Annotated in this window: 53 protein-coding genes (2 of these 53 running past the window's edge); 28 read left to right on the forward strand and 25 right to left on the reverse strand. The window is 65.7% G+C overall.

Translation table 11 applies throughout. The annotated features are described in order from the left end of the window. A protein-coding gene (locus LQK81_RS23645) for a response regulator transcription factor (protein ID WP_230808871.1) crosses the window boundary here: on the reverse strand, positions 1–161 show its beginning. It extends 562 nt beyond the left edge of the window; only the first 161 of its 723 coding nucleotides appear in the window; it begins with the start codon at positions 159–161; the stop codon falls past the left edge of the window. Beyond that, on the reverse strand, positions 158–1,411 hold the full coding sequence (locus tag LQK81_RS23650; RefSeq protein ID WP_230808872.1) for a GAF domain-containing sensor histidine kinase: 1,254 nt from the start codon (positions 1,409–1,411) through the stop codon (positions 158–160). Before LQK81_RS23650 ends, LQK81_RS23645 begins: the two co-directional genes overlap by 4 nt. Before the next feature lie 306 nt (positions 1,412–1,717). On the opposite strand from LQK81_RS23650, the gene LQK81_RS23655 reads away from it, so the two are divergent. The 11 genes from LQK81_RS23655 (at position 1,718) to LQK81_RS23705 (ending at position 14,217) form a co-directional block, all read left to right on the forward strand. After that, the gene (locus tag LQK81_RS23655; RefSeq protein WP_230808873.1) at positions 1,718–2,734 is read left to right on the forward strand and encodes an ABC transporter substrate-binding protein; all 1,017 of its coding nucleotides are present in this window, start codon (positions 1,718–1,720) and stop codon (positions 2,732–2,734) included. Positions 2,735–2,804: 70 nt separating this feature from the next. Beyond that, entirely contained in the window at positions 2,805–4,259 is a 1,455-nt protein-coding gene (locus LQK81_RS23660; protein WP_230808874.1) for a sugar ABC transporter ATP-binding protein, read from the forward strand. Then, entirely contained in the window at positions 4,256–5,203 is a 948-nt protein-coding gene (locus LQK81_RS23665) for an ABC transporter permease (protein WP_230808875.1), read from the forward strand. The genes LQK81_RS23660 and LQK81_RS23665 overlap by 4 nt, the downstream gene beginning before the upstream one ends. Beyond that, positions 5,200–6,150 carry an ABC transporter permease gene (locus LQK81_RS23670; RefSeq protein WP_230808876.1) on the forward strand — a complete coding sequence of 317 codons (951 nt, stop codon included), beginning with the start codon at positions 5,200–5,202 and terminating at the stop codon, positions 6,148–6,150. Before LQK81_RS23665 ends, LQK81_RS23670 begins: the two co-directional genes overlap by 4 nt. A gap of 18 nt (positions 6,151–6,168) precedes the next feature. Further along, positions 6,169–7,083: an SMP-30/gluconolactonase/LRE family protein gene (locus LQK81_RS23675; RefSeq protein ID WP_230808877.1), complete on the forward strand. Its 915-nt coding sequence runs from the start codon at positions 6,169–6,171 to the stop codon at positions 7,081–7,083. A 360-nt stretch (positions 7,084–7,443) separates the two neighbouring features. Next, positions 7,444–9,672 (forward strand): DUF3141 domain-containing protein, encoded by a 2,229-nt coding sequence (locus LQK81_RS23680; RefSeq protein ID WP_230808878.1) that lies wholly within the window; start codon positions 7,444–7,446, stop codon positions 9,670–9,672. 21 nt (positions 9,673–9,693) lie between these two features. Further along, positions 9,694–10,644: a phosphate acetyltransferase gene (locus LQK81_RS23685; protein WP_230808879.1), complete on the forward strand. Its 951-nt coding sequence runs from the start codon at positions 9,694–9,696 to the stop codon at positions 10,642–10,644. Positions 10,645–10,647: 3 nt separating this feature from the next. Then, positions 10,648–11,826, forward strand: coding sequence for an acetate/propionate family kinase (locus LQK81_RS23690; RefSeq protein WP_230808880.1), 1,179 nt, complete (start codon positions 10,648–10,650; stop codon positions 11,824–11,826). Between the two features lie 25 nt (positions 11,827–11,851). Next, positions 11,852–12,637: an enoyl-ACP reductase FabI gene (gene fabI, locus LQK81_RS23695; RefSeq protein ID WP_230808881.1), complete on the forward strand. Its 786-nt coding sequence runs from the start codon at positions 11,852–11,854 to the stop codon at positions 12,635–12,637. A gap of 228 nt (positions 12,638–12,865) precedes the next feature. Continuing rightward, entirely contained in the window at positions 12,866–13,348 is a 483-nt protein-coding gene (locus LQK81_RS23700; RefSeq protein WP_230808882.1) for a MaoC family dehydratase, read from the forward strand. Beyond that, the gene (locus tag LQK81_RS23705; RefSeq protein WP_230808883.1) at positions 13,348–14,217 is read left to right on the forward strand and encodes an HpcH/HpaI aldolase/citrate lyase family protein; all 870 of its coding nucleotides are present in this window, start codon (positions 13,348–13,350) and stop codon (positions 14,215–14,217) included. The genes LQK81_RS23700 and LQK81_RS23705 overlap by 1 nt, the downstream gene beginning before the upstream one ends. A 59-nt stretch (positions 14,218–14,276) precedes the next feature. On the opposite strand, the gene LQK81_RS23710 is transcribed toward LQK81_RS23705, so the two are convergent. From LQK81_RS23710 to pxpB, 3 genes are all read right to left on the reverse strand, one after another. Beyond that, positions 14,277–14,690 (reverse strand): VOC family protein, encoded by a 414-nt coding sequence (locus LQK81_RS23710; RefSeq protein WP_230808884.1) that lies wholly within the window; start codon positions 14,688–14,690, stop codon positions 14,277–14,279. Positions 14,691–14,756: 66 nt separating this feature from the next. Beyond that, positions 14,757–15,713 (reverse strand): biotin-dependent carboxyltransferase family protein, encoded by a 957-nt coding sequence (locus LQK81_RS23715; RefSeq protein ID WP_230808885.1) that lies wholly within the window; start codon positions 15,711–15,713, stop codon positions 14,757–14,759. Continuing rightward, positions 15,710–16,435, reverse strand: a complete 726-nt coding sequence (gene pxpB / locus LQK81_RS23720) for a 5-oxoprolinase subunit PxpB (RefSeq protein WP_230808886.1) — start codon at positions 16,433–16,435, stop codon at positions 15,710–15,712. The genes LQK81_RS23715 and pxpB overlap by 4 nt, the downstream gene beginning before the upstream one ends. Positions 16,436–16,645: 210 nt before the next feature. On the opposite strand from pxpB, the gene LQK81_RS23725 reads away from it, so the two are divergent. From LQK81_RS23725 to LQK81_RS23755, 7 genes are all read left to right on the forward strand, one after another. Next, complete coding sequence (locus LQK81_RS23725) at positions 16,646–17,422, forward strand: 5-oxoprolinase subunit PxpA (protein ID WP_230808887.1); 777 nt, start codon at positions 16,646–16,648, stop codon at positions 17,420–17,422. A gap of 5 nt (positions 17,423–17,427) precedes the next feature. Continuing rightward, a complete protein-coding gene (locus tag LQK81_RS23730; protein WP_230808888.1) occupies positions 17,428–18,288 on the forward strand; it encodes a D-amino-acid transaminase in 861 nt (286 codons plus the stop codon). Positions 18,289–18,523: 235 nt separating this feature from the next. Then, positions 18,524–19,168 carry a DUF47 domain-containing protein gene (locus tag LQK81_RS23735; protein WP_230808889.1) on the forward strand — a complete coding sequence of 215 codons (645 nt, stop codon included), beginning with the start codon at positions 18,524–18,526 and terminating at the stop codon, positions 19,166–19,168. Next, a complete protein-coding gene (locus LQK81_RS23740; RefSeq protein ID WP_230808890.1) occupies positions 19,168–20,178 on the forward strand; it encodes an inorganic phosphate transporter in 1,011 nt (336 codons plus the stop codon). Before LQK81_RS23735 ends, LQK81_RS23740 begins: the two co-directional genes overlap by 1 nt. Before the next feature lie 114 nt (positions 20,179–20,292). Further along, complete coding sequence (locus LQK81_RS23745; protein ID WP_442967183.1) at positions 20,293–21,087, forward strand: transporter; 795 nt, start codon at positions 20,293–20,295, stop codon at positions 21,085–21,087. A 246-nt stretch (positions 21,088–21,333) separates the two neighbouring features. Further along, the gene (locus LQK81_RS23750) at positions 21,334–22,794 is read left to right on the forward strand and encodes a DUF3300 domain-containing protein (protein WP_230808891.1); all 1,461 of its coding nucleotides are present in this window, start codon (positions 21,334–21,336) and stop codon (positions 22,792–22,794) included. A gap of 23 nt (positions 22,795–22,817) precedes the next feature. Then, complete coding sequence (locus tag LQK81_RS23755) at positions 22,818–23,783, forward strand: DUF2950 domain-containing protein (protein ID WP_442967181.1); 966 nt, start codon at positions 22,818–22,820, stop codon at positions 23,781–23,783. Between the two features lie 40 nt (positions 23,784–23,823). Here the strand turns inward: LQK81_RS23755 and LQK81_RS23760 are convergent, their stop codons facing one another. The 10 genes from LQK81_RS23760 to LQK81_RS23805 all read right to left on the reverse strand — a co-directional run bounded on the left by LQK81_RS23760 (position 23,824) and on the right by LQK81_RS23805 (position 34,291). Further along, a complete protein-coding gene (locus LQK81_RS23760) occupies positions 23,824–24,603 on the reverse strand; it encodes a carbon-nitrogen hydrolase family protein (RefSeq protein ID WP_230808892.1) in 780 nt (259 codons plus the stop codon). A 91-nt stretch (positions 24,604–24,694) separates the two neighbouring features. Further along, the gene (locus LQK81_RS23765) at positions 24,695–25,915 is read right to left on the reverse strand and encodes a hypothetical protein (protein ID WP_230808926.1); all 1,221 of its coding nucleotides are present in this window, start codon (positions 25,913–25,915) and stop codon (positions 24,695–24,697) included. Between the two features lie 118 nt (positions 25,916–26,033). After that, a complete protein-coding gene (hutC, locus tag LQK81_RS23770) occupies positions 26,034–26,765 on the reverse strand; it encodes a histidine utilization repressor (RefSeq protein ID WP_230808927.1) in 732 nt (243 codons plus the stop codon). Between the two features lie 56 nt (positions 26,766–26,821). Then, positions 26,822–27,835, reverse strand: a complete 1,014-nt coding sequence (locus tag LQK81_RS23775; protein WP_230808893.1) for a zinc-dependent alcohol dehydrogenase — start codon at positions 27,833–27,835, stop codon at positions 26,822–26,824. Positions 27,836–27,838: 3 nt separating this feature from the next. Further along, positions 27,839–29,167, reverse strand: a complete 1,329-nt coding sequence (gene hisD / locus LQK81_RS23780) for a histidinol dehydrogenase (RefSeq protein ID WP_230808894.1) — start codon at positions 29,165–29,167, stop codon at positions 27,839–27,841. A gap of 37 nt (positions 29,168–29,204) precedes the next feature. Beyond that, positions 29,205–30,005 carry an ABC transporter permease gene (locus LQK81_RS23785; protein ID WP_230808895.1) on the reverse strand — a complete coding sequence of 267 codons (801 nt, stop codon included), beginning with the start codon at positions 30,003–30,005 and terminating at the stop codon, positions 29,205–29,207. Further along, complete coding sequence (locus LQK81_RS23790; RefSeq protein ID WP_230808896.1) at positions 30,002–30,946, reverse strand: ABC transporter permease; 945 nt, start codon at positions 30,944–30,946, stop codon at positions 30,002–30,004. The genes LQK81_RS23785 and LQK81_RS23790 overlap by 4 nt, the downstream gene beginning before the upstream one ends. A 109-nt stretch (positions 30,947–31,055) precedes the next feature. After that, on the reverse strand, positions 31,056–32,162 hold the full coding sequence (locus tag LQK81_RS23795) for an ABC transporter substrate-binding protein (protein ID WP_230808897.1): 1,107 nt from the start codon (positions 32,160–32,162) through the stop codon (positions 31,056–31,058). A gap of 34 nt (positions 32,163–32,196) precedes the next feature. Next, positions 32,197–33,324 (reverse strand): ABC transporter ATP-binding protein, encoded by a 1,128-nt coding sequence (locus LQK81_RS23800; RefSeq protein ID WP_230808898.1) that lies wholly within the window; start codon positions 33,322–33,324, stop codon positions 32,197–32,199. A 199-nt stretch (positions 33,325–33,523) separates the two neighbouring features. After that, a complete protein-coding gene (locus tag LQK81_RS23805) occupies positions 33,524–34,291 on the reverse strand; it encodes an SDR family NAD(P)-dependent oxidoreductase (RefSeq protein ID WP_230808899.1) in 768 nt (255 codons plus the stop codon). A 124-nt stretch (positions 34,292–34,415) separates the two neighbouring features. On the opposite strand from LQK81_RS23805, the gene LQK81_RS23810 reads away from it, so the two are divergent. After that, on the forward strand, positions 34,416–35,525 hold the full coding sequence (locus LQK81_RS23810) for a histidinol-phosphate transaminase (protein ID WP_230808900.1): 1,110 nt from the start codon (positions 34,416–34,418) through the stop codon (positions 35,523–35,525). A gap of 30 nt (positions 35,526–35,555) precedes the next feature. On the opposite strand, the gene LQK81_RS23815 is transcribed toward LQK81_RS23810, so the two are convergent. From LQK81_RS23815 to speB, 5 genes are all read right to left on the reverse strand, one after another. After that, complete coding sequence (locus tag LQK81_RS23815) at positions 35,556–36,359, reverse strand: ABC transporter permease (protein ID WP_230808901.1); 804 nt, start codon at positions 36,357–36,359, stop codon at positions 35,556–35,558. Continuing rightward, positions 36,356–37,210 (reverse strand): ABC transporter permease, encoded by an 855-nt coding sequence (locus LQK81_RS23820; RefSeq protein WP_230808902.1) that lies wholly within the window; start codon positions 37,208–37,210, stop codon positions 36,356–36,358. Before LQK81_RS23820 ends, LQK81_RS23815 begins: the two co-directional genes overlap by 4 nt. Beyond that, positions 37,207–38,244: an ABC transporter ATP-binding protein gene (locus LQK81_RS23825; RefSeq protein WP_230808903.1), complete on the reverse strand. Its 1,038-nt coding sequence runs from the start codon at positions 38,242–38,244 to the stop codon at positions 37,207–37,209. Before LQK81_RS23825 ends, LQK81_RS23820 begins: the two co-directional genes overlap by 4 nt. A 164-nt stretch (positions 38,245–38,408) precedes the next feature. Next, positions 38,409–39,497: an ABC transporter substrate-binding protein gene (locus LQK81_RS23830; RefSeq protein ID WP_269065109.1), complete on the reverse strand. Its 1,089-nt coding sequence runs from the start codon at positions 39,495–39,497 to the stop codon at positions 38,409–38,411. A 66-nt stretch (positions 39,498–39,563) separates the two neighbouring features. Next, entirely contained in the window at positions 39,564–40,622 is a 1,059-nt protein-coding gene (gene speB / locus LQK81_RS23835; RefSeq protein ID WP_230808904.1) for an agmatinase, read from the reverse strand. A 185-nt stretch (positions 40,623–40,807) separates the two neighbouring features. Between speB and gcvA the strand changes: the two genes are divergently transcribed. From gcvA to repC, 5 genes are all read left to right on the forward strand, one after another. Next, a complete protein-coding gene (gcvA, locus tag LQK81_RS23840; RefSeq protein ID WP_230808905.1) occupies positions 40,808–41,830 on the forward strand; it encodes a transcriptional regulator GcvA in 1,023 nt (340 codons plus the stop codon). 29 nt (positions 41,831–41,859) lie between these two features. Further along, positions 41,860–43,035, forward strand: a complete 1,176-nt coding sequence (locus tag LQK81_RS23845; RefSeq protein WP_230808906.1) for an aminotransferase — start codon at positions 41,860–41,862, stop codon at positions 43,033–43,035. 192 nt (positions 43,036–43,227) lie between these two features. Beyond that, positions 43,228–43,683 (forward strand): MarR family winged helix-turn-helix transcriptional regulator, encoded by a 456-nt coding sequence (locus LQK81_RS23850; RefSeq protein WP_230808907.1) that lies wholly within the window; start codon positions 43,228–43,230, stop codon positions 43,681–43,683. A 292-nt stretch (positions 43,684–43,975) separates the two neighbouring features. Continuing rightward, positions 43,976–45,223 carry a plasmid partitioning protein RepA gene (repA, locus tag LQK81_RS23855; RefSeq protein ID WP_442967182.1) on the forward strand — a complete coding sequence of 416 codons (1,248 nt, stop codon included), beginning with the start codon at positions 43,976–43,978 and terminating at the stop codon, positions 45,221–45,223. Between the two features lie 335 nt (positions 45,224–45,558). Continuing rightward, positions 45,559–46,761, forward strand: a complete 1,203-nt coding sequence (repC, locus tag LQK81_RS23860) for a plasmid replication protein RepC (RefSeq protein ID WP_269065113.1) — start codon at positions 45,559–45,561, stop codon at positions 46,759–46,761. A gap of 65 nt (positions 46,762–46,826) precedes the next feature. On the opposite strand, the gene LQK81_RS23865 is transcribed toward repC, so the two are convergent. Further along, complete coding sequence (locus LQK81_RS23865; protein WP_230808910.1) at positions 46,827–47,996, reverse strand: alanine racemase; 1,170 nt, start codon at positions 47,994–47,996, stop codon at positions 46,827–46,829. Continuing rightward, on the reverse strand, positions 47,993–49,285 hold the full coding sequence (locus LQK81_RS23870) for a D-arabinono-1,4-lactone oxidase (RefSeq protein WP_230808911.1): 1,293 nt from the start codon (positions 49,283–49,285) through the stop codon (positions 47,993–47,995). Before LQK81_RS23870 ends, LQK81_RS23865 begins: the two co-directional genes overlap by 4 nt. Before the next feature lie 378 nt (positions 49,286–49,663). Between LQK81_RS23870 and LQK81_RS23875 the strand changes: the two genes are divergently transcribed. Both LQK81_RS23875 and LQK81_RS23880 read left to right on the forward strand, forming a co-directional pair. Continuing rightward, positions 49,664–50,329 (forward strand): TetR/AcrR family transcriptional regulator, encoded by a 666-nt coding sequence (locus tag LQK81_RS23875; protein WP_230808912.1) that lies wholly within the window; start codon positions 49,664–49,666, stop codon positions 50,327–50,329. 52 nt (positions 50,330–50,381) lie between these two features. After that, on the forward strand, positions 50,382–50,630 hold the full coding sequence (locus tag LQK81_RS23880) for a heavy-metal-associated domain-containing protein (RefSeq protein WP_230808913.1): 249 nt from the start codon (positions 50,382–50,384) through the stop codon (positions 50,628–50,630). A gap of 168 nt (positions 50,631–50,798) precedes the next feature. Here LQK81_RS23880 and adh read toward each other — a convergent pair whose 3' ends face one another. Together adh and LQK81_RS23890 are read right to left on the reverse strand one after the other, a co-directional pair. Continuing rightward, on the reverse strand, positions 50,799–52,307 hold the full coding sequence (gene adh / locus LQK81_RS23885) for an aldehyde dehydrogenase (protein ID WP_230808914.1): 1,509 nt from the start codon (positions 52,305–52,307) through the stop codon (positions 50,799–50,801). A gap of 282 nt (positions 52,308–52,589) precedes the next feature. Continuing rightward, positions 52,590–53,564, reverse strand: coding sequence for a helix-turn-helix domain-containing protein (locus LQK81_RS23890; protein ID WP_230808915.1), 975 nt, complete (start codon positions 53,562–53,564; stop codon positions 52,590–52,592). Between the two features lie 296 nt (positions 53,565–53,860). Between LQK81_RS23890 and LQK81_RS23895 the strand changes: the two genes are divergently transcribed. After that, the gene (locus LQK81_RS23895) at positions 53,861–54,553 is read left to right on the forward strand and encodes a GntR family transcriptional regulator (RefSeq protein ID WP_230808916.1); all 693 of its coding nucleotides are present in this window, start codon (positions 53,861–53,863) and stop codon (positions 54,551–54,553) included. Between the two features lie 42 nt (positions 54,554–54,595). Here the strand turns inward: LQK81_RS23895 and LQK81_RS23900 are convergent, their stop codons facing one another. Continuing rightward, a complete protein-coding gene (locus tag LQK81_RS23900) occupies positions 54,596–55,894 on the reverse strand; it encodes an alpha/beta fold hydrolase (RefSeq protein ID WP_230808917.1) in 1,299 nt (432 codons plus the stop codon). Positions 55,895–56,161: 267 nt separating this feature from the next. Between LQK81_RS23900 and LQK81_RS23905 the strand changes: the two genes are divergently transcribed. Next, on the forward strand, positions 56,162–56,465 hold the start of the coding sequence (locus LQK81_RS23905; RefSeq protein ID WP_230808918.1) for a M24 family metallopeptidase. The gene runs 833 nt beyond the window's last position; the window shows 304 of its 1,137 coding nt (coding positions 1–304); the start codon lies at positions 56,162–56,164; its stop codon lies off the right edge, out of view.

Here is a 56,465-nt window from a genome sequence, read left to right on the forward strand (position 1 = left end):
TCCATGACGATGTGGGCGGAGCGATGGTCTCTCGCGAGCCTTTCGCCGGCGATGCCGTTCTCGGCCTCGATCACCGTGTCGCATTCGGGAAGGGCCGAACTGACCGCCTCGTGCAGATACGAGCGGTGCAGCGGGTCGTCCTCTACGATCAGAACCTTCATTGCGCGTCCTTCATCGATGCTTCGTCGTCCACGCCGGGCCGGCAGAGTGGTAGTTGTACGGCAACCGTCGTGCCGCGATTGCCGCGTCCGGGGCCGATTGCGAATTTTGCCGAAATGAGCCGCGCCCGCGTCTTCATGTTGTCGATACCGCCGCCGATGCGCCCGCGCCTGTCGGCCACGCCGCAGCCGTCGTCCGATGTCTCGATCTCGACCTGGCCGCCGACGACCCGCAGCCGCACGGTGATCGACATCGGCTGGGCGTGGCGCACGGCATTGTTGATCGCCTCCTGGGTGATGCGGAAGAGCGCGACGCTGACCGTCGGCTCCAGGCCATCGAGCGCACCCGCGGTGTCGTCGACCAACGCCCACTCGATCGGCGTGCCGCTGTCGCGGACCGATCGGTCGAGGTGGTTCTCCAGTGCCTGGGCGAGGCCGAATAGTTGAAGCACCGAAGGCTTTGCCTCCTCGATGATCTGCCTCAGGTCCTGCATGCAGTGCTGCAGGCCGCGCGCGACGGGTTCGAGTGCTGCCCCCGTCAGTTCGTCCGAATTGACCAGCCGGTCGATCCGTCGCGACAGCCGGGTGAGATCGGCCAGCGTCTGGTCGTGGAGGTCCATGCCGATGCGCTGGCGCTCCTGCTCCAGCGCCTCGGTCAGCTTCAGCGCGCCCTGGCGCAGCCCCTCCTCGCGCGCCCGCGCCTCGGCCTCGACGATCGCCGACTGCTGCGCCTGCCCGGCCGCGCGCAGGGCGAAGAAATAGGGCGCCAGCAAGTCGGCAATGATGCACGCCCGGTCGACGTCCTCCATCGTGTAGATGGCCGGCTTCTGCGACGAGCAGCTGAGTGCCGCGATGATGGTGCCCTGCACCTTCAGCGGCACGTGCAGCCGGCTGCGCAGGGTCTGCTCGACGATCGGCCGCTTGAAGGCGCCCTCGAAATGGAAGCGCGGATCGGCCATGGCGTCGTCGGTCAGCATGTAGTCGACCTCGCCCCGCAGCAGCGAGCGGATCGGGCTGTTGGCGACGGGGGCGGAGGCGACGTCGCCCCAGGCGGTGTCCATACCGGTCTCATAGGCGGTGTGGTAGTTGCCGTCCACCATCAGCATGCAGACGTCGAGATGGTCGTGCGGAATGATGTGCGCCACTTCGGCGGCGACCGCCCGGATCGCCGAGCGGAAATCGAGCTGGCCGGCGAGCAGCCGGGAAATACCGAGATAGTGATCGACCAGTGCGGCCGGCGCCATGTGCAGCATGTCGGCAATTCCTCCCGCCGTCGCCCGGACCCGAACCAGGTTCTGGACCGTGCGCTCCTCAACGCCGCGACAGCATCTCCCAGTAAGCGCCAAAGGGCTGCGCGCGTCCTGCATGAAACCGCAACTTGTCGCGCAATCCCCGCAAACAACTTGCCGCATGCCGCCTATACAGACCGCCCGTTCTCGCTCATCCTGCCCTTACTGAGAGGAGGAAGCTCAGTGCAAGAACAATTTTCATCGGCTTGCGCATTGGACGCCGGCGATGAAGCGATCCGGTCGAAGGACGGATCCCTGAGGGAGGATGACATGACAATTCGCAAGATGCTGCTGGCATCGGTCGCCGTCGCGTGCGCCGCCATGCCCATGACCGCGTTCGCCGATACGTCCGGAAAGAAGATCGCGCTCTCCAACAACTACGCCGGAAACTCCTGGCGCCAGGCCATGCTGACGAGCTGGGACAAGGTCACCGGCGAGGCCGTGAAGACCGGCGTCGTTGCGGCCGCCGATCCGTTCACCACCGCCGAGAACCAGGCGACCGAGCAGGCGGCGCAGATCCAGAACATGATCCTGCAGGGCTATGACGCGATCGTGATCAACGCCGCCTCGCCGACGGCGCTCAACGGCGCCGTCAAGGAAGCCTGCGACGCGGGCATCACGGTCGTCTCGTTCGACGGCATCGTGACCGAGCCGTGCGCCTGGCGCATCGCCGTCGACTTCAAGGAGATGGGCCGCAGCCAGGTCGAGTATCTTTCCAAGAAGGTGCCCGAGGGCGGCAATCTGCTCGAGATCCGCGGCCTTGCCGGGGTCTTCGTCGACGACGAGATCTCCGCGGGCATCCACGAGGGCGTGAAGCAGTTCCCGCAGTTCAAGGTCGCGGGTTCGGTCCATGGCGACTGGGCGCAGGACGTGGCGCAGAAGGCCGTGGCCGGCATCCTGCCGAGCCTGCCGGAGGTCGTCGGCGTGGTCACCCAGGGCGGCGACGGCTACGGCGCCGCACAGGCGATCGCGGCTGCCAAGCGACCGATGCCGGTGATCGTCATGGGCAACCGCGAGGACGAGCTGAAATGGTGGAAGGAACAGAAGGACGCCAATGGCTATGAGACCATGTCGGTCTCGATCGCGCCGGGCGTGTCCACCCTCGCCTTCTGGGTCGCCCAGCAGATTCTCGACGGCAAGGAGGTGAAGAAGGACCTCGTGGTGCCGTTCCTGCGCATCGACCAGGACAACCTCGAACAGAACCTCGCCACCACCCAGGCCGGCGGCGTCGCGAACGTGGAATACTCGCAGGAAGACGCGCTAAAGGTCATCGAGGCAGCCAACTAGGAACCTCAACACGGCCGCGCGGTTCCATCATGCCGCGCGGTCGATTTTCCTGCAGCAGAAGACGGCAGCAATGACGGGTGACAGACGCAAGGCGGTGATCGAGGTCGATGGCGCCAAGGTGAGCTTCGGCGCGGTCAAGGCGCTCGACGGCGTGACGCTTGCGATCATGCCCGGCGAATGCGTCGGCCTCGTCGGCCACAACGGTGCCGGCAAGTCCACCATCGTCAGCGTCATCAACGGCGGACTGACGCCGCACCAGGGGACGGTTTCCGGCGACGGCGAGGTCGTTGCAAGCTACGGCATCAATGCCGCCCGGACACGCGGCGTGCGCTGCGTCTTCCAGGAGCTCTCGCTCTGCCCCAATCTCACGATCGTCGAGAACACGCGCGTCATGCACCGCACGCTCGGCGGCTTCGGCTGGCGCCGGCGGGCAAGGCAGGTGATCGAAAAGAGCCTGGATACGGTCTTCCCGGGTCACGGCATCGCCAGCGACAGGACGGTCGGCGAATTGTCGATCGCCGAGCGCCAGATGGTGGAGATCGCCATGGCCTTCTCCGACGCTGGCATCGCCCCGAGACTGGTGATCCTGGACGAACCGACCTCCTCGCTCGACGCCAGCCTCGCCGAGCAGATGCTGGACCATGTCCGCCGCTTCGTCGCGGGCGGCGGCGCGGTCGTCTTCATCTCGCATATCCTGCACGAGGTCCTGACGACGGCGAGCCGTATCGTCGTGATGAAGGACGGCCGCATCGTTGCCGAACGTCCCGCAGCGGCGTTCAGCGAGGTGAGCCTCGTCGAAGCCATGGGCAGCGTGGTCAAGGGCGACGCCCATCGCCGCCGGGCGCGCGATCTCACAGGCGCGCCGATCGCTCTCGAGCAGGTCGGCCGCGGCCTGCCCTTCCGGGCGGCGCGCGGGGAAATCGTCGGGCTTGCGGGGCTTGCGGGGCACGGCCAGACGAAAATGCTGATGGCGCTGCACGCGGCCAACAGCGGCGACTGGTTGCCGCGGCGCGATCCGCTGGTGACGTTCGTGGCCGGCGACCGCAGGCTGAACGGCGTATTCGAGCTCTGGAGCATCCTGAAAAACCTGTCGATCGCCTCGCTCGACGGCGTCGCGCGGCGGGGCGTGCTGGATACGGGCGCGGAGGCCGGGCGCGGGGCGGAATGGAAGCGGCGGATCGAGATCCGCACGCAGGACATGGAAAACCGCATCCTGTCGCTCTCGGGCGGCAACCAGCAGAAGGTGCTGTTCGCCCGGGCGCTTTCGACGCGTGCGCCGGTCGTGCTGATGGACGACCCGATGCGCGGCGTCGACGTCGGCACGAAGCAGGAGGTCTACGAGATCGTGCGCCAGGAGGCGGAAGCCGGGCGCACTTTCGTCTGGTATTCGACGGAAATGGAGGAAGTCCGCCTCTGCGACCGTGTCTATGTCTTTCGGGAGGGCGCGATCGTCGCCGAACTGACCGGCGAGGCCATCACCGAGGACAACATCCTTGCCGCCTCCTTCGCGGGGGCGGCCGCATGAAGCGCTGGATATCCGCCGATGCGCTCAGGCTGGCGATCCCGGCCCTGTCACTGACGGTCCTGCTCGCCGCCGTGTTCTGGCTGCAGCCGCGGGCAATGAGCTATGTCGGTCTCAACCTGCTCTTCAATCTCGCCGTGCCGATCGCGCTCGCCACGATCGCGCAGATGCTGATCGTGTCGGTGAACGACCTCGACCTGTCGATGGGCACCTTCGTCAGCTTCGTCGCCTGCGTGACCGCCACCTTCCTGCGCGACGCGCCGCTTGTCGGGGTGCTGATCCTGGCCGGCGCTGTGGCGGTCTATGCCATTCTGGGCGTGGTGATCTACCTGCGCGACCTGCCATCGATCGTCGTGACGCTCGGCATGAGCTTCGTCTGGGCCGGCCTTGCCGTGCTGCTCCTGCCGGCCCCCGGCGGGCAGGCGCCGGACTGGGCGCGCGCGCTGATGACGATGAAACCGCCCGTGGCGCCGATGGCGATCGTCGCCAGCATCGTCATCGCGATCGTCGCTCATCTCGTCGTCATGCGCTCCTCGCTTGGCGTGCTGATCCGCGGTGTCGGCGGCAACCAGCGCTCGGTCGAACGGGCCGGCTGGTCGGTGGTCGCCACCCGGGCTGCGGCCTATGGCCTTGCGGGCGTCTTCGCCGTGCTTGCCGGCATTGCGCTCGTCGGACTGACAACGTCCGCGGACGCCAATATCGCTCTTCGCTACACGCTGCTGTCGATCGCCGGCGTGATCCTCGGCGGCGGCGAGTTCATCGGCGGCCGGGTATCGCCGGTCGGCGCGGTGATCGGCGCCCTCACCCTGACGCTGGCCGGATCCTTCCTGTCGTTCCTGCGGATCTCGCCCGACTGGCAGATCGGCGCGCAGGGCGCGATTCTCATCGTCGTGCTGGCCCTTCGCCTGCTGCTCAGACGCGTCGAAAACTGGGAGAAAGGGCGATGACGGCAATCGCGCGGCTTTCGCAGAAACCCTGGATCTGGTCGTGGTTCGCGGCCTTCGTCGTCTGGTTCGCCACCATCGTCGTCACCGGCGGGGCGAGCACGTTCGGCCTCTCGCAAGCGGCGCTCACCTTCGCGGCCTTCTCGATCATCGTCGGCATCGGCCAGATGTTCGTCATCACGCTCGGCCCCGGTAACATCGACCTCTCCGTTCCCGCTACGATGACGCTGGCCGGCACGGTGGCGCTGAAGCTGATGGATGTCGACAACGCCATGATCGTTCCGGGCCTGCTGGTCGCTGTCGGGATCGGGATCGCGGTCGGGATCGGCAACTACGCCCTCATCAAGGCGTTGCGCATTCCGCCGATCATCGCCACGCTGTCGATGAGCTTCATCATCCAGTCGACGGCGATCTGGACCAATCGTGGGCTTCGCATCAAGCCGCCGAGCGTTCTCGCCGAGTTCACGACCTCCGCCACGCTCGGCATCCCGAACGTCGCCATCGTCGCGCTGCTCATCTCGCTTTTCGCCTGGTTCCTTCTGGAGAAGACGATCTACGGTCGCTGGATCTCGGCGATCGGCCAGAGCATGCCGGCCGCCCGGATGGCCGGGATTCCGGTCGATGGCACGCGCTTTGCCACCTACGTCTTCTGCGCCGTCCTCGCCTCGCTTGCCGGTTACCTGCTCGCCTGCTTCTCCGGCGGGGCGGCGCTGAACATGGGCTCCGAATACCTGTTGATGTCGATCGCCGTCGTGGTCATCGGGGGCACGGCGGTCGCCGGCGGTGATTCCAACGTACCGGGTATATGGGGCGCCTCGCTCTTTATGTTCCTGGTCGTGTCCATGCTCAACACCTACGGTCTCGGTGCGGGCATCCGCCTCGTCATGACCGGGCTCATCATCATCAGCGTCATCCTGCTCGCCGGCGGCCGCCAGCCGGGCACGCGCTAGTTCCAGGACGATCCGACCATGGCCCGAGACAGTCTCTACGAAATCCACGATCCGCGCTTCGTCCACCTGATCGTGTCGAGCGCCCGCCTGGAGGAACTCTATTCCGGCTGCCGCTGGGCGGAAGGGCCCGTCTGGTTCAACGATGCGAACCAGCTTCTCTGGAGCGATATTCCCAACCAGCGCATGCTGCGCTGGACGCCGGAGGGCGGCGTGTCCGCCTATCGCCAGCCGTCGAACTTCGCCAACGGCCATACGCGCGACCGGCAGGGGCGGCTCGTCTCCTGCGAACACGGAACGCGCCGGGTGACGCGCACCGAGGTGGACGGTTCGATCACGGTGCTGGCCGACAGTCATCAGGGCAGGAAGCTCAATGCGCCGAACGATGTCGTGGTCCGCTCGGACGGCACCGTCTGGTTCACCGATCCGACCTACGGCATCCTCTCCGACTACGAGGGCTACAGGTCCGAACCCGAGCAGGCGACGCGCAACGTCTACCGGCTGGACCCGGCGACCGGCGAGATCGATGCCGTCGTCACCGACTTCAACCAGCCGAACGGCCTCGCCTTCTCGCCGGATGAGACGATTCTCTATGTGGCCGACTCCGGCGCAAGCCATGACGACGTGCTTCCGCGCCATATCCGCGCCTTCGACGTCGTGGACGGACGGCGGCTCGCCAACGACCGCGTCTTCGCCGTGATCGACAAGGGCATACCGGACGGCATCCGCACTGACACCGCCGGCAATCTCTGGTCCAGCGCGGGCGACGGGGTTCATTGCTTCGCCGCTGACGGAGCGCGCCTCGGCAAGATCCTGGTGCCGCAGACCGTGGCAAACCTGACGTTCGGCGGCCCCCGGCGCAACCGCCTCTTCATCGCCGCGACCAATTCGCTCTATTCGATCTACGTCACCGCGACCGGCGCCCAGGTGCCGTGACGTTTGACCTCTGGCCTTGTCCGGTCAGCCGCCGTGGTCGACGAGCACATTTCCGTGCCGGCGGTTCACTTGACCCCTGACCGCCGGATGGGGTCTACTGCGCACCGCAGTTCAAGTTCCCGTTTCCTGGTCGGCTGGGCAGGCCACGCGCCGTTCCGGCCGCCGATTGATGTCACGCAAACGAGACGTTGGAGCACTATGCTATCACTCTTGGCGATGTGTGCCGCCCGCGCTGAAAATTCGGCATAGATGTACCCTGCCCTGCGGGGTGCGATGCGGGCTGTCGCGAGCGTAGCGCCGAGATAGGAGCAACCCGTATCGCCAGCTACGCCTTCGCAATGAACAGAAGGAGTGGATATGATGTCCGAGCTATCCGGTATTCCGACTGCGCAGATGTTTTCCGACGCCTACTCCTACACCCTTGACGCCTGGCAGCGTTCGATCCTGTATCTCGACGTCATGCGCCGGCGTGGCGAGCAGTACGAGGAGCATGCGGCAAGCCGCGTGCCGCATGTGCTTGACTACGATGCCGATCTCGTCTGCGACGGCCGCGAACTGCCGAGGCCGGTCAACTACGGACTGGTCCGCATCATTGCCCCCGAAGGCGTCACGATCGATCCGTCGAAGCGTCCCTTCGTCGTGGTCGATCCGCGGGCAGGGCATGGCCCGGGCATCGGCGGTTTCAAGGCTGACAGCGAGATCGGCGTGGCGATGAAGGCCGGGCATCCCTGCTATTTCATCGGGTTCCTGCCCGAACCCATGCCGGGCCAGACGATCGAGGACATCGCGCGGGCGGAGGCCGTGTTCCTGGAGACGGTGATCGAACACCATCCCGAGGCCGACGGCAAGCCGTGCGTCATCGGCAATTGCCAGGCGGGCTGGGCCATGATGATGCTGGCCGCGATGCGGCCCGAACTCTTTGGTCCGATCATCATCGCCGGCGCTCCCCTTTCCTATTGGGCGGGCGTGCACGGGCAGTATCCGATGCGCTACTCCGGCGGCCTGCTCGGTGGCAGCTGGCTGACGGCGCTGACCGGCGATCTCGGCGCGGGCAAGTTCGACGGCGCCTGGCTGGTGCAGAACTTCGAAAACCAGAACCCGGCCAATACGCTCTGGACGAAGCAGTATAACCTCTATTCCAAGGTCGATACCGAGGCCGAGCGCTATCTCGGCTTCGAGCGCTGGTGGGGTGGGCACGTCATGCTCAACGCCGAGGAGATCCAGTTCATCGTCGATGAGCTCTTCATCGGCAACAGGCTCGCCTCGGGCGAGATCCGCACGACCGACGGAACGGCGATCGACCTGCGCACGATCCGCTCCCCGATCGTGGTGTTCTGCTCCAAGGGCGACAACATCACCCCGCCGCAGCAGGCGCTGGACTGGATCCTCGATCTGTACGACAGCGTCGACGAAATCCGTTCGCTCGGCCAGACCATCGTCTACGTCGTCCATGAGACGGTCGGGCACCTGGGGATTTTCGTGTCCGCCGGCGTGGCGCGGAAGGAACATGACGAGTTCGCCTCCAACATCGACCTGATCGACGTGCTGCCGCCGGGTCTCTACGAGGCGGTCCTGGAGCCCACCGGAGAGGCGGTGGAGCATCCGGAACTCGTCTCGGGCCAATGGATCATGCGCTGCGAGACCCGCACGCTGGACGATATCCGCGCGCTTGGCGGCAACGACATCGAGGACGAGCGCAGCTTCGAGGCCGCCGCCCGTCTCTCCGAAATCAACCTCTCGCTCTATCGGGCCTTCCTCCAGCCGGCGGTCAGGGCCACAGTCAATCCGGCCATGGCCGAAGCGATGCGGCGGCTGCACCCGCTCCGGCTGTCCTACGAATGGTTCGGCTCGTCCAACCCGTTCATGGCCTGGATCGAGAATGCGGCTACGAGTGTACGTGACGACCGGCACCAGACCGCGCCGGACAATCCGTTCATCGCCGTGCAGGAGCAGGTCTCGACCCGGATCGTCGAAGCGCTGGAAGGCTGGCGCAAGATGACGGAGGCGATGGCGGAGGAGACCTTCCGGATCACCTATGGCGCCCCGGCGGTTCAGGCGGCGCTCGGCATCGACCCGACATCGAATACCCCGCCCCGCAAGGCGCCGAAGAGCCTGCTGACGAAGGCGCTGATCGAGGTGAAGACGGAAGCGCTGAAGGCCAGGCTCGCCGAGGGCGGACTGGTGGAAGGGCTGGTCCGTTCGCTGCTGTATGTCGGCATGGCCCGTGGCAGCGCGGACGAGCGCGGTTTCGAAGCCATCCGCCGGGTCCGGCGCGAACACGCGAGCGCAACGCAGATGAAGCTTGCGGAATTCAAGGCGCTTGTGAGGGAACAGTACTATATGCTGCTCATCGACGAGGCGGGGGCTCTCGCCGCCATCCCGAAACTGCTTCCGCAAGACGCGGGCCAGCGCCGCGCCGCCTTCGATGTCCTGCGCGGCGTGCTGGAATCGTCCAGCTCTTTGGGCGATGCTGCAGAGGGACGCCTTCAGCGCTTGGCCGAGTTGTTCGATCTTGGAGGGAGCGGCCCGGGCAGCGTCCCGAAACCTGTCGCCGTCCGCGGCAACACGCGTGCCCGCAGCGCATATTGATCACCAGCCGGAGCTTCGCCATTGACCGAACCGAACGTGACCAGAGCCGCACCGTCGAAATACGACCGCCTGATCGGCGCGGCGCAGGAGGCGCCCCCGGCCGTCACCGTCGTCGCCCATCCATGCGACGAGACCTCGCTGCGCGGCGCGCTGGAAGCGGCGGACATGGGCCTGATCGTTCCGGTCCTGGTGGGACCGGAAGCAAAAATCCGCAAGGTGGCGGCCGAGAACGGCCTCGAACTGGGCGGACACGAGATCGTCGACGCCCCGCACAGCCATGCCGCGGCCGCCCAGGCGGTCGCCCTGATCCGCGAGGGCAAGGGCGACCTCTTGATGAAGGGCAGCCTGCATACCGACGAACTGATGCGCGAGGTCGCAGCCTCGGCCACGGGCCTGCGCACCGAACGTCGCATCAGCCACGTGTTCGTCATGGACGTGCCGGGCCACGCCGAAACGCTCTTCATCACCGATGCGGCGATCAACATCTTTCCCGACCTCGATGCCAAGCGCGACATCGTCCAGAACGCGATCGATCTCTGGGTCACAATCGGGCTTGGCGAGCCGCGCGTGGCGATCGTGTCCGCGGTCGAGACGGTGACGACGAAGATTCCCTCCACCATCGATGCGGCAGCGCTGTGCAAGATGGCCGAGCGTGGCCAGATCACCGGCGGCATGCTCGACGGCCCGCTCGCCTTCGACAACGCCATCAGCCCGGAAGCCGCCGAGATCAAGGGGCTGACGTCGCCGGTTGCCGGCCGGGCGCAGATCATCGTGGTGCCCGACCTCGAGGCCGGGAACATGCTGGCCAAGAACCTGACCTTCCTCTCCCATGCCGACGCGGCCGGAATCGTGCTCGGCGCGCGCGTGCCGATCGTCCTGACCTCGCGCGCGGATTCGGTCCGAAGCCGGCTCGCCTCCTGTGCTGTGGCCGCGCTCTACGCCGCCCGGCGGCGGCGGCAAGTGGCGGCCTGACGCATGGACGCCATCCTTGTCGTCAACGCCGGCTCTTCGAGCCTCAAGTTCCAGATTTTCGGCATTGCCGACGGCCGGTTGTCACGGAAGGTGCGCGGCCAGATGGACGGCATCGGGACCCGCCCGCGCCTGTTCGCCAGTACCGCCGAGGGTGAGGTGCTGGTCGACAGGTCGTTTCCCGCGGATGCGGTCAAGGACCTGCCGGCGGCGATTGCCGAGACCCGCGCCTGGCTGCAGTCGCTGGGCGGTTTCTCTCTGAGCGCCATCGGCCACCGCGTCGTCCATGGCGGGCCGGACTATGCGAAGCCGATCCTGATCGACCACGACGTACTGGACAGGCTCGCGACTTTCCAGGAACTCGCACCGCTGCACCAGCCGAACAACCTGGCGCCGATCCGCCTCGCCATGGAGATCGCGCCCGGTGTTCCGCAGGTTGCCTGCTTCGACACGGCCTTCCATCGCGGCCATGCCCCGCATACGGATTGCTATGCCCTGCCGTGGGAGTACTACGAGCACGGCGTCCGGCGATACGGTTTCCACGGCCTGTCCTACGAGTACATCGCCGAGCGTCTCGCCGAGGTCGCGCCCGGTGTGGCGGGCGGACGCGTCATTGTCGCCCACCTCGGAAGCGGCGCGTCGATGTGCGCCATGAAGGGCGGCCGCAGTATCGAGACGACGATGGGGTTCACCGCGCTGGACGGCCTGCCGATGGGGACGCGACCGGGGCAGATGGACCCGGGCGTGGTGCTCTACCTGATCGATCACAAGGGCATGAGCGTCGCAGCGGTGACGGATCTGCTCTACCGGTCGTCCGGGCTGAAGGGGCTGTCCGGCGTCTCGGCCGACATGCGCGACCTCCTCGAAAGCGAGGAGCCGCACGCAGCCTTCGCCATCGATCACTTCATCCATCGTTGCGGGCTGAGTGCAGGCCTGCTGGCCGCCGCACTCGGCGGCCTGGACGCCTTCGTCTTCACCGCCGGCGTCGGCGAGAACTCGGCACCGATCCGCGCCCGCATCGCCGAACGCCTCGCATGGCTCGGCGCCGACCTCGATCCGGCGGCAAACGCGGCCGGAGCGGCGCTCGTCTCCACGCCGTCGAGCAAGGTCGCGCTCTACGTGCTGCCGACGGATGAGGAACTGATGATCGCCCGCCACACGCTCACGCTCATCGCCAGACCCTGAAACCCGAGGCAATGGAGAAGCAGCCATGTCCCTTCCGGTCGTTAGTGCACAGCTTCTCAAGGGAAAGAAGGGACTTGTGGTCGGCATCGCCAACGATCGGTCGATCGCCTGGGGCTGCGCGCGGGCTTTCCGCGCCTTCGGCGCCGAGCTGGCGGTGACCTACCTCAACGACAAGGCGAAACCCCATGTCGAACCGCTCGCCCGGGAACTGGAAGCGCCGATCTTCATGCCGATGGACATGGCCGTGCCGGGTCAGCTCGAAGCGGTGTTCGAGACGATCTTCAGCCAATGGGGCGAACTGGACTTTCTCGTCCACTCCATCGCCTATTCGCCGAAGGAGGCGCTCGGCGGTCGCGTTGTCGACGTGTCGCGCGAGGGGTTCGCCCAGACGATGGAGATCTCCTGCTGGTCGTTCATCCGCATGGCCCACCTTGCCGAACCACTGATGAAGAACGGCGGCACGCTCTTCACCATGACCTACCACGGCTCCCAGATGGTCGTCGAAAACTACAATATCATGGGCGTCGCCAAGGCGGCCCTCGAGAGCGCGGTGCGCTATCTCGCCGCCGAACTCGGGCCGAAGGGCATTCGCGTGCACGCGATCTCGCCCGGCGCGCTCGCGACGCGGGCGGCGTCGGGCATACCGGAGTTCGACGAATTGCTGGAGAAGACGCGGACCAAGGCGCCGGCGCGGGAACTGGTCAAGGTCGACGACGTCGGCGTCGCCACCGCATTTCTCGCCCATGACGCCGCCCGGCTGATCACCGGTCAGGTGCTCTACGTGGACGGCGGCTACCACATCGTCGACTGACGCCGGGTGGGCTCCCCCGTCACCGCTTCTCCTTCTGCCGCCCGAACGAGCGGCGCTGACGCCTGTTTCGGGACAGTCCGCCGGCGCGCGTGATCGATTGCGATCAAGCGGCAACGCTCTATTCTCTGAGGTGACGCCGCCGGCGGAATTGCGACAGGATTAAGTTGCGGGCGGATCGATCAGGAGGACGCGGTTCGCGAAGGCGGCCTGACGTCAGAGGAGGAAACAATGCCAGAGGCTTCCCAGCCACACCCCCGCGGCGGCCTGTATTTCGAGGATTTCGTCGTCGGCGCCACCATTGCGCACCGGTTGACGCGCACGGTCACCCAGATGGACAACATGCTGTTCTCCAACATGACCCTCAATCCCCAACCGCTGCATATCGATGCGCATTTCTGCGCCACGGAGACGGAATGGGGACGGCCGCTCGTCAATTCCCTGTTCACGCTCGGCCTGATGATCGGCATCTCCGTCAACGACACGACGGTCGGCACCACCATCGCCAATCTCGGCATGACGGACGTGACGTTTCCCGCCCCCCTGTTCGAGGGCGACACGGTCAACGTCGCGACCGAGATCGCGGGCAAGCGCGAATCGAAATCGCGGCCGAATGCCGGGATCGTCGAGTTCCTGCACCGTGCCTACAAGCAGGACGGCACGCTGGTCTGCGAATGCCGCCGCCAGGCCTTCATGCTGAAGAGGAACACGTGATGCGTTCGCTGCTGTTCGTCCCCGGCGACAGTGCCCGGAAACTGGAGAAGGCGCTGACCTCGAAAGCCGATGCCCTGCTGATCGACCTGGAGGATTCCGTCTCGCTCGAGGCAAAGGACGAGGCCCGGTCGATCACCTCGGAATTCCTGCAAGAGAATGTCGCCGGCAGCGGCAGGCCGCGTCTCTATGTGCGCATCAACGGACTGTCGACCGGCCTTGCCGAAGCGGATCTCGATCGGATCATGCCTGCGGCGCCCGATGGAGTCGTGCTGCCCAAGGCGGTCGGCGGGGCCGACGTGGCCGCGCTTGCAGCCCTTCTATCGAGGCGCGAGGCCGGGGGTGCGCGGGCTGCGACCCGCATCCTCGCAATCGCAACCGAAAACGCCGCCGGCGTCTTCGCCCTCGGGACCTTTTCCGGCAGCAGTGACCGGCTGGTCGGTCTTGCCTGGGGCGGAGAGGATCTTTCGGCCGACCTCGGCGCTGCCTCCAACCGTACGGACAGCGGCGCCTATGCCGATCCCTACAGGCTGGCACGGACGCTGACTCTCCTGGGCGCTGCATCGGCCGGGGTTGCCGCCATCGATGCAGTCTATACCAATTTCCGGGACATGGCAGGGCTGGAGGCGGAATGCTTTGAGGCGCGGCGCGACGGTTTCGTCGGCAAGATGGCGATACATCCCGCGCAGGTCCCGATCATAAACGCGGCCTTCGCGCCGACGACTGAGGAAATCGCAAGGGCCAGGGCCGTCGTCGCCGCATTTGCCGACAATCCGGGCGCGGGCGTCGTCGGTGTCGATGGCGAGATGCTCGACCGCCCGCACCTGCTGCGGGCCGAGCGCCTGCTCGCCCGCGCCGGCGAGGTGGTCTGAGCGGTCGTGCGACATGGCAGCAGGCGGGGTCGTGCCCCTGCCCCTGCCCTGTTCCGCCTTCAACGCGCGAAGACGCTGTCGAAATCCTTGAAGCCCTTGACCTCGATCGGGTTGCCGCTCGGGTCGAAGAAGAACATCGTCCGCTGCTCGCCCGGTTCGCCCTCGAAACGGACGACCGGGGGGATGTCGAAGGCGATGCCGCCCGCTTCGAGCCGCGCGGCCAGAGCGAACCAGTCGTCGAGCGGCAGGACGACGCCGAGATGCGGCATCATCACCATATGGTCGCCGACCCTGCCCGTGCGGGTCACTTCGAAGGGCTTGCCGAGATGCAGCGAGATCTGGTGGCCGAAGAAATCGAAATCGACCCAGGTGTCGGTCGAGCGGCCCTCGGCGCAGCCGAGGACGCCGCGATAGAAGCGGCGCGCCTCGTCGAGATCGGTGACGTGGTAGGCGAGATGGAAGAGTGAGCGCATCGGTTCTCCTTGATACCTGTCTACGAGGACGATTTCAGCGCGGCCCTTGCCGGCCTCTGCTGCTTATCACGATAGCGTTGCGTCCGGAGGTTTCTCCGTCATGCCGGCGATGGCGTCTGCGAGCGCGCGCCGTCCGTCGATCAGCAGGTCTTCGGCCTCTTCCTGCGAGACGGCGGCGAAGCGGACCCTTCGCCCGCTTGGCGTCTGCGCAAGCCGCGGCAGGTCGACCGAGGCGACCGTGGCGATCTTCGGATAGCCGCCTGTTGTCTGTCGCTCGGCCATCAGCACGATCGGTCGACCGGAGGCCGGCACCTGGATGGATCCCGCCAAGGTGCCGTCGGAGACGATGTCGTGACCGCGCGCGGCCGGCAGCAGTGGTCCGTCGAGGATCTGCGCCATGCGGTCGCGACTGGGCGAGACGATGAAGGGCTCGTCGAGAAAGGTGCGCCAGACGGATCGATCGAAATAGTCGTCCTGCGGACCCGGAACGACGCGGATCGGGCCGCGGACCTGTTGCCAGAACCGGCGAAACGCCAGAAGCGGCGCGGCCTTCGCTATGCCCAGCGGCAGACGATCGTTCGCAGCGAGCCGCCGGCCTTCCAGGCCGCCGAGTCCGGAGCGAAGATGCGTCGCCCTGGAGCCCAGCACCGGCGGCGTATCGATGCCGCCCGAGAATGCGAGATAGCCCCACACCGCATCCCGCATGGCGCCGATCGTCAGCTTCCGGCCCGGCAGAAGATGATGGCTCTCCCATGGAAAGGCGGCGACGCCGTCGATCCGGATGTCGACCGCGCCGCCGGCGACGGCGAACCGAACCGGCTCCGTCACCTCGAAGACGCCGCCGCTGCCGGCGAATTCGAGAACGGCACAGTCGGGCCCGTTGCCGGCGAGCGCATTGGCGATGTCCATGGACGGGCCGTCCATCGGACCCGAGCCGGACACGCCGGCATGCAGCAGGCCGCTTCGACCGCGATCCTGCACCGTCACCATCGGGCCGGCCTGTCCGATCAGAAGAACCGTCATGCGGGTTCGGGCTCCACCGCAGTCTTGCCGGCCGCGACCGCTGCGTCGAGTGCGGCGGCTTCCTCGGGTCCGATCGGCCGGAAGCGCACCCGGTCGCCGGCGCCGAGCAGGAACGGCTTGCTGCGTTCGGGGTCGAAGAGCCTGAGCGGCGTGCGACCGATGTAGCGCCAGCCGCTGGGACCGGGGACGGAATTGATGCTGGCCTGGCGACCGCCGATGCCGATCGAGCCCGCCTCGATCCGCTGGCGCGGCGTGGCAAGCCGCGGCGTATGGAGGATCTCCGGCAGTCCGCCGAGATAGGCAAAGCCCGGCGCGAAGCCGATCATGTAGACCCGGTATTCGGCCGCGGCGTGGATCGCCACGAGTTCTTCGACGCCCAGGTCCTTCATCTCGGCGAGCGCGGCAAGGTCGAGGCCGGCCTCGCCGCCGTAGACGACCGGAACGACGAAGCGCCGGGCGGGCCGGCTGCCGGGCAGGGCTGCCCGCAATCGTGCCTCCAGTTCCGACCTCAGCGCCTGTGCCCGTCGGATGGAAGGATCGTAGAGAACGAGAAGCGAGCGATAGGTCGGCACCATTTCCGTGATTGCATCCACCGGCCGCTCGGTCAGATCAGCGGCCAGGGCGATCACGCGCGCGTTGACGTCCTCGTCGATCTCGTCGGACAACTCGATCGAAAGGGCGCTGTCGCCACAGGCGACGATGCGTGGATACGTCACCGACATTGCGTCATGCGTCCTTCAGATCATCCTTGCCCAGAGGGCGTTCCGCGTCATGCCGGTCGCCTGGTGTTTGAAGACGGACTTGGCATTTGAGCACGCCGACTGTATCTCAAGCTATCGGATCATAAGGGGTGGGGTTCGTTCGACGCAACACGTTGCGCAAGGTTACATGCCATCCGTGACGCCCATCGAAAACAGAAACGCTGCGAGACCATGACGACCGTCGACCTGAATTGCGACATGGGAGAAAGCTTCGGCGCCTACCGGATCGGCGACGATGCGGCCATGATGGAACTGGTCACCACCGCCAACATCGCTTGCGGCTTCCATGCCGGCGATCCTGTCGTCATGCGCGACACGATCCTCGCAGCCAAGGCGCGCGGCGTGTCGATCGGTGCACACCCGTCATTCATGGATCTCTACGGATTCGGACGCCGGCGCATCACCGGCGAGCGGCCGGAGGACGTCGAGGCGCAGCTCGTCTACCAGATCGCCGCGATCCAGGGCATGGCGACTGCGGCCGGCTGGCCGATCACCCATGTCAAGCCGCACGGCGCGCTCGCAAACATGGCAGCCGAAGACGCCACCCTTGCCACCGTCTGCGCCAGGGCCATCAAGGCCGTTGATCCCGGACTGGTGTTCGTGGCGCTCCCCTATTCGCAGGCGATGCGGGCTGCCGAGGCGGCCGGGCTCGCGGTCGCCTGCGAGGTCTATGCGGACCGGCGCTATGACGACGACGGCATGCTGGCCTCCCGGCAGAGGGAAGGTGCCGTCATTCACGACCTGCAACAGAGCGTGGACCAGGTGCTGTCCATGGTGCTGGACGGGTGCATCCCGACGATCGGCGGCAAGAAACTGCCGGTCGAGGCCGCGACTATCTGCATCCATGGGGATACGCCCGGCGCCGTCGGCGTGGCGCGCGCCCTTCGCGAAGCCCTTGCTGCCGCCGGGATCGAATTCTCCGCGTTCAAGAAGCCCGATCTCCAATAGAGGAAATGCGCGTGACCCGTATCGTCTACCTGAACGGCGCCTGGATCCCCGAAGCAGACGCCAGGATCTCCATCTTCGACCGCGGATTCCTCTTTGCGGATGCGATCTACGAAGTGACGGCGGTGATCGGCGGCAAGCTCATCGAATATGCCGGGCATGCGGCCCGCCTGCAGCGGTCGACGGAGGAGCTGGCCATGCCGTGTCCCCTCAGCCCCGAGGCGCTTCTGGCTGTGCATCGCGAGATCGTTCGCCGCAACGACCTGCAGGAAGGACTGATCTATCTGCAGATCTCGCGCGGGGCTGCCGACCGCGACTTTGCCTATCCGCAGGATGCGGCGCCGACGCTGGTCCTGTTCACGCAGGCCAAGGCCGTTGTCGACAATCCCAAGGTGAAGACGGGAATATCGGTGGCGATGCAGCCCGATCTGCGCTGGGCCCGGCGGGACATCAAGACGGTGCAACTGCTCTATCCCTCCATGGCCAAGATGGAGGCCGCAAGGCTCGGCGCGGACGATGCCTGGCTCGTCGAGGACGGCTTCGTCACCGAGGCGACGTCCGCGAGCGCCCATATCGTGACGAAGGACGGCACGCTCGTCACCCGGCAACTGTCGCAGGCGATCCTCCACGGCATCACCCGGGCCAGCACGCTGGACTTGGCGCGACGGGCCGGCATTCCCGTCGACGTGCGCCCGTTCACACCGAAGGAGGCCATGGACGCGGCGGAGGCCTTCATCACCTCGGCCACGAGCTTCGTGCTTCCGGTGACCAAGATCGACGGCCAGCCCGTCGGCAGCGGCGTCCCGGGTCCGGTCTCCGCCCGGTTGCGCGAACTCTACATCGCCGAGAAACTCGCCAGCGCCATCTGAGGGCCGACGTCATCCTCTGGCCGGCCGGCACACCTTCGCTTGCCGTCGCCGGCACGACGCCGATCAGCCTGAAGACCGGCCCGACGCTCCGAGAACGCCATTGAAGTTGCGAATGGACGGTGAATTGTGTGGCCTAGCGCAAGCAAGCCGGTGATATCCGCCCGTCCGCACCTTTCCATCGCGGCCGCAACCCGTTATGGGCTGTCACAAAACTGTCATATATGGGAAAACGATCGTGCTGAGCTGGTTTCGCGCCCTGATGCCCCGGGAAGACCGCTTCTTCGACCTCTTCGACGCACACGCGCTGACGGTGGTCGAGGCGGCGGAGGCGCTTGAGAAGGTTCTGGCGGGCGGTCCGGCGCTGGAACAGCACTGCAGCCGGATCGTCGAACTGGAAGACAAGGCCGACCGCATCACGGCCGACGTGCTGCTTGCCGTGCGCAAGAGCTTCATCACCCCCTTCGATCGCGGCGACATCAAGGACCTGATCCAATCGCTCGACGACGCAATCGACATGATGCACAAGGTGGTCAAGACGATCCGCCTGTTCGAGCAGAAGAGTTTCGACCCCGGCATGCAGGAAATGGGCGCGATCGTCGTGAAGGCCGCCCGCCTCGTGGCCGAGGCCGTGCCGCTGCTCCACAAGATCGGCACCAACGCGACGCGTCTGAATTCGATCGCCGAGGAGGTGATGCGCATCGAGGGCCGCGCAGACGAATTGCACGAGAAGGGCCTGAAGGACCTGTTCCAGCGCCATGGCGCCTCCAATCCGATGGCCTACATGATCGGCAGCGAGCTCTATGGCGAACTGGAGAAGGTGGTCGACCGCTTCGAGGACGTGGCGAACGAAATCAGCGGCATCGTGATCGAGAACGTCTGATGGACGCGACGCTTGCCTTTCCGCTGCTGGTGGCGCTCATCGGCATCGCGCTCCTGTTCGATTTCCTGAACGGGTTGCACGACGCGGCGAACTCGATCGCCACGATCGTCTCGACGCGGGTGCTGCGGCCGCAATTTGCGGTGATGTGGGCCGCGTTCTTCAATTTCATCGCTTTCCTGTTCTTCGGCCTGCATGTGGCCGAGACGATCGGCAGGGGGATCATCGATCCGGCAATCATTTCGCCGGCGGTGATCTTTGCGGCACTCATGGGCGCGATCATCTGGAATGTCGTCACCTGGCTGTTCGGAATTCCCTCCAGTTCCTCGCATGCGCTGATCGGCGGGCTCGTTGGCGCGGGGCTGGCACGGAGCGGCTTCGATTCGATCGTGCTCTCTGGCGTGCTGAAGACGGTAGGTGCCATCTTCATGTCGCCGGCCATCGGCTTTTTCCTTGCGCTGATGCTGGTCCTGATCGTTTCCTGGGTCTGCGTGCGGCAGACGCCGTTCGCCGTCGACAAGGCTTTCCGCGGGCTGCAGTTCATTTCCGCCTCGCTCTATTCTCTCGGCCATGGCGGCAACGATGCGCAGAAGACCATGGGTATCATCGCGGTTCTTCTCTATTCGCAGGGCCACCTCGGTTCGGAATTCTACGTCCCATTCTGGGTCGTCATCACCTGCCAGGCGGCAATCGCGCTGGGCACTCTCTTCGGCGGGTGGCGCATCGTCCACACGATGGGCTCGAAGATCACCCGGCTCAACCCGATGCAGGGCTTCTGCGCGGAGACGGGCGGTGCGATCACACTGTTCGCAGCCACCTGGCTCGGCATTCCTGTCTCGACCACGCACACCATCACCGGCGCGATCATCGGCGTCGGCGCGGCGCGGCGCGTCTCGGCGGTGCGCTGGGGGCTTGCGGGCAATATCGTGATCGCGTGGTTCGTGACCCTGCCGGCGGCGGCCCTCGTGTCGGCATTGACCTATTGGGCCGTCAACCTCTTTGGTGGCCACTGAAGCCGGCTCGTCGATTTCCAATCACGACGCTTGCCAGTCTCCGGCTTTGCGTGCACCCTCCCTTGCGGATGAGGATTCGCGGCTGCTTTTCGGGGGACGAGCATGGCAGGCGGAATGATGCGGGTGACCGCCCTTCTCAGCGTGAGTTTTGCTCTGACGAATGCCGCGGTCGCGCAGGAGAGCAGCGCCGACCTGGCGAAGAAGCTGTCCAATCCCGTCGCGTCGATGATCAGCGTACCGTTCCAGTTCAACTACGACCGTGGCTTCGGTCCGGAAGACGGGAACCGGGAGACGCTGAACATCCAGCCTGTCGTCCCCATATCGCTGAACGATGATTGGAACCTCATCTCCCGGACCATCATGCCGGTCATCTGGCAGGATGACATTGCCGGTCCGTCGGGCCACCAGTTCGGGCTCGGCGATATCACCCAGAGCCTGTTCTTCTCTCCCAAGCAACCCGGACCCGGCGGATTGATCTGGGGCCTCGGCCCGGTATTCCTGATCCCGACCGCCACGGACGATCTCACCGGCAGCGGCAAATGGGGCGCCGGCCCGACCGGCGTGGCGCTGAAGCAGGACGGTCCCTGGACCTATGGGCTTCTGGCCAACCATATCTGGTCGTTTGCCGGTCAGGATGACCGCACGGACGTCAATTCGACCTTCCTGCAGCCCTTCCTGTCCTACACGACCCACGATGCGTGGACGTTCACCCTCAACACCGAATCCACCTACGACTGGGAGGGCGACCAGTGGTCGGTTCCCGTCAATGTCATGGTCGGAAAACTGGTGAAATTCGATCGGCAGCCGGTGAGTTTCACGGCCGGCCTGCGCTACTGGGCCGACGCGCCGGAAAACGGCCCGGAAGGCCTCGGCTTCCGCTTCGTGGTGACGTTTCTTTTTCCGCAGTAGAGACACGCCGGCCCGGTCATGCCGGCGTCCGTGGGTACTCCGCCACCGCATGGGTCTGCCTTGGAGGGACCATCTATCTTTATTCCGCTGCTTGATGAATAATAAACGAACAATCCCGTCATTCCTTGTACTGCCTTGCGGTTCAAGCTATGCGTGCATCCGATACCGTGCCGATGGGTCTGCAGACCCGGATATCGCCGTTGGGCGATTGGATTTCTCGAGACTGAAGCAGGGAGGGCCGAGGTCATGGGTGCCGACAGGTTTTCGTGTCAATTGCGTTCCGGTCTTGCCGTCGCCCTGTTGCTGGGTCTTGCCGGGGGTTTCCAACCGGCAGGCCGGGCGCTGGCGCAGGAGCAGACGGCGGCCGCATCCGCCGCGACCGGACAGGATGGCGACGAGCAGCCGGATCTTCTGACAGAAGACGAACTCGAGGTTCTGGTTGCGCGCGTTGCGCTCTATCCGGACGAACTGGTCGCCCTCGTCAGCTCCGCCTCGCTCTATCCGCTGCAGATCGTCGAGGCCGAGCGGTTCCTGCAGCAGAAGGCAAAGGACAAGGACCTGCAGCCGAAAGACAGCTGGGACAGCAGCATCATTTCGCTGCTCAACTATCCTGATATCGTCAAGATGATGAGCGAGGACCTCGACTGGACCCAGGCGCTCGGTAGCGCGCTGGCCTACCAGCAGAAGGACGTGCTCATGGCCATCCAGACGCTGCGCGACAAGGCCGTCGCCGACGGTGTCATCAAGACGGACGACAAGGTGCAGATCGTCAACCAGGGCGACAACGTGGTGATCCAGCCGGCCGACCCGGAGAAGGTGTATGTGCCGCGATACGAGCCGGAGATGCTCTATGAGCCCGGCTACGTGCCCGCCCCCATCACCTACTACGACGATCCCTACCCCAGCTACTACTATCCGTCCGCCCCCTATTTCGCAGCCGCCATCACCGGTGGCGCGATCTGGGCTGCGACGGTGGACTGGGACGACTGGGGCGTGTGGGGCGGCCGCTGGGACGGCGACGTCGACATCGATTGCGACAAGTGCTTCAACGACATCGACATCGATCGCGACAAGTTCAAGATGAACGACGTCGACTGGAAGAACGTCGACCGTTCGAAGATCAAGTTCGACAAGAACCAGTTTACCAATGTCGATCGCGACAGGCTCAAGAACGAGTTCAAGGGCAACCGCGACAACAACATCGCGAACCGTGCGAAGGAGGTGCGCCGCAACGGCGACGGCCGGATCGCCAACCGGGGCGGGAAGATCTCGGTCGACGATGTTCGCAAGAGCAAGGTGGATGCCGATCGCGCCCGCCAGCGGGCCGGCAACATCGACCGAGGCAACATCGATCGCGGCGGACAGGCGGCTGCCGCGCGCAGGGATGGCGGGAACGTCGCCAATCGCGCGGGCAGTTCCGCCGCTGCCAAGAAGGTGACCGGCGCCAAGTCGCAGAACATCAACCGCAAGGCGAACAAGCCGCGGCCCGGCGGGCAGGCGCAGAAGCGCTCCGGCGGAAAGCCGTCGGCGCTCGGCAAGGTGGGTAACGGCAAGAAGACGCAGTTTGCATCGCAGCGCGGGCGGCAATCCATGAGTGGCGGCGGCGGCCATCGCCGGCCGCAGGCCTCGGGCGGCCGCCGGGGTGGCGGTGGCGGTCATCATGGCGGCGGAAGGTCCCGCGGCGGCGGTGGCGGTCACAGGCGCTGAGACGAACCGGTCGGGAGGCGAAGATGAGAAAAATTGCTTTTGACAGGCTGGTACGCTCGCTCACCGGAGCGATCCTTATCGGTGGCGCAATGCTGCAGGTTCCGGCGATGGCCGCGGACGAGCCGGACGACACGCCGCTCACGGAATTCCTGTCGGAGAAGGATCCGCCCGGCTTCGACACCCCGGAAAAGGCGGTGGAGGCCTTCAAGTTTGCCGTGACGGATGGCGGGTTCGACCAACTGGCGGAACTTCTGGGTCTCGATCCGGCCAAGGCCAAGACAAGCGGCGACGCGATGGACACGTTTGCCGACATCCAGGCCGGCGTGCAGGAGAAGGTGGTCGTCGTCGATGAGGGCGCTGACAAGATCCTCGAGATCGGCAACATCCTCTGGCCCCTTCCCTTCCCGATCGTCCGCCACGACGACGGCAAGTGGGCCTTCGATACGCTTGCCGGCCTCGACGAGATTGCCGACCGGCACGTGGGCGAGAACGAACTGGAGACGATCGACACGTTGAAGGCCTATGTCGATGCCCAGGAGGACTATGCCTCGCAGGATCGGGACGGCGACGGGGTGCTCGAATATGCCCAGAAGCTGATCAGCAGCGAGGGCGCGCACGACGGGCTCTACTGGCCGGCCGAGCAGGGTGACGCCGAGCAGAGCCCGGCCGGCCCGGCGCTCGCCGATGGCGATGCGTTCGAGAAGGCAAAGGCCGGCGAAGGCTATCACGGCTACCGCTACCGCATCCTCGGCGGACAGGGCGACAATATCGCCGGCGGCAAGTACGACTATGTCATCAACGGCAACATGATCGCCGGTCACGGCGTGGTGGCCTGGCCCGTCCGGTACGGCATCACCGGCGTGAAGACCTTCCTCGTCAACAAGAACGGGATCATCTACGAGGCCGACCTCGGCGAGAATACGCCGGAGATTGCCTCACGGATCCGCACCTTCAACCCGAACGACGAATGGGACATCGTCCAGGAATGACAGTCGGCTCGGGCGCTGCGCGATGCAGCGCAGGCTGGGCTCAGACCTGGCGTGCCAGGTCGGCGAGGTAGGTGTTCTCCGCCCGCGAACCCGCATAGGCGGCAGGGTCGATCTCGGCGAAGATCAGGGCCTCCCCTTCTGCCGGCGCTTGCGCCAGCAGGCTGCCGTCGGGTGCCGCGATGCGCGACAGGCCGGCATAGCCAAACAGGGCGTCGGCGCCGCAATGATTGACATAGGCGACGAAGACCTGGTTTTCGAAGGCGCGCACTTGGATCATCTTCTCGGCGACGAAGGTGCCCGAGGCGCTCTTCGGAAGCGCCGTCGGCACGACGACGAGGTCGACGCCGGAAAGCGCCAGCCGGCGGACGTTCTCCGGGAACTCGACGTCGTAGCAGATCAGCATGCCGAGATTGAGCCCGCAGAGCTTGACCTGCACCGAGGATGGAACGTCGGGGCGAAACCACTGCCGCTCGTAGTCGCCGTAGAGATGGGACTTGCGGTAGACGGCGTTCGTCCCGATGCCGTCGGTGAAAAGGGCGCTGTTATAGACGTCGTCGCCGTCGCGCTCGGCAAAGCCTGCGATGATCGCAAGGCCGCTTTTGCGGGCGATCGCCGAAAGGCTGTCTGCGATCGCGCCTTCGGCCGGCGAGGCAGTCCCGGCAAAGGCGGCACCGGCGCCGTAGCCCGGCACAGCGAGTTCCGGCGCGATCAGGAGCTTCGCCCCGCCTTCGGCGGCCGCCTTCGCGGCGCTGGCGATCCGCGCGACGTTGGTATCGACGTCGCCGGGGATGGCCTGCATCTGCAGGGCTGCGATCTTCATGCACTATCCTCCCGGTTGCGGGCGCCCTGGAATATGGGGGCGTCCGGTGCATTTGCAAACCTGCCACTCCGGCACGGTTCGCTGCAAGCCGTCATCCCTTGGCAGGATCGATGGAATTGAGAAAGCGCGACACGACGTCGTCACCCTCGACGGGCTCGCTTCCCGCCATGACGGCGACGGAAAAGCCGATCAGCGAGGAGACCGGATTGTGTGTCGTGGCGCCCGCCCGCAGGTTCATCACCAGCGTGGGGCAGAGGAACAGGCCGAGACGGATCACCGTGCGCCAGTCGGCCGGCAGCATGTCGCGGGCGGCGAGCTCGGCCAGCAGCGGACGCCACAGCCGCTCGGCCTTCACCTGCAGGAGGCCGAGCCGTACGGCGCTCGGCGCCCAGTCCGTGGTGACGTCGAGCACGCCATCGGCATAGGCCGCCGTCGCCGAATAGCGCTCCGCCGCCAGCGCGGGATCGTAGAGCCAGAGCGGGTGGGCGAGGATGTTGTGGAAGGTCGTCTTGATCTCTGCCAAAAGCGTCGGCACATGCTCGCCGGCAAAAGCCGGGTCGAAGAAGGCGAGCGCGGCGCGGCCCTCCTTCTCCTGATACCAGACATTGGCATTGTGGGCGTCGCCATGGGCGGTCACCCCGCCGGCGTCGGCAAGGCTCTCCGGCTTCAGCCGCTGTACGGCGGCGTCGAAAAGTTCGCCGACAGACCTTTCATAGAACACGCCGTTGACACGGAACCGCGCCTGCGAAAACGTCTTCCAGACGAGGCTCGCGCCATCAAAGGCAAAGTGCTTGCCAACGTAGAAGCCCGCGAGACGCCCGCCGGGGTAATGGCCTTCGGGGAGTTCCACCAGCCGGCCGTGGAACAGCCGGTGGACGGGCTCTGCGGCCGCCTGCTGCGGCGTCACGGGATGCAATGTCTGCCGGTAGACCGCGAGCACGGCTTCGGTCAGGCCCGTCTCGGCGGCAACGGCAAGGTCGATCCCATCGGCGTCCGGCTGCAGGTCGAGCGCGCGCAGCACGTCGGAAAAGCGGGGATCGGTGCGGCGGCGATAGACGAGGATCTGCTCGCCCGGCAGGACGGACATCAGCACCGGCTGGTCGACGGGCAGGCCGGCGCGGGCGAGGATGTCGGCGCGGTAGTATTCGCCGGTCATCGCCTCCTCGCCGTCCTCCTGATGGAACTTGAAGAAGAAGCTGCCGTCCGCCGTCTCGAAGAAGCCGTTCAGCGAGTTGAGGCTGTACTGGTCGTGATTGATCGTCAGGCCCGTGGCCTCGATCGAAAAGAGACTGCGCAGAAGCTCGACGAGCATGGCTTCTGCCACGCCGTCGCGCGCGCCGGCGAGCCGGCGGATCTCCGCAGTCCTGCTGGGGGCGATGCTCATGGGCGGGGACTCCTGTAGGCTGGCAGGCCAGGCATTTTCACCGGCCTCATTTGCTGTCTGGACGATAGCGGCTGCCGAGCGTGTAGCGGCTGCCGACATAGCTGAAGACGTTGACGGTGGCGACGACGGGGCCGCTCCAGGTCTTGCGATCGAGCACCAGGCAGCTGTCGCCCGGCTGGATATGGAGCAGGCGCGCCTCGTCTGCGCCGGCGGGCCGGGCGCTGATCAGGTGCTCCACCTCCGTCAGCGGCGTCGCGTTCTGCAGGTAGTCATAGGTGGCGGTCCGGGTGAAGTCCTGCTCGACATAGCCGGAGACGAGATCGGGGTTGACGTAGCGCTCCTCGAGCTGCACCGGCAGGTCGTTTTCGAAGTGGATGATGATGGAATGGTCCACCCGCCGCGCCGCGGCGAACTCAAAGGCGAGCAGCAGTTGCGGCGTTGGCCACTCGATGCGCTCCAGCACGACGACCTCGGCACGATGGCGGCTGCCGCGGGCGCGGATCTCGGTGGCGATGTTGCTGATCTCGATCAGCGTCGACTGCGGTTTCGGCGGGGCGACGAAGGTGCCGACACCTTGGATGCGGCGCAGGTGGCCCTCGGACGTCAGCTCCCGCAGGGCGCGGTGCACCGTCATGCGGGATACCCCGAGTGCCAAGACGAGTTCGTGTTCCGACGGCAGCCGTGTGTTTCGCGCCCACTTGCCGCTGCCGATGTTGCCGAGGACGAAATCCTTGACCTTCTCGTAGAGAGGGGACGCGGAATCGGAAAGCACGTCCATGGTCACTGTCTCCCGCATATTGTCGCTCCCGTTCAAGCCGGCTGCCGGTGTCGCCGTCAGTCGGCAATCGCCACGATGGTCTTGAGCGCGGCCGTTTTGCCCTTCAGCAGCCTTTCATAGGCGTCGGGTACCGCATCGAGCGAGGGCAGGATCTCGATCAGGCGGGCCAGCCTTTCGGCAAGCCGCGGCAGAAGCGCGACGGCATCGGGCAGTTCGCCGGCGAAGGCGTGGCAGCCGACCAGCGCGATTTCGCGCTCGACCAGAACGTTGGGGTCGAAATCGAGACGACCGTGGCTGATGCCGACGAGAGCCAGCGCCCCGCCGCCGTGCAGCAGGTCCAGCGCGGCTGCGATCGCCGCCGTGCTTCCGGTCGCATCGACCGCATGGCGCAGCCGTGCGTCGCCAAGGGCCGTGGAAACGGCCCCGGCATCGAGCGCGACGATCCGGCCGCCGGTCAATTGTGCGACCGTCTCCGCCCGGGCAGCGTTGCGGTCGGAGAGCAGGACCGGGCCGTCGTGCAGGTCGGAAAGCAGCAACGCGGTCAGGCCGCCGATCGTGCCGCAGCCGACGACGAGCACCGGTTCGCCGGCGCCGGGGGCAAGGCGGCGTACGGCGTGCAAGGCGACTGCGAGCGGCTCGGCCATCGCCGCAACCCTTGCCGGCACCGATGCTTCATGACTCACGAGCAGACGGGCGGGGAGTTGAACGGCTTCGGCAAAGCCGCCGTCGCAGACCTCGCCGACGAAGCCGAGTCTCTCGCAGACATTGCTGCGGCCACTCCGGCAGGCGGGGCATTCGCCGCACCAGAAGCGCGAATCCGCCACGACGAGGTCGCCGGCGGACAGATCGGACACCCCCTCGCCCACCGCGGTCACCCGGCCGCAGAACTCGTGGCCGGCGGTGGAGGGCCGGCGGCTGATCCACTGGCCGGTGCGGTAGTTGTGCAGGTCCGATCCGCAGATGCCCGCCGCGCGGACGTCGAGATTGACGAAGCCGGCGGGCGGGGTGCCGGGACGCTCGGCCTGCTCCACCCGCAGGTCCATGGCATCATACAGCCGGACGGCCTTCATCGCTCAGGCATCCTTCTTCAGATAGGCGTCGCGCACAGGCGATACGGCGAGCGCATGCGAGGAGAAGCCCTCGTAGAGCGCCAGGTTGTGCGAATGCCTGGCGAATTCGGGGTAGGCCGGTGCGGTGACGTAGCCGATCGAGCTGCGCTTGACGAAATCGGTCACCGACAGCGGGCCGAAGGTGCGCGCCCAGCGGCTTGTCGGCAGCACTGCGTTCGGCCCGAGCGAAAAGTTGGCGATGCTGACGGGCGTGTGCGTGCCCATCAGAATCTCCGAGGCCTCGGTGATGTGGCCGAGATGGATGAAGGGCTCGGTGGAGAGCAGTTCCAGGTGCTCCGGCGCGTAGGCGTTGACGAAGGCGTAGCTTTGCTCGATCGACGAGGTCAGCACCACGCCGCCGGTCTTGCCGGTCAGCACCGCCTTGGAGAAGGCGACGCGCTGTTCGGTCATCCGGCTCCAGTGGTCGGGAAGTGCCGCCAGCGCTTGTTCTGCGACACGGCGGCTGTGGGTGACGAGATAGGCGGACGAATCCGGGCCGTGTTCCGCCTCGATCAGGAGGTCGAGGGCGGCTAGGCCGCCATGGACAGTGTCGTCGGCGAGGATCATGACCTCCGAGGGTCCGGCCGGCAGGCCGGTGTCGATGACGCCGGACAACGCGCGCTTGGCAGCGACGACCCAGGGACTGCCGGGGCCGACGATCTTCAGCGCAGGCTTCACCGTTTCGGTGCCGTAGGCGACGGCGGCGACGGCCTGGGCGCCGCCGACCTTGTAGACTGTCTCGACGCCGGCAAGTCGGGCGGCCACGAGCGTTGCCGCGTCCACCGTGCCGTCCGGCGCCGGCGGGGTGACGATCGCAAGTTCGGGCACGCCGGCGACGACCGCCGGCACCGACGTCATCATCGTGACCGACGGGAACGAGCCCTTGCCGCGCGGGACATAGAGCGCCACCGACCGGATCGGCGTGAAGCGGTCACCGGCAAAGGCGCCGGGCCGGATCTCCTTCAGCCACATCGCCTCGGGCTTCTGTTCCTCGTGGAAATGGCGGATGTTCTCGATGCCGAACTTGATGGACTCGATGACGCTGTCGTCGACTAGCTTGAAGGCCGCGTCGAATTCGGCTTCGGTCACCTTCAGATTCGCCTCAGTGACGGCAGCCTTGTCGAGATCGCGGCCGAAGCGCGCGAGTGCCGCGTCGCCTTCGGTGCGGACCGCCTCGAGGATGGGGGCGACCTTCTCGATGAAGCTCGAGATGTCGGTTTCCGAGCGGCGCAGCAGGGCGGCCTTCTCGTCGGCGGACAACTTCGGATATTCGTAGAATGACACGTCAGTCATGGTCTTGTCCTTCATGCAGGCCAGCGGGGCTGCGCCGTCATTTCGATTTGAGGAAAATGTCGAGCCCGACCAGCCGGTCGAGCACCGCGATCGCAATCGCGGCACTGGCGATGAAGACCACCGATATGGCGGCGAGGTCCGGCGTGATAATCGAGCGGATGGAATTGTAGATCTGCACCGGCAGGGTGACGCTGCGGGCATCGACCAGAAGCAGGCTGACCAGGAATTCGTTGAGCGCCAGGATAAACATCAGCAGCGAGCCGGTGATGACGCCCGGCAAGACGGCGGGCAGGGTGATGTAGAGGAAGCGCTGCAGCGGCGGCGCGCCGCAATTGGCGGCGGCGAGCTCGAGGTCGGGCGAGAGGTTGCTGGCGCTCGCCGTCACCGCCCAGATCATGAAGGGAAGGTTGATGACGCAGCAGGCGATGCCGACCGGCCAGAGCCTGCCGAGCACGCCCATGTTGCCGAACACCAGCATCATGCCGATGCCCGAGCCGATCAGCGGGATCGTGAACGGCAAAAGCAGGTAGATCTGGATGGAACGGGCGAAGCGGACCCGATACTTGGCGAGCGCGATGCCGGCGAGCGTTCCGACCGGGATCGAGACGATCGTGCAGATGGTGGCGACGATCAGCGAGCGGATGAAGGCCTGCCGTAGGTCGCTCGCCTGCGCGATCGCACCGTACCATTTCAAGGACAACCCTTCCGGCGGGAAGGTGATGATGTTGCCGGCGGTAAAGGACGCGCCGAGCACGACGATCGTCGGCGCCGACAGCATGACGAGGGCTGCGATCACGAAGGTCCAGATGACGACGGACTTGCTGCGGCTGCCGGTCATTTGCGGCCTCCGGTCATGGCGAGCGTGCCGGCGCCGAACAGCATGAAGACGAGCCCGACCAGAAGCGAGCCGACGGCGACGAGCATCAGGGACAGCGTCGCGCCCATGCCCTGGTCGGAGGTGCGGAAGAACTGGTCGTAGATGGCGTTGGCGATGAAATCCTGCGAGCCGCCGCCGAGGATGGCCGGAATGGCGAAGTCGGTCAGAGACAGGGTGACGACGACGAGACCGGCACCGACGAGGCCCGGGCGCGCAAGCGGCAGGACGACATGGCGGAAGGTGCGCAGCCAGTTGGCGCCGAGCGAGCTTGCGGCCGATTCCAGTTCGGCCGGGATCGCCGTCAGCGCCGGCGCCAGCATCAGGACGGCGAAGGGCAGCATGTATTGCACGAGGCCGAAGAGGACGGCGGGATAGTTGTAGAGAAGCCGCATCGGCGGCACGCCGACGAGGCCGAGGGCCTCGTTGACCATGCCCTGGTTGCCGAGGATGATCAGCCAGCCATAGGCGCGCACCACCTGGCCGATGAAGAAGGGCAGGAACAGCGCCACCAGCAGGAACTTGCGCAGGGCCGAGGACGGCGTGCGTACCATCAGATAGGCATAGGGAAAGGCGAAGATCAGGGTGACGATCGTGACGATCACCGAGCCGAGCAGGCTGCGCCCGGCGACGGTGGCGAAGAAGCTCTCCGTCAACGCCCGCTGGTAGTTCGCAAGCGTCAGATCCTCCGACATCAGGAAGGTGGAGGTGTCGAGGACGCGCAGGCTGGAATCGCCGATCTGGACGAGGCCCAGCACCAGAATGCCGACCAGAAGCACCGCCGGCGCCAGCATGAGATAGGGCAAGCCCTTCTCGAAGCGGGCCGGCCAGAGGCGGGCGGCGAGGCTTTCGAGCCCGTCCATGACGCGCCACGTCCATGGATAGGCGGCACGGGATCTGCGCATCGTTTCCGTCCTGCTTGCGATGGCCCTCGGGGGCATGACCCGGTTCCTGTGGGCAACGGCCCGCCAGGAGCCCGCCGCACCCGACGGCGCGGCGGGGAAGCGCTGGCAATCAGCCCTGCATGATTTCCTTGAACTTCGAGAACCACTGGCTCTCGTTTTCGACCTGGATCTTGGACGAGATACGGATGAGGTGCTTGAAGTCCTCTTCGGTCGTCGGATAGGACGGGTCGCCGACGAGGTCGGCCGGGGGCGTCAGGCCGGGGACGACGCCCGGAAGGCCGAGGCCGTCCAGCCAGACCTGCTGGGCTTCCTTGGTCAGGGCGTGGTTGATGTACTGCTTGGCCCAGTAGAGCTCGTTCTCCGGCAGGCCCTTGGGGATCCACAGGCCGTCGGTGTCGAACTTGGCGCCTTCCTCCGGCACGACCCAGGCGAGTTCGATGCCGTTCTTCCTGGCTTCGCGAGCGTTGGTGGAGATGGTGCAGGCCGCGTCGATCTCGCCCTTCTGGAACCAGGTGGTGAAGTCCGGGTCCTCGCCGAGCAGCGGCTGCTGTTCCTTGACCTTGGCGATGAAGTCCCAGGCCGGCTGCATGTTGCCCGGGATGTCCTCCAGCTTGCCGCCGCCGGCGACCTGGGCGGGGAAGTGGAAGCCGATGCCGTCATTGTAAAGCGCGATGCGGCCCTTCAGCTTCGGATCGAGCAGGTCCTTCCAGGACTTCGGCGGGCCATCCGGGAAGGCGGAGGGGCGATAGGCCAGCACGTAGACATAGCCGTAGGTGTTGACGATCGGGTAGCCGTCGAGGCCGACCGGCTTGGCAAGCTCGGTGGTGTTCTTCAGGTTCGGCAGATCGGACAGGTCTTCCGTGACGCCGCGCAGCGCCGACTTGGTGGCATTCGTCGTCGTGTCCCAGTTGATGTGGATCGGCGGTACGCGATTCTGCGCGACGGCGGCCCAGACCTTCGGCTGGATCTCGTTGTCCTCGGTCAGGTCGTGACGGACGGCGATGCCGGTCATCTTGGTGAAGCTGTCGGAGACGCCGGCCTTCAGGCTGTCGACCCAGCTGCCGCCCCAGGCGCGGACGATGATCTCGGCCGGCTTCTCCGGTTCCTGGGCAAAGGCCTTGCCGGTGCCGAGCGTGGCGGATGCGCCGACGGCCGCCATCGAGGCGAGCAGCGTGCGGCGGCGGATTTCAGTGGTCAGGAATTTATCATGTGACATCGTGCGTTCTCCTCTGGCCGAAACCTTCTCTGGTTTACTTCTTGAAGACATGCATGTCCCGCGCATTCCAGCCGAGGCAGACGGAATCGCCCGGGCTGAACTGCAGGTGGTTGACGGGATCGTGGTCGAAGACGCGGAAAAGCTGGTCGCCGAGACCCGGCACCCGCACTTCGTAGACGATGCGCTCGCCCTCGAAGATGGCATCGACGACCGTGCCCTCGACGAGGGTGTCGAGATTGCCGAGGGTTTCGGCGCGCGGGGCGATGCGGATCTGCTCGGCGCGCACGGCGCCCGCGCAGGCGTCGCCACCGGCCAGCGCTTCGCCGACGGCGACGCCGGGAAGCGTGCAGCCATGTGCGCTGACCGACACCGAAGCGCCGTCGCGGGCGGCAACGACGCCCTCGATGAAGTTGGTGACGCCGATGAAATTGGCGACGAAGGCGTTGGCCGGGGTGCGATAGGCCTGCACCGGCTCCGCCTTCTGCTGGATCAGACCGCCTTCCATGACGATCACCTCGTCGGAGACGACGAGCGCCTCGCGCTGGTCGTGGGTGACGTTGATGGTGGTGACGCCGAGTTCCTTCTGGATGCGGCGGAACTCCAGCTGCATCTCCTCGCGGAGCTTGCGGTCGAGGGCTGCGAGCGGTTCGTCGAGCAGGAGCAGATCCGGCTCGAATACCAGCGCCCGGGCGATCGCCACGCGCTGCTGCTGGCCGCCGGAAAGCTCGTTGATGCGGCGGCCGCCATAGCCGCCGAGGCGGACGAGCTCAAGATAGCGTTCGACCTTCTCGGGGATCGCGCGGGCGTCGTGGCGGCGCATCTTCAGGGGGAAGGCGACGTTCTCGGCCGCCGTCATGTGCGGGAACAGTGCCAGCTTCTGGAACACCATGCCGATCGCGCGGCGATGGGGCGGAACGGCACTGACGGGGCGGTCGTTGATATAGATCTCGCCGCTCGTCGGCGCGTCGAAGCCGGCGATCATCCGAAGCAGCGTGGTCTTGCCGGAACCGGAGGGGCCGAGGATGGTGAGGAACCTGCCCTTCGGAAGGTCGAAGGAGGCATTGCGCACGGCATGCACGTCGCCGAAGACCATGCCGACGTCCCGGACGGAGACGGCGATGGTATCGCGGGGCCCGCGACGTTCGGCGGAAGCGGCTGCCATGACTATTCCCCCTGCCCTTGCGGGCTCCTGCGCGGCATGGCGGTTTCCGGGGAATCCGTTCATGGCGCCAAGTTGCCTATACAAATACGTACAAGTGACGTCAATCGCATCTGCGCATAAAACATGCTGTTGCGCGAGTTGCCTCGAATATGTGCAGGCCCGCCGCTGGGCCATGCTTTCGATGCTTCCGCGCCGTCTCTCATATCGAAGCGAGGTATCCCCCGTCCACCGGGATGCAGTGGCCCGTGACATAGGCCGCCGCATCGCTGCACAGGAAAATCACCACCCCGCCGATGTCGCCCTCGCCGCCGAAGCGCCCTTGCGGGATCTTGGCCAGCATGCGCTCCTGCCAGGCCTCGTCGTCGTAGAAGACTTCCGTCATCGCCGTGCGGAAATAGCCCGGCGCGATTGCGTTGACGCGAATGCCGTGGGCAGCCCATTCCGTTGCCAGTGCACGTGTCATGCCGAGCAGGCCGGTCTTCGAGGCGCCGTAGGGAACGGCGGTCGGGATGCCGACGAAGGAGGTGAGCGAGCAGAGATTGACGATGGCCCCGCCGCCCCTCTCCGCCATGATGCGGCCGGCGGCGCGGGCGCAGAAGAAGGCGCCCTTGAGATTGGTGTCGACGATGCTGTCCCACAGCGCCTCGTCGACGTCGAGCGAGGGGCGGACGTTCTCGAAGCCGGCATTGTTGATGAGGATGTCGAGGCCGCCGAGGGCCTCCGCCGCCTTCCCGATCGTCGCGGTGGAGGCATCGACGTCGCGCACGTCCTGCGCCAGCGCCACGCATCTTGCGCCGGCCTGCTCGACCAGGGCGATCGTCTCGGAAAGCTGTTCCGGTTTCCGGGCGGTCACCGCGATGTCGGCGCCCGCGCCGGCAAGGGCCACGGCGATCGTCTGGCCGATGCCGCGACTGGCGCCCGTCACCAGCGCGCGACGGCCGGCGAGATCGAAGAGGGGGCGGGGCATGGCGGCTCCTTTCATGGCTGGTTTCGGGATCACAGCATTAAACGCTTTACATGTCTATACATATGTACAGACTGACGGCGCCGACCTAGCGGCGGCTCGAACGATGCACATGGAGAATACGCAGATGGCAGATCCTTCAAGCCCCATTCGCGAAGAGGTTTTCGCCATTGCGCCCTACAATGCCGGCCTGACCATCGACGAGGTCAGGCGGCGCCACGGGGTCGAGGTGGTGGCCAAGCTCGGTTCGAACGAGAACCCGAACGGTCCCTCGGCAGGCATCGCATCTGTGCTCTCCGCGATCCATGAACTGGCGCGGCTCTATCCGGACCCGAGCGGACGGGCACTCACAGCCGAGATCGCCGGCAGGTTCGGCGTGGAGGAGAGCCAGGTCGTCCTCGGCAACGGTTCGGAGGATCTGATCGCCGTCATCTGCCGTGCGGTGGTGCGCCCGGGCGATACCGTGGCCACCCTCTACCCGTCCTTCCCGCTGCACGAGGACTATACGACGCTGATGGGCGGGCGGGTCGATCGCATCGCCGTGAGACCGGACCTGACGATCGATGTCGACGCGCTCGTGGCGGCGGCGCGCCGCAAGCCGCGCATGCTTCTCTTCGCCAATCCGATGAATCCGGTCGGCTCCTGGCTGACGCCGGCCGAACTCGACCGCGTGATTGCGGCGGTGGACCCGGAGACGCTTGTCGTCGTCGACGAGGCCTATGCCGAATATGCTGCGGGCCAGGACTATCCCTCGACCGTCGATCTGCTCCGCGGCACGCCGCTGAACTGGGCCATGCTCCGGACCTTCTCCAAGGCCTACGGGCTGGCCGGTCTCCGCATCGGCTACGGCATTGCGAGCTCGGCCGAACTCTGCGGCTTCTTCGACCGCGTCCGGACGCCGTTCAACACCAACGCCGTCGCCCAGGCGGCGGCACTCGCAGCGCTCGCCGACCCGGCGCATCTCGACCTTTCCGTCGCCATGGCGCTGTCCGAACGCGACCGCATCGGGAAGGCCCTGCTCGACCTCGGCTACAGGATCGCGCCGTCGAAATGCAACTTCCTGTTCTTCGATGCCGACCGGGATGCGACGGTGCTGGCAGAGGCGCTGCTCGCCGGCGGCGTCATCGTCAAGCCGTGGAAGCAGCCGGGTTTTGAGACCTTCGTCCGCGTCAGCATCGGCAGCCCGGTCGAGAACGATCACTTCCTGGCAGCCTTGAAGGCCGTGAGCCCTGCATGATCCGACAAGCACTAGGCTCGCCGTGCGAGCCTAGTGCTTGTCGGTATTCGCCATCGCTCCCAGAAGTTTCGGCAGGTCGCCGAAGCGGGCGACGAGGCCGAAGATCAGGGTGGCGATCGCGACGAACAGGATCGTCACCGACGCCATGGTCGGCGTGTAGCCGTAGCGCAGCGCGTTGAAGATCTTGATCGGCAGCGTCTCCATGGTGAAGCCGACGGTCATGTAGGCGACGATGTACTCGTTGAGCGACAGCACGAAGGCGAAGGCATAGCCGGAGACGAGATAGGGCAGGATCAGCGGCAGCACGACGGTTCGGAAGATCCTCCGGTCGTCGGCGCCCATGGTGGCGGCCGCCTCGACCAGCGAACGGTCGATCGAGGAGAAGCCGAGCGAGAGCGTCACCAGCGGCAGGGTGACGAAGAAGATCGCGTGGCTGATCGCCGCCGTCCACGGCTGGCCGTAGAACCCGGTCGTCGCCCAGAACGTGAGCATTCCGAGCGCGGTGATGACTGGCGGCAGGGTGAAGGGTGCGATGCCGAGAAGCTGGAAGATGTTGGCCCAGGGCGCGTGTCGCCGCCAGAGGAACCAGGAGAGCGGCAGCGCGATCGCGAGCGCCAATGCCGCCGAGACCGCGGCGAGCGTGATCGATGCGAGAAGCGCGTTGCGCCATTCCGGATTGGTGAAGATCTCGCCATACCAGGAGAGCGAGAAGCCCTGCGGGGGAAAGGCGAGCGTCTGCTTCTCGTTGACCGAGACGCCGGCGACGACGATCAGCGGCAGCGACAGGAACAGCCCGACGAGGCCGAGATAGAGACGCTGGAGAAACGTGGTCATGCGGCTTCTCCCTTGCGGCCGGCGATCAGCGTGAGTGCGACGAGGCCAAGCGTGACGAGCACGAGGAACACGGCCATGGCGGAGGCGAACGGCATGTTCGACTGATAGATCGCCTGGTCGGTGATCAGCACAGACAGCGTCCAGTGCTGGGGCCGGCCGAGGATCTGTGGCAGCAGGTAGGAGCCGAGCGCGAAGATGAAGACCATGATCAGCGTCGCGACGATGGTGTTTCTGAGCGCCGGCACGACGACGGTGAAGAACGACTTGACCGGCGACGCACCGAGCGTGCGGGCGGCCTCCGTCAGCGTCGGGTCGAGACGGACCAGTGCGGGATAGAGCACGAGCACGGTATAGGGCAGCGCCTGGTAGACCATCGCCGTCAGCACCGCGCCGAAGCTCGGATTCAACGCCACCGGCTCGCTCATCAGCCCGATGGCGACGAGAAGGTTGGTGATGCCGGCCGTGCGCGAGAACAGCGTCGACCAGGCAAAGCCGATGATGACCTCGGACAGCGACAGCACCGACAGGAGCGCAACGAGCCACAGGACCTGCGTCCTGCGGCGGGCGCGCGACAGGAGGTAGGTGAAGGGAACGGCGATGACGACGCAGCAGATGGCGACCGTCACCGCGAGAAACAGGGAGAAACCCAGCACCTTGCCGAAGAAGAGGCTGAGGAACCGGGCATAATTGTCGAACACGAAGGCCGTCGAATAGAAGCCGGCCGGATCGCGCTGGAAGAAGGACACCGCGATCATCGTCGCAAACGGGATGACGAAGAAGACGATCAGCATGCCTGCCGGAAACAGCAGCGGGCCGTAGTCGGCCAGTCTCTGCGGCGCCTCGCGTCTCATGACTTCAACACCACGCAGGCATCGGGCGAAAGCCTGATGCCGACGTTCTGGCCGACGCTCACGTCGGGTCGCGCATTCGGCATCGAGACGGCGACGATCTGCTTGTCGCCGGCCTCGACGAAGGTCTCGATCGTGCCGCCGAGGTCGCGGACGAAGGTGACCCTCGCTTCGATCGCGCCATGGCCGGGGGCAGTCAGGTGAACATCCTCGGGACGGACCGACAGCACGCCTCTGGAAAGACCGGCGGGAATGGCGAGGTTTTCCACGACGGCGCCCAGCACCGTGGCCCGGCCGGCGCTGTCTGCGGAGAAGTCGATGAGGTTCGTCATGCCGATGAAGTCGGCGACGAAGGTGTCGGCGGGACGGCGGTAGATCTCGACCGGCGCGGCGGCCTGGCGGATCTCGCCGCCGTTCATGACCACGACCGTGTCCGCCATGGTCATGGCCTCGCGCTGGTCGTGGGTGACGACGATGGTGGTGATGCCGAGACGCTGCTGCAACTGGCGCAATTCCACCTGCATGGCCTCGCGCAGCTTGGCGTCGAGCGCGGACAGCGGCTCGTCCAGCAGGAACAGCTTCGGCGAGATCGCGAGTGCACGCGCAATGGCGACGCGCTGCCGCTGGCCGCCGGAGAGTTTCGCCACCGGGCGGTCGGCATAGCCGGACAGATGGATCATCGACAGCAGTTCGTCGACGCGCTTCTTCTGGTCTTCCTTGCCGGCGCCGCGGATGCGCAGGGAATAGGCGATGTTCTCACCGACCGTCAGGTGCGGGAACAGCGCCAGCGACTGGAACACCATGCCGAGATCGCGCTTGTGGGTCGGGACGCGGGTGATGTCCGTGCCGTCCAGGTTGATCGCGCCCGCGGTCGGCAGGTCCAGTCCGGCAATCATGCGCATCAAGGTGGTCTTGCCGCAGCCGGACGGGCCGAGCAGGCAGACGAAGGTGCCGTGCGGAACGGTGAGATCGACGTTCTTCACCGCCGTGAAGCTGCCGAATTCCTTGGTGACGTTCTGGAGTGTCAATCCGGACATATGGTCTCCGCTCCGCAGGTTTGCGAGCATTCAGGTTGTGACTGCCCCTCACCCTAACCCTCTCCCCGCAAGCGGGGGAGAGGGAATGTGCGGAGTTTGCCGCTTGCCTTCTCCCCGTTCACGGGGAGAAGGTGGCCGGCAGGCCGGATGAGGGTCCGCGCCGCTCAGCCGACGATCAGTTCGGTCCACTTCTGGTTCAGCCAGTCGGACTTCGTCTGGTACATGTCGTAGCGCGGGATGATCGGCTCGATGTCGGAGGAAACGGCGGCGAATTCCGCATCCGTCAGGTCGAGCAGGTCACGCCGGACCGTCGGCGCCGTGCCGACCTTGCGCGACAGCACCGCCTGGATCGCCGGCTGGCTCATGTAGTCGATGAAGACATGCGCTTCGTCGACCTTCTGAGAGGCGCGCGACAGCGCCCAGCAGCCCGAATCCTGGATGCCGCCTTCCTTCGGGAAGGTGGAGCGGACCGGGTGGCCGTCGGCGGCGGCGAGGCCGGTGACGTCGTGGTAGTACTGGCCCATCGGGATCTCGCCCGATTTCAGCGCCTGCTCGAACTGGGCCTCGTCGCGATACCAGAGAGCTACATTGGGCTTGACCTCGGCGAGCTTGTCGAAGGCCTTGAGGATGCCCTCCTCCGTGTCGAGCACGCTGGTGCCGCCGAGGAAGGTCTTGGCGGTCACTTCCAGCAGGAAGGAGTTGGATACGAGTGCGAGCAGGCCGAGCTTGTCGGCGTTCGCCGGATCCCAGAAGGCTGCCCAGCTTTCCGGTGCTTGCTCGTAAACGGCGGTGTTGGTGACGAGCGTGATGTACCAGGCGACGGCGCCGATGCCGGCGACCCGGCCGTCCGGATACTTGTTGACGAAGCGCTCGATCAGGTTCTCGCCGTTCTTGATCTTGCCCATGTCGAGCGGCGCCCAGAGCTCGGTCGCCTGGCCCTTGAGCATGGCCACCTGCGACATCATCGAGACGTCGGCCGGTGCCTGGCCGGCGCGTGCGGCCTGTTCGAGTTGGACCAGCCAGGCCTCTCCCGTCGGCTCGGCGATGGATTCCACCGCGATGCCCGTCGCCTTGGTGAATTCCGGGAAGATGTTCTTGTCGAACGAATCCTTGAAGTATCCGCCGTAGACGCCGACCTTCAGGGACTTTTCCTGCGCACGCAGGATCGACGGCATCGCCAGCAGCGACGCGCCCGCCATGCCGGCGCCGAGCACGCCGCGGCGGCTCACGGTGGCGTTGAGAATATCACGCATTGTCCTTACTCCATTCTTTGCCAGACGGCTTCCGGCCGCCGGGTTGTTCCCATTTTATATTGCAAGTCAAGCCTTGGCGATGACGGAAGGGCTGAACACCATCAGGCTCAGGATTTCGAACAGCACCTGGGCGCCGGCATGCGCGGTATTGGTGGTGGCGTCATATTGCGGGGCGACCTCGACGACGTCGCCGCCGACGAGATTGATGCCCTTGAGGCCGCGCACCAGTTCCAGCACTTCGCGGGTGGTGAGGCCGCCGATTTCCGGCGTTCCCGTTCCCGGCGCGAAGCTCGGATCCAGGCTGTCGATGTCGAAGGAGAGGTAGGTCGGGCCATCGCCGACGATCGCCTTCGCCTTCTCGATGATGGCAGGGATGCCCATGCCGGAGACGTCCTCGGCATGGATGACGGTCATGCCGGCATCGTAGGAGAACTCCCAGAGATATTCCGACGAGCCGCGGATGCCGATCTGGATCGTGCGGGTCGGGTCGAGGACGCCGTCGAGCACCGCGTTGCGGAACGGGCCACCGTGATGGAACTTGGTGCCGTCGAAGGAGCCGCTGGTGTCGCAATGGGCGTCGATGTGGATCATCCCGACCGGCTGCTTCTTGCCGACGGCCTTCATGATCGGGTGGGTGATCGAATGGTCGCCGCCGACGGCAAGCGGGATCACGCCGGCATCGACGATCTGGTTGAAGCGCTTCTCGATGTCCTCGTGGCTCATCTCCAGCCGGTAGCGGCTGCGGAAGGGAACGTCGCCGATGTCGGCGACGCGCAGTTCCTGCACGGGCGCGCAGTCGAGGACATGATTGTAGGGGCCGATGCGCTCGATCGAACGCATGGCGCGCGGTCCGAAGCGCGAGCCGTTGCGGTTCGTGACGCCGAGATCCATCGGAACGCCGGTGATCGCCACCTGCAGGTTGCCGAAGTCCGGGTCCTCCGCCTCGACCGGCATGTGCGGGGCAGAAAGGAATGTCGGCACGCCCGCATAGGGCGCGAGCCGCGTGCCGCTCTTGGAGAAGATCTTGTCGGCGACCTTGCGGAAGGCCGGATCGAAGATGTCCCCGCCGTGTCCGTCGCCGAATTTCTCCCGCAATGCCTGGAGCTTGCTGTCGTCGAATGCCATCGTCCGCCTCGCTTCTGGTCGCAATAGGGCAAGCGGGGGAGCCGGGCCTGGCTGCCGATAGTGTCGTTCCCCCGGGCTTTTGCCCTTGTTTTTATGATTACGTCGCAAAACGATTGGAAAATCAATTGACAATGTTATAGCTTTTTGTGTGAGAAAATTTCACATATGAATCCGCTCCGATTGCCATGTCGAACCGACTGCCGCCCCTCAATCCGTTGCGCGCCTTCGAGGCGGCGGCGCGGCGCGGTTCGGTGACGGCCGCAGCCCGCGAACTCAACGTCACCCATGGCGCCATCAGCCACCAGATCCGGGCGCTCGAGGAATCGCTCGGTGCGGTCCTGTTCGAGCGCGGCGGCAAGCGGTTGAAGCTGACGTCGCAAGGCGCGCTGCTTTTGCCGGCGGTGACGGAGGCCTTCGGCGGCATTGCCGCCGCCACCGCGCTGATGAAGCGGCCGGCGACGAGCGGCTCGCTGACGATCACCTGCGTGCCGGCCCTTCTTTCATTCTGGATCGTTCCGCGCCTCAACCGCTTTACCGAGCAGTATCCCGACGTGAAGCTGAGCCTCGTCGCCTCCAACGAGCCGGCGCAGGTCTTCTCGCGCGACGTCGACGTGTCGATCCTCTACGGCGACGGCAACTGGCCCGATTGCTGGACCCGTCTGTGGAGCCACCTGCGGCTGTTTCCGATTGCCAGCCCGACCCTGCTCAACAGCAGGCCGCTTCGTTCCGTGCGCGATCTCTCCGACCATATGCTGCTGCATGGCGATCGCGACGGGCGGGAGTGGAACACCTGGTTCGCCGCCGCCGATGCGGTCGATCTTCCGAAGGGGCAGCAGCTCTTCACCAGCGACGCGCGTCTTTCCACCGAGGCCGCGCTTCACGGCCAAGGCATAGCACTCGGCGACACGATCACCGCGGCGAGCCTGATCGCGCGCGGCGAACTGGTCGTGCCTTTCGACCTTTCGGTTCCGGCAAACGATGCCTTCTATGTCGCCTGCCGGCAGGAGGTGCGCGCGGCACCGATCGTCAAGGTCTTCATCGACTGGCTGTTCGCCTCGCTCGAGGAGGATGGCCTGCCCGAACCGCAGGCGTCCGCGCGCATGCTGTTGCGCACCCGCGGCGGCCGCAGCGGCGATGGCTATCAGCCGGTGTCTTCGCCGCGCACACGTCCGCACGACAATACTCGAAAACGCAAGACACGCGCCTGAGGCGCCAATCCACTGCAAGGACCTGTCCCATGCCCAGATTCAATCCCCTCGTTGCGAACCTTGCCGCGCCGCCGATCCCCACCGTGTTTGCCTGGGGCAGAAGCTACAATGGCAGCAAGGGGCCGCTGATCGACCTGTCACAGGCCGTGCCCGGCTATCCCGCCCATCCGGAGATGCTGCGCCGGCTCGGAGACTACGCCGCCTCCACCGCCTATACCGGCTACGGCCCGATCGAGGGGGAGGACGCGCTCAGGCAGGCTTATGGCACCCATGTCGCCTCCGTCTATGGTGCCGCGCTCGGTGCGGAGAACATCCATGTGACGGCCGGGTGCAATCAGGCCTTCATCTGTGCCGCAATGGCGGTCGCAGGCGCCGGCGATACCGTGCTGATGAGCGATCCCTACTATTTCAACCAGGAGACCACGCTTGCGATGCTGGGCGTGAAGGTCCGGCTGGCGCCTTGCGATCCCGACAACGGCTTCCAGCCCGATCTCGCGGCGATCGAGGCGGCGATGACACCGGATGTCCGTGCGCTCGCGCTCGTCTCGCCGAACAATCCGACAGGGGCGGTCTACTCGCCGGAACTGCTTTCCGCGGTGTTCGATCTCTGCCGGGCGCGCGGCGTCTGGCTCATCCTGGACGAGACCTACCGCGACTTCCTGCCCGAGGCCGGTGTGCGCCCGCACGGGCTGTTCGACAAGGAGGGCTGGCAGGAGACGCTGATCGGTCTCTATAGCTTCTCCAAGGCGTTTTGCATTCCCGGCCATCGGCTGGGTGCCATCACCGCGAGCCCCGCGGTCGTCGAGCAGGTGGCGAAGGTGATGGACAACGTGCAGATCTGCCCGCCGCGTTCGGCTCAGGCGGCGGTCGCAGAGGCGTTGCCGCTGCTTTCGGACTGGCGCGAGGAGAACCGGCTGGAGATCGCCCGCCGTGCGGCGGCATTGAAGGAGACGATGGAGGGGCTGAACGGCTGGTCGATCGGTGCCGTCGGCGCCTATTTCTCGTTCATCCGCCATCCTTTCGCGGAAGAGACGTCGACGGAGGTTGCAGAAAGATTGGCAAAGGAAGCGGGTATCCTCTGCCTGCCCGGCAGCTACTTCGGCCCGGGGCAGGAACGCTACCTGCGCTTTGCCTTCGCCAATGCAGGCGCGCCGACGATCGGGCTCCTGCGGCAGCGGCTGCAGGATTTCGGCGGTCCGGCATAAGCCGGTCCGCTTTGCTCACGATGCGGGGCGGTCCTTAAGCCGCGCGCCAGGGTGGCAGGCGGTAGGTTGGAGGGCATATAAGAGCAGCTTCATTTATCCCCAAGCGTGTACCCCCTACTCCGACTTTGCATATTGCCAACCGCTTTCATTGAGAGGACCCTCACTTCCAGGACTGGCGTGGGAGGCGCCCTGATGGACACCACGTTGGAAATCGGACAGGAGGAACTCGACAACGCCTCGATCGAGCGGAGTGTCCTCTTCCAGATCAAGCGCTCCCAGTCGCTGCTGGCACGGCGTTTCCAGACGCGTTTTGCCGCCTTCGGCGTCACGCCCGGTGAATATGGTGTTTTGCTGCTGGTCGCGACCAACCCCGGCCGCAAGCAGACGGAAATTGCCGATGCGCTCGGTATCCAGCGCGCGAACTTCGTGCCCCTGATCAACTCGCTCGAGCGCAGGCTTCTGACCGAGCGGCGACCGTCGCCGCAGGACAAGCGCTCCAACGCCTTGTACCTCACCCCGGCGGGAGAGGAATTCGTCGAGCAGATCTGCCAGGCGGAGGCGCGATTCGAGGCGGAGTGCACGGCCCGCCTCGGGGGCCGCGAGGCGCGAGACGCCTTTCTCGTCCTGTTGTCCCGGCTGGCGGTCTGATTGCCAGAGGTCGCCCGGTGGCCGGTATTCCAGCTTAAGCCGAGGAAATGATTCCGTTTCCGGCAACACCGTATCCGGGCGATTGCCAAATATGCCTTGACGGGCATCGGGAATCGCCGCACCGTCCCTAACGGAAAAAGATGATCAATCCGGTTTTTCCCGTAACCTTGGCATCTGCCTGTTACATCGGCTGCGTGACGTATGCACCTGGCCGCGAATGGGGCGATGCCGAAAGCTCGGCCTGACCGGTCGGGAAACGGACGGGAGGCAACCGGATGGGGGAAGGATGCGCATGGCGATGTCGCCGAACATGACGACGGGTGCAGAACCGACCGCCGACGAGGCGATCGCCTCGGACGCGCGCATCCTGTCGGCCCAGCTCAAGTCCATGCGCGAGCGCTTCTTTCCGCCGACCGCACGGAAGGTGCTGCGCAGTTTCACCTCCGGCGAGGCGGCGCGGCTGATCGGCGTTTCCGACGGTTATCTGCGCCAGCTCTCGCTGGCAGGCGAAGGACCGCAGCCCGAGACGGGGCCGGGCGGGCGCCGCTTCTACTCGCTGACCGACATCAATGCGCTGCGGGCGCACCTAGCAGAGCAGGCCCTTGCCAAGGGCAACCGGGGCAAGGCCCGCGCCTATCGCAAGTGGCGCGACGGTGCCGGTGGCGAACACCTGCAGGTCGTGGCGGTGACCAACTTCAAGGGCGGGTCCGGCAAGACGACGTCGGCGGCGCATCTGGCGCAGTACCTCGCCCTTGCGGGCTATCGCGTCCTGGCGGTGGACCTCGATCCGCAAGCGTCTCTCTCGGCCCTGTTCGGCTACCAGCCGGAAATCGATCTTGAGGGCAACGACACGCTCTACGGCGCGATCCGCTACGACGATGAAGCCCGGCCGCTGAAGGACATCATCCGCAAGACCTATTTCGACGGGCTCGACCTCGTTCCGGGAAACCTGGAACTGCAGGAGTTCGAGCATGTGACGCCGCGGGCGCTGGCAAGCCGGCAGACGATGGCGCCGGGACAGCCGCTGTTCTTTGCCCGCGTGCATGCGGCCCTGCGGACGGTGGAGCAGGACTACGACGTCGTCGTGCTCGATTGCCCGCCGCAACTCGGCTACCTCACTTTGTCGGCCCTGTGCGCCTCGACCTCAGTGCTCGTCACCGTGCACCCGCAGATGCTCGATGTCGCCTCGATGAACCAGTTCCTGTTCATGACGTCGGATCTCTTGGGCGTGGTGCGCGAGGCCGGCGGCCGGCTGAACTTCGATTTCCTGCGCTATCTCGTCACCCGCTTCGAGCCGAACGACGGACCGCAGGCGCAGATCGTCGGACTGATGCGCTCGCTGTTTGCCGACCGCGTGCTGACCTCGCCGATGGTGAAATCGACAGCGGTCTCGGATGCAGGCCTGACCAAGGAGACGCTCTACGAGGTGGGACGGGAAAACTTCACCCGCGCGACCTACGACCGGGCGATGGAAAGCATGAACGCCGTCAACGCCGAAATCGAGGGGCTGATACTGCAGGTCTGGGGGCGCGGCGCATAGCAATTGCGTCCGGCCGGACACGATGGACGGCCGGGCATGATGAAGCAGAAACGAGAAAGGAACAGAGCAAGAAAAAAGGCCTCCAAAACGTCGCCATTCCGGAAGCCCTCTTCAATGTAGCAATTCAAGAGAATCACTTCCGACAGCCAAAGTCAAGAGTCCGCGCGGATTTCCTCCGTCGCGGAACCGATATCCTGTTGCCTGCCGACTGAGGCAAACCGACAGGAATGCTCCTTTCCCAAGGGACAGGAGCCTTCGCGCACGCGTCTTGTGAACGTGCGAACGCTCTGGTGCGGCGTCAGGTCAGGCCTCTTGCCTCCTTGAGAGGGACGACCATGACGGAGAGACTGGCAACGACGCCTTTTGGCGGCGGCAGGATGACTGCGCGCGTCTTCGCGATGCAGAAGCATGTTGCGGACACCCAGGCGCGGCTCGCCGCCGACGGCGGCGGCAATGACAACGGCACCAGCGAGAAGTGGCAGTTGCTGCGTGCCTTGACGGAGGCGCGCGAGCACTACGGCCTGTCGGACCGCACACTCGCCGTGCTGGAGGCGCTTCTGAGCTTTCACCCGGACCGGGTCCTCGATGGCCGCGCGCCGATCGTGGTCTTTCCCTCGAACGCGGAACTGTCGGTACGCTCGCGCGGGATGGCGCCGGCGACGCTGAGGCGGCATCTGGCAATGCTGCAGCAGGCGGGCATGATCCTTCGGCGCGACAGCCCCAACGGCAAGCGTTACTGCCGGCGTGACGATCGCGGCGTGGTGGAGGACGCCTTCGGCTTCGACGTGGCGCCCCTGGCCTTGATGGCCTCCGACATTCACGAGCGGGCGGAGCAGGCCCGTGCGGAGGCGAGGCGGGTCCATGCACTGCGCGCTGAGGTGACGCTGCACCTGCGCGACATCGCCAAGATCGTCGAGGCAGCCTTGGCCGAAGGGCGCAAGGGCCCCTGGCTGGAGCATCAGCTGGCGCTCGCAGGTCTGTCCGGACGGCTGGGGCGGGCGACACCCGCAGAAACACTCACGGAACGGAAAACGGCGCTGCTGTTGCTTCGGCGGGGCGTCGAGGATGACTACCTCAAATCGCTCTCGGACGAAGAAATGAGCGCCAATGACGATCAAACTGAGCGGCATATTCAGAATTCAAACCCAGACCATCCATTTGAATTAAAAGGCCATGACATAAACCAGGAGGCGCGACCGGCGGACAAGAAGGAGGCGGAGCGCAAGAGCGTCGCCGTCAGCCTAAAACGTGTCCTGTCTGCATGCCCCGAAATCGGCTCCTATGCGAAGGAGGGCATTGCCAGCTGGGCGGACCTGATCAAGGCGGCCTCGCTTGTCCGCTCGATGCTCGGGATTTCGCCGGATGCCTATGAAAAGGCGCGCGCTGCGATGGGCGACGGGACGGCTGCGGTGGTGATCGCCGCCATGCTCGAGCGATCGGACCAGATCCGGTCTGCCGGCGGATACCTGCGGGAACTGACGCGAAAGGCCGAGGCCAGGCAGTTCTCGGTCCTGCCGATGATCAAGGCGCTGGAATGAGCGGAGCTCTCCATGATCCGGCCGGAATTCTTGGCGGTGAGTGCATGCGAAACCGCGGGACGGCGCTAACCCGTCGGCAACACCGGCCATTCGCCGGTGATCCGCCCGTTTTCCATGATCTGGAGCGGGCCGAATTGCTGCAGGACCGCTTCGGACTGGGTCGGCCGGAAGAAGACGTGGTCGTCAGGGGCGACCGGAAAGGCGGGAGAGAACGCCATCAGCTGCTGGTTGGAGGAATCGCCCCAGATCCCGTTCCGCTTCAGGCCCGGCGGATAGACAGGCTGGGCCATGAATTTCCCGCCATAGAGGAAACAGCCGTCGCGCGGGAAGAGACCGAGCGTCTGGACGAGGGTGGAAATCAGTTGCGGCCCCGGCAGCCGTGTTTTCAGGACCTTCAGCACCGGCGTCGCGATGAAGAGTGCCGGTGCCAGTGCTGCGAGGTCCGGCCGATCGAAGTCCGTCGGCTTGACGATGGCGGATCCGATCGAGACCTCGTTGGCGACCCGGTTGCCGGCATGCGAAAAGGCCGTCTGGCTGCCGCCGGTATTGAGGATGGCCCGTTGTTCGACGGGAAGGACGTCGACGAACGCGGAGAAGCGGGCCCGAGCTCGGCGAAGGGCTGCTTCCGGTCCGCCGAACAGCGAGGGAATGGCGGGGACATGGGCCTCGTATCCCATCAGCCCCTCGCAACGCAGATACGGCTCCCCGGATGCGGCACCAATGGCCTTGCCGAGGTCTGCGGGCGTATCGAACCCGCCGCGCTGCATGCCGATATTGATCTCGAACGCGATGTGCAGCGGCCTGCCGAGCGTACGGGCCAGGGCGGCATATTGCGCAACCCGCGCCTCGGTGTCGATCAGCCACGTCACCCTCCCCGCGAGCGCCCTGGCCTGATCCGGATCGGCATGGGCAAAGGCTCGTGCCACGGCTGAGACGGGCATGGGCTTGCCGAGCAAGGCATGGACATCGGGAAATTCGCCGAGCACCGCCATCGTCACGGGCAGGTGGAAGGTCATGATCCGCCGTGTCCCGAGGACGCGCATCGCGTGCCCGAGAAGGGGGAGCGATGGCAGGGATTTGTCGACGAGGCGGATCGCAGGCCCTCCCCGCATCGCCCCGCGAACGATGGAGAGGTTGGCGTTCAGCCGTTCGAGATCGATGACGAGCGCAGGCCGATGAACCCCGGCTTCTTCCAGGGCTGCCGACATCATGCCGAAATAAGCAGTTCTCTTCATGCCGAAAGACCGAACAGGCGGGCAAGGTAGGGAGAGACGAAGCGGCGGTCCGGGTCGAAGTTTTGGCGGACCTCCATGGCGTCCTTCCATCGCGGATAGAGGGCTGCAAGCTCGGCGGCTGTCAGGTTGTGCATCTTTCCCCAATGCGGGCGCCCGCCGTAGCGCCGGAAGATCGTTTCCGCGGCGGCCATGAAGGCCCTGGGATCCTCGGCTGCGTCATGATGGATGGCGATCGAACAGGTCTTGCGCCGATAGAACGGGCTGAGCCAGAAATCGTCCGCTGCCACCGAGCGCACCTCCATGGGGAAATAGACCTCCGGGAAGCGCTTCTCCGATAGCGCGATGATTTCCGCCAGGGCCCTGGGTCCTTCCTCGAACGGCAGGTGATATTCCATCTCGTTGAACTTGCGGCGCCGGTCGCTGGCATAGACGTGGAGCCAATCCTGGACGTAATCCTCTTCGGGCAGGCGCGTGAGCGCGGAGCCGATCAAGGCGCGCCGCAGGGGCGGCAGCCATCCGAGCCAGGTCCGCAATCTCTTCAGCGTCGACAGCCCCTCCTCGTCCTCCTCGGATGGGCGCGGCGTGACGTCTGCTGTGGACGGGTCGCTGGTGATCAGCAGGGCATGGCCGGAAAAGGGAATGAAGTAGAACTCGGCCGACCGGTGCCCGTTCATGAAGCTTTCGAAGGAGGAGAGGATTTCGCCGATCGGCACGACCCGGCGGCGCCGGCGCAGCCGGTAGGTCGCCACGTTCTGCAGCGTTACCGCGGTCAGCGCTCCGAAGGCGCCGAGCGACACGCCGGTCGCCTCGATCGTCTCGCGGTCGGTCTCGATGTCGTAGCGGCGCACGTCGCCGCGGCCGTCAACGATCTCGATCTTGCGAAGCTGGGTTTGATAGGCGCCGAGCGTGGAGCCGGAGCCGTGCGTCGCCGTGCCGAGCGCGCCGCCGACCGTCTGCTTGTCGATGTCGCCCATGTTGGGCAGCCCCTGCCCTACTGCGTGAAGCTGCTTGGCGAGATCGCCGAGACGCGTCGCAGCACCCACCGTCGCCCGCAATGCGATTGCGTCGTGGGACACCAGCCCCTGGAACCGGTCGAGGTCGAGAATCGTCCCTTCGGTCTCGACCAGCGGCGTGAAGGAGTGACCGGCGCCGGCGATCCGGATCGGTCCGGGCGCCATCCTGATCGCATCGGCAAGTTCGGCAAGGCCGCGCGGTTTCGTGATTCTGGCGTTTCTGGCGATGACGCTGCCGGACCAGTTGCTCCAGGCGATGCTCGCAGTCTGGTTCATGCGTCGCCGCCCTTGCTTGCTGCGAACGCAGCCAATGCAAGGGCGGCGCAGAGCCGTGCGCTGGCCGGAAGCCCGTTTCCTGCGCGATCCACCATTCAGACGGCCTCCCGCCCCAATACCGCCGAAATATGATAGAGTATCATATCATCGAAGCCTGATGGTTCGTCCCTGGCTTGTCAACGGGAAACTGCGGCGTCGCGGAGGCAGCCGAACCGCTGATCCATTTTGGGGCCGTCGTGGACGGATACGGGAATAGTTCATTAAGCTTGTACTGTTTTAGTGGGGTATCATGATGATGCTTCGGCGCCGCCGCGTCCAGCGCGGAGACGCCATTTCCTCAATGGAAACAAGCGAAAAGAGAGACGAGGACAAGCAGGTATGACGGCAGATGCCGATGACCTCGGACAGCGCCTGCGGCGCAAACCGAAACAGGAGCGTAGCCGGGAGCGCGTCGAGGAGATCTTGCGCGTTGCAAAGCAACTGATCGGCGAAAAGGGCATAGACGGGATGACCATGCGCGAGGTGGCGCTTCAGACCGGCGGGCCGATCGCCTCGGTCTACCAGTACTTCCCGAACAAGTCGGCCATCATCGCGATGCTCTACGAGCAGTACAGCGCTGCGACGCGCGCCGGCATCGGAGCCAGTCTCTCCACATTGAAGGACATTGCGGACGTTCGTGACGCCGCCGACGGCATTCTCGACAGCTATTATCTGCGGGTGGCCGGCGATCCCGCCATCCAGGATCTGCTCAATGCGATCCAGGCCGACAAGGACCTGCAGAACATGGACATCACCGAGACGCGGCGCCAGGCGGACCTGTTCTGCCAGCTGTCGGCGCATCTGGTGGCCGAAGGCGAGCGCGAGCGCTTCGGGCGGCTCGTGTTTCTGTTGTTCCAGTTGGCCGGGAGCATGGTCCGCCTGGCGATTGCCCTGCCGGCGGACGAGGCGGAGAACATGCTGGTCGACTTCAAGCACATCATCCATGGCCAGCTTGCCGGCTTCTGTCCGGCCGGCATGGACGGCAAGGCGCAGGAAAACCCTTGACCTTCCCATGTGGCATGGCTCCACCGTGAGCCTTTCAACAGGGAAAGACGAGATGCCCGAAGAACCGATCCTTGCGTTTGCGGTGGAAGGCATGACCTGCGGCCACTGCGTCCGAACCATCACCACCGCTGTAGAAACCGCCTTTCCCGATGCGAAGGTGAATGCGGATATCGCCACCCACCGCGTCACCGTCTCCGGCCGCGTCGATGCCCGGACCGTGGCCGGTCTCATCGCCGCCGAAGGCTATACGCCGGTGGTGCTGGAGACTGCGGCCGGGAATGCCGGGGCCGATCGGGACTGATCTCCGCCGTGAACCGGTCATCTCATCCCGCGCGCAACCGACGGGCGCGACGGTCGTGGCCGCGGGCTACCGCAGAAACACGGTGAGGCATGAAAAACCCCGGAGACCTCGCCTGGTCTCCGGGGAAAGCGACGCGCCGTGCGGGGCGGCGCGTCGGTCCGGGGAGGATCAGAAGAAGCCCAGCGCCTTCGGGCTGTAGCTCACCAGCATGTTCTTGGTCTGCTGGTAGTGGTCGAGCATCATCTTGTGCGTCTCGCGGCCGACGCCCGACTGCTTGTAGCCGCCGAAGGCGGCATGGGCCGGATAGGCATGATAGCAGTTGGTCCAGACGCGGCCCGCCTGGATTTCGCGGCCGAAGCGGTAGGCGCGGTTGCCGTTGCGCGTCCATATGCCGGCGCCCAGGCCGTAGAGCGTGTCGTTGGCGATTTCGAGCGCTTCCTTCTCGTCCTTGAAGGTCGTAACCGAGACGACGGGGCCGAAGATCTCCTCCTGGAAGATCCGCATCTTGTTGTGGCCCTTGAAGATCGTCGGGCTGACATAGTAGCCGCCGGCCAATTCGCCGCCGAGGTCGTTGCGCGATCCGCCCGTCAGCACCTCCGCACCTTCCTGGCGGCCGATGTCGAGATAGGCGAGGATCTTCTCGAGCTGTTCGCCCGACGCCTGTGCGCCGATCATGGTCGAAGGATCGAGCGGATCGCCCTGCCTGATTGCCTCGACGCGCTTGACCGCCTTTTCCATGAAGCGGTCGAAGACGGATTCCTGGATCAGCGCGCGGCTCGGGCAGGTGCAGACCTCGCCCTGGTTGAGCGCGAACATGGCGAAGCCTTCCAGCGCCTTGTCGAGGAAATCGTCGTCTTCCGCCATGACGTCGGCGAAGAAGATGTTCGGCGACTTGCCGCCGAGCTCGAGGGTGACCGGGATGAGATTCTGGCTGGCATATTGCATGATCAGCCGTCCGGTGGACGTCTCGCCGGTAAAGGCGATCTTGGCGATCCGCGGGCTGGTCGCCAGCGGCTTGCCGGCCTCGAGGCCGAAGCCGTTGACGATGTTGAGCACGCCCGGCGGAAGCAGGTCGCCCACCAGTTCCGCCCAGACGAGGATCGATGCCGGCGTCTGTTCGGCGGGCTTCAGGACGACGCAGTTTCCGGCTGCGAGCGCGGGCGCAAGCTTCCAGGCGGCCATCAGGATCGGGAAGTTCCAGGGGATGATCTGGCCGACGACGCCGAGCGGCTCATGGAAGTGATAGGCGACAGTGTCCTGGTCGATCTGGCTGATCGAACCCTCCTGGGCGCGGATGCAGGCCGCGAAATAGCGGAAGTGATCGATTGCGAGCGGAATGTCGGCCGCCGTGGTCTCGCGGATCGGCTTGCCGTTGTCCAGGGTTTCGGCCCGCGCGAGGAGATTGAGATTGTCCTCCATCCGCTGGGCGATCCTCATCAGGATGTTGGCACGCTCGGTGGCGGACGCCCGGCCCCATTGGTCCCTGGCCGCATGCGCAGCGTCGAGGGCGGCTTCGATATCGCGCTCGTCGGAGCGCGCGACCTCGCACAGCTTGCCGCCGGTGACCGGCGTGATGTTGTCGAAGTACTTGCCCCCGACCGGCTCGCGCCATTCGCCTCCGATATAGTTGCCATAGGTCAGCTTGAACGGTGTCTCGACGATTTTCTGATGCAGCATGCGATCCTCCCTAGATCTGGTTCTTTGGAACCGATGGCAGGAGTGTGCGTGCGTTTTCTCTTACGGAATAGCAGGGTCTGGCGCTTCCGGGCCGCTGCCTGTCGCAGGATTGAAACAGATGGCATCGGCAAATGGGGCTGGCGCGCATCGCGGCCATCCGGGCAGTCGACGCGCGCTCGCGGCGCGATCTGCCGGAATCACGCGGACGGCTTCGACACGCCATTTTCGAGCCTGTCACCCCTCCCCCCGAAGACAGTTGGTCGCCGGGTGAAGGTTCTGCGCTCAATGCAGGTCGAGTTTCTTGATCTTCCGGTGCAAGGTGGCGCGGCTCATGCCGAGGGCGGCGGCGGCGCGGGAGATGTTGCCATTGGTGCGCGAGAGCGCGCGGCGAAGGGCGGCGCGTTCCGCCTCCGCCAGTTCTCCGTTCGTCGCGTCGCGACCCTCCTGGAGTGCGTCGGCGGCGGGCAGTCCGGCTGCGATCCGGCCGTCATCGAGCTTCAGCGCCAGGCGCGCGGCGCGTGTCGCACCCACCACGAGGTCGTCCTTGTCGACGGCCAGCAGGGCGGATGCCGAATTCGCGCCCGCCGGCAGCATGATGAAGCGGGCATCGGAGAAGGCGCTGCGGAACAGGTTGATCTCGATGCGCATGGCGGCATCACGGACCGCCTGCGAAAGGATCGACAGGGTCATCTCGTCGACGTCGTCGCGGCGGGTGGAGATGTCGAGGGCGGCGGCGAGTTGTCCCCGGTGATCGCGGATCGGGGCGGTGGTGCAGCAGAGGCCGATATTGGAGCAGAGGAAGTGCTGGTCGCGGAAAACCGTCACGCAGCGCTCGTCGGCGATCGCCGTGCCGATGCCGTTGGTGCCGACGCTGGCTTCCGTCCAGACGGAGCCGGTCCAGAGCCCGAGATTCTGGAAATCCTTGTCGTCGCCGCGCGCGCCGCGCCGTTCGAGTGCAACGCCGTTCCGGTCGGTGAGGAGAATGCAGTAGCCGGCCTTGCCGAGCATGGCGAACAACCGGTCCAGTTCATCGGTGGCGTTCGCGACGAGCTGTCCGGAGACTTCCTGGGCCAGGTTAAATTCGCCTTCGGTCAGGCGCAACGGTGGCCGCTGCTCTTCCGGCGCAAGGCGATGCAGGGTCATGCAGCGCTGCCACGATGCGACGATCGGCGAACTCGCCGCGGCTGAGCCCCGCAGCGCCGTCGAATAGACCTGTTCTGCATGCGCAGATTCTGCGGGCGCGGACCGTCCCACCATCGGCTCCTCCCTGAACCACGGGGGATTGTGGCGGAATCTCAAGCGTGAGGCAACCGCGGTCAGCCGCGGCCCGACCGAAAGCGGCGGTGGAAGTGTCGCAGCTTTGCGACAGTTGGCAGTTGGGGCTTCCGTTTTTGTGATCGCTGTTCGGAAGGCTCGAATGTTGGCGAAGACGTCGTCCTGCGCGGGGCCATGGGGTGCCGTCGCAGGAAAGTCTTGATATGTCGACAGTTTGTGTGCAAAAAGGCTGACAAGATGCCGCGCTGACACCGGCAAGAGCTAGGAGCAAAGGGGCGATGGAGTCAAGCAGGGCACGGGGGTCCGGCACCCAGTCCGTCTACAAGACCATCCGACAGGAAATCCTGACGATGGCGCTCGCACCGGGGAGCCCTCTCGACGAGGTGCGCCTCTCCGAACGCTTCGGAATGTCGCGGACGCCGGTGCGCGAAGCCCTGCTGCGGCTGGCTGCGGACGGTCTGGTGACGACGCTGCCGAACCGCAACACGGTCGTCTCGGCGATCGATTTTGCGACGCTGCCTTCCTATTTCGAGGCTCTGAGCCTGATGTACCGCGCCACGACGCGCGCGGCCGCCATGCACAGGGATGCGAAGCTGATGGAGAAGGTGCACGCCCGGCAGCGCGACTTCCGCAAGGCCGTCGAGGACCGGGACGCCTTCGCCATGATCGAGGCGAACCGCGATTTCCACGTGGCGATCGCCGAACTCGGCGGCAACGGCTACTACACGAGCTTCTTCACCCGGCTCCTCGACGAGGGCCGGCGGATCCTGCGCCTCTACTATTCGACGTTCGAGGACCGGCTGCCGCGGCAGTATGTCGAGGAGCATGAGGCGATCATCGCTGCGATCGAGGCCGGCGACGTCGACCTCTGCGATCGGCTGGCGACGGAGCATGCCGCCCAGATCGTTCGCCAGATCCAGGACTACATCGCCCGGGATCTTCGCCAGCCGATGGACCTCGCCGAGCGATAGAACAAGCGGCGGACCGGGGCGAGGCCCCTCGCCTTACGGCGGTCAGGCGCGCGGCCCGCCGCGCTTCTTCACCATCTTCACCAGCCGGGCGAAGACCGCGCCGGACTGGCGCACGCCGTCATGCTCGTATTCGTTGGTCACCCAGGTCTCGACGTTGCCGACGTGGCGCGCGGTCTCAAGCGACAGCGCCGCATCGACATACATATCGTCGAAATAGACGGCGGCCGCGACCGGAACCTCGTTGTCTGCGAGCCTCTGCGGATTGTAGAGCCTGCCGTGGCGCGGGCGCTCCGCGAGGGCCTCGACGGCTGCCCGGAACGGTCGCAGCGAGCGGATTTCCTGAAACATCCACGGATACATCATCTCGCCGGTCATCTGCAGCGGCCGATGCGCTTCGGAGAATGCGGGATGCTCGGCGCGGATGCGATCCGCCGCCCAGGCCGTCGCGCCGTCTCCCTGTGCGTAGATGACCTCCTGCAGCACGGCAAAGAGCGGATTGGCGTCGTAGGAGGTGAGCTCCATGACCGCGGCCAGGAAGTGATCGGACAGCCGATCCTCGGCGGAGCCCGAGAAGGCCTCGTCCATCAGCCAATGGATGTTCTCGAAACCCGGCGCCATCCCGAGATCGATGCCGACCGTCTGCAACCGCCGGACGGTCAGCCGATCGCCGTCCGGCAGGCGCACGTCGTTCCCGGCGAGGAGATCGGCGATGCGGCCGATCCGGTCGCGATCATGGGGATAGCGGCTGTAGTAGTGGGCGTTCTTTTCGGCAACGCGCGGATAGGTGCGGCGGTAGACATCGTCGGCGGTCGCGTCGAGGCCGGCAAGGCCGCCGGTCACGTAGCAGGCCGAAAGGCCCTCCGGCGCCGCCGAGAGATAGGTCAGCGTCAGGAAACCGCCATAGCTCTGGCCGAGGGTCTCCCACTTCACGCCACCGAACAGCGTCTTTCGCAGGTGCTCGCAATCGGCCACGATGCTATCGGCGCGGAAATGGCAGAGATAGTCGGCGGCCGCCTCGCCGCGCTCGAAGGCCGCCATCGTCGCGCCTTCGATGCGGGAACTGCGGCCCGTGCCGCGCTGGTCGACGAGGACGACACGGTGCGTCTTCAGCGCCTCTGCCAGCCAGCTCGGCCCGCCGCCGGTCGGTCGCGGGGCCTTTCCGCCCGGACCGCCCTGCAGGAACACCAGCAGCGGCAGGGTTTCGCGGGAGCGCGCGGCATCGCAGAGCTCGCGGGCGAAGATCTCGATCGTTGCGCCGTCCGGTTTCGACCAGTCCAGCGGGACGGGAACGAGATGGTCGCGGACGAAGAGCCCGGGGATGGTATACTCGCGGATAGGCAAGGCTGGCTCCTCGTTTCCCGTGTCGCCCTGCCCGCAAGGAGCCGGCGGCGAATTCCTGAACTGGACGACAGCACTAGCGCGAAGCGCATCGCCCTGCACGCGGAAAGCGGAAGCAAGCCGAGATTTGCGCATGATCCCGTGCGTTAATGGCGGCTGGGCCTGGTGGAGGTTTCCTGTCGACAAACTGCGCACATTGCCTTTATGCTGCGCCGCAGGCGGCTACGCATGCTGCAACCGCCCGAACGAAAATCGAAGCCGGAAGATCTCATGACCACTCCCCCTCCCCTCATCACGGACGCCGAACGGCAGACCCGGCTGCAGGCGCTGCGCCGGAACATGGATGCGGCAGGCCTTGACGGCGTGCTGCTCGGCTCGACGGAGAGCCTGCGCTACTTCACCGGCCTCGTCTGGCACCAGAGCGAGCGGCTGCTCGGAGCGCTCGTGACGCCGACCGGGCTCACCTATGTCGTCCCGGCCTTCGAACAGAGCCGGGTCGAGACATTGCCGCATCTGGAGGGCGAGCTGGCCGTCTGGCAGGAGGAAGAGGAGCCGGCGGCGCTGGTGGCGTCCC

It is taken from the genome of Rhizobium sp. GN54, from assembly GCF_021026345.1.
In the GTDB taxonomy this organism is placed as follows: domain Bacteria; phylum Pseudomonadota; class Alphaproteobacteria; order Rhizobiales; family Rhizobiaceae; genus Mycoplana.

Bases quoted from the DNA above. Each gene is read 5' to 3' on its own strand.
- LQK81_RS23725 (WP_230808887.1), top strand. From the start codon at position 16,646: ATGACGACCGTCGACCTGAATTGCGACATGGGAGAAAGCTTCGGCGCC.
- LQK81_RS23700 (WP_230808882.1), top strand. From the start codon at position 12,866: ATGCCAGAGGCTTCCCAGCCACACCCCCGCGGCGGCCTGTATTTCGAG.
- LQK81_RS23715 (WP_230808885.1), bottom strand. From the start codon at position 15,713: ATGACGGTTCTTCTGATCGGACAGGCCGGCCCGATGGTGACGGTGCAG.
- repC (WP_269065113.1), top strand. From the start codon at position 45,559: ATGACGGAGAGACTGGCAACGACGCCTTTTGGCGGCGGCAGGATGACT.
- pxpB (WP_230808886.1), bottom strand. From the start codon at position 16,435: ATGTCGGTGACGTATCCACGCATCGTCGCCTGTGGCGACAGCGCCCTT.
- LQK81_RS23850 (WP_230808907.1), top strand. From the start codon at position 43,228: ATGGACACCACGTTGGAAATCGGACAGGAGGAACTCGACAACGCCTCG.
- LQK81_RS23805 (WP_230808899.1), bottom strand. From the start codon at position 34,291: ATGCCCCGCCCCCTCTTCGATCTCGCCGGCCGTCGCGCGCTGGTGACG.
- LQK81_RS23665 (WP_230808875.1), top strand. From the start codon at position 4,256: ATGAAGCGCTGGATATCCGCCGATGCGCTCAGGCTGGCGATCCCGGCC.
- LQK81_RS23750 (WP_230808891.1), top strand. From the start codon at position 21,334: ATGGGTGCCGACAGGTTTTCGTGTCAATTGCGTTCCGGTCTTGCCGTC.
- speB (WP_230808904.1), bottom strand. From the start codon at position 40,622: ATGGCATTCGACGACAGCAAGCTCCAGGCATTGCGGGAGAAATTCGGC.
- LQK81_RS23815 (WP_230808901.1), bottom strand. From the start codon at position 36,359: ATGACCACGTTTCTCCAGCGTCTCTATCTCGGCCTCGTCGGGCTGTTC.
- LQK81_RS23875 (WP_230808912.1), top strand. From the start codon at position 49,664: ATGACGGCAGATGCCGATGACCTCGGACAGCGCCTGCGGCGCAAACCG.
- LQK81_RS23845 (WP_230808906.1), top strand. From the start codon at position 41,860: ATGCCCAGATTCAATCCCCTCGTTGCGAACCTTGCCGCGCCGCCGATC.
- LQK81_RS23810 (WP_230808900.1), top strand. From the start codon at position 34,416: ATGGCAGATCCTTCAAGCCCCATTCGCGAAGAGGTTTTCGCCATTGCG.
- LQK81_RS23800 (WP_230808898.1), bottom strand. From the start codon at position 33,324: ATGGCAGCCGCTTCCGCCGAACGTCGCGGGCCCCGCGATACCATCGCC.
- LQK81_RS23675 (WP_230808877.1), top strand. From the start codon at position 6,169: ATGGCCCGAGACAGTCTCTACGAAATCCACGATCCGCGCTTCGTCCAC.
- LQK81_RS23890 (WP_230808915.1), bottom strand. From the start codon at position 53,564: ATGGTGGGACGGTCCGCGCCCGCAGAATCTGCGCATGCAGAACAGGTC.
- adh (WP_230808914.1), bottom strand. From the start codon at position 52,307: ATGCTGCATCAGAAAATCGTCGAGACACCGTTCAAGCTGACCTATGGC.
- LQK81_RS23830 (WP_269065109.1), bottom strand. From the start codon at position 39,497: ATGCGTGATATTCTCAACGCCACCGTGAGCCGCCGCGGCGTGCTCGGC.
- LQK81_RS23895 (WP_230808916.1), top strand. From the start codon at position 53,861: ATGGAGTCAAGCAGGGCACGGGGGTCCGGCACCCAGTCCGTCTACAAG.
- LQK81_RS23745 (WP_442967183.1), top strand. From the start codon at position 20,293: ATGATGCGGGTGACCGCCCTTCTCAGCGTGAGTTTTGCTCTGACGAAT.
- LQK81_RS23740 (WP_230808890.1), top strand. From the start codon at position 19,168: ATGGACGCGACGCTTGCCTTTCCGCTGCTGGTGGCGCTCATCGGCATC.
- LQK81_RS23785 (WP_230808895.1), bottom strand. From the start codon at position 30,005: ATGACCGGCAGCCGCAGCAAGTCCGTCGTCATCTGGACCTTCGTGATC.
- LQK81_RS23880 (WP_230808913.1), top strand. From the start codon at position 50,382: ATGCCCGAAGAACCGATCCTTGCGTTTGCGGTGGAAGGCATGACCTGC.
- repA (WP_442967182.1), top strand. From the start codon at position 43,976: ATGGCGATGTCGCCGAACATGACGACGGGTGCAGAACCGACCGCCGAC.
- LQK81_RS23795 (WP_230808897.1), bottom strand. From the start codon at position 32,162: ATGTCACATGATAAATTCCTGACCACTGAAATCCGCCGCCGCACGCTG.
- LQK81_RS23705 (WP_230808883.1), top strand. From the start codon at position 13,348: ATGCGTTCGCTGCTGTTCGTCCCCGGCGACAGTGCCCGGAAACTGGAG.
- LQK81_RS23765 (WP_230808926.1), bottom strand. From the start codon at position 25,915: ATGCTCGTCGAGCTTCTGCGCAGTCTCTTTTCGATCGAGGCCACGGGC.
- LQK81_RS23865 (WP_230808910.1), bottom strand. From the start codon at position 47,996: ATGAAGAGAACTGCTTATTTCGGCATGATGTCGGCAGCCCTGGAAGAA.
- hutC (WP_230808927.1), bottom strand. From the start codon at position 26,765: ATGGACGTGCTTTCCGATTCCGCGTCCCCTCTCTACGAGAAGGTCAAG.
- LQK81_RS23730 (WP_230808888.1), top strand. From the start codon at position 17,428: ATGCGCGTGACCCGTATCGTCTACCTGAACGGCGCCTGGATCCCCGAA.
- LQK81_RS23660 (WP_230808874.1), top strand. From the start codon at position 2,805: ATGACGGGTGACAGACGCAAGGCGGTGATCGAGGTCGATGGCGCCAAG.
- LQK81_RS23825 (WP_230808903.1), bottom strand. From the start codon at position 38,244: ATGTCCGGATTGACACTCCAGAACGTCACCAAGGAATTCGGCAGCTTC.
- LQK81_RS23775 (WP_230808893.1), bottom strand. From the start codon at position 27,835: ATGAAGGCCGTCCGGCTGTATGATGCCATGGACCTGCGGGTGGAGCAG.
- LQK81_RS23655 (WP_230808873.1), top strand. From the start codon at position 1,718: ATGACAATTCGCAAGATGCTGCTGGCATCGGTCGCCGTCGCGTGCGCC.
- LQK81_RS23820 (WP_230808902.1), bottom strand. From the start codon at position 37,210: ATGAGACGCGAGGCGCCGCAGAGACTGGCCGACTACGGCCCGCTGCTG.
- gcvA (WP_230808905.1), top strand. From the start codon at position 40,808: ATGTCGAACCGACTGCCGCCCCTCAATCCGTTGCGCGCCTTCGAGGCG.
- LQK81_RS23650 (WP_230808872.1), bottom strand. From the start codon at position 1,411: ATGCTGCACATGGCGCCGGCCGCACTGGTCGATCACTATCTCGGTATT.
- LQK81_RS23680 (WP_230808878.1), top strand. From the start codon at position 7,444: ATGTCCGAGCTATCCGGTATTCCGACTGCGCAGATGTTTTCCGACGCC.
- LQK81_RS23670 (WP_230808876.1), top strand. From the start codon at position 5,200: ATGACGGCAATCGCGCGGCTTTCGCAGAAACCCTGGATCTGGTCGTGG.
- LQK81_RS23790 (WP_230808896.1), bottom strand. From the start codon at position 30,946: ATGCGCAGATCCCGTGCCGCCTATCCATGGACGTGGCGCGTCATGGAC.
- fabI (WP_230808881.1), top strand. From the start codon at position 11,852: ATGTCCCTTCCGGTCGTTAGTGCACAGCTTCTCAAGGGAAAGAAGGGA.
- hisD (WP_230808894.1), bottom strand. From the start codon at position 29,167: ATGACTGACGTGTCATTCTACGAATATCCGAAGTTGTCCGCCGACGAG.
- LQK81_RS23870 (WP_230808911.1), bottom strand. From the start codon at position 49,285: ATGAACCAGACTGCGAGCATCGCCTGGAGCAACTGGTCCGGCAGCGTC.
- LQK81_RS23690 (WP_230808880.1), top strand. From the start codon at position 10,648: ATGGACGCCATCCTTGTCGTCAACGCCGGCTCTTCGAGCCTCAAGTTC.
- LQK81_RS23760 (WP_230808892.1), bottom strand. From the start codon at position 24,603: ATGAAGATCGCAGCCCTGCAGATGCAGGCCATCCCCGGCGACGTCGAT.
- LQK81_RS23755 (WP_442967181.1), top strand. From the start codon at position 22,818: ATGAGAAAAATTGCTTTTGACAGGCTGGTACGCTCGCTCACCGGAGCG.
- LQK81_RS23710 (WP_230808884.1), bottom strand. From the start codon at position 14,690: ATGCGCTCACTCTTCCATCTCGCCTACCACGTCACCGATCTCGACGAG.